Origin of the sequence: Pseudomonas sp. SBB6, assembly GCF_024213215.1 — a bacterium.
In the GTDB taxonomy this organism is placed as follows: domain Bacteria; phylum Pseudomonadota; class Gammaproteobacteria; order Pseudomonadales; family Pseudomonadaceae; genus Aquipseudomonas; species Aquipseudomonas donghuensis.
The window spans coordinates 1-49,566 of record NZ_JANAVH010000020.1 but is presented as its reverse complement, the minus strand read 5'-3'; the positions used below and the strand labels follow the sequence as shown (position 1 = coordinate 49,566).

Sequence of the window (49,566 nt, the reverse complement as noted above, 5' to 3'; positions counted from 1 at the left end):
CTCAATGGCCTGAGCCCTGTCGACTACAGGGCTCAGGCTGCTGGTTAATACTGTCCAACTTTAGGGGGGCAGTCCATCTGTGTGGGAGCTGGCTTTGCCAGCGATGAGGCCCTCAAGCCTTTTCGCACATCCCCTTCAACGCCTGCACCCACTGCGGGTGATCATTCAGGCAGGGCACCAGCACCAGCTCTTCGCCGCCCGCCTCGACAAACTGCTCGCGTCCACGATCACCGATTTCCTCCAGGGTTTCGATGCAGTCAGCGACAAATGCCGGGCACATCACCAGCAGCTTTTTCACCCCAGACTTGCCCAGCTCGTCCAGCCGCGTTTCGGTATAGGGCTCGATCCACTTCGCCCGCCCCAGCCGCGACTGAAACGACACCGACCACTTGCCATCGGCGATCCCCATCTTCTGCGCAAAGGCCTGGGCGGTGCGCAGGCACTGGCCGCGGTAACAGACCGCAAGCATCTCGGGCGAAGCATCGCGACAGCAATCAGGGTCCTGGAAACAATGGTTGCCGGTCGGGTCGAGTTTTTTCAGGTGCCGCTCGGGCAGCCCATGAAAACTCAACAACAGGTGATCGTAATCCTGCTGCAGATAAGGCTGTGCGCTGGCCACCAGGGCATCGATGTACTCGGACTTGTCGTAGAACGGCTGCAGAATCGCCATCTCAATCGGCAGCTTCTGTTCGGCGATTACCTGTTTAGCCTGCTCGACAACCGTGGTCACGGTGCTGTCGGCAAATTGTGGATAAAGCGGTGCGAGGGTGACGTTCTTCACCCCCTGGGCTGCCAGGCGCGCCAGCACCGTCGGCAGCGAAGGCTCGCCGTAGCGCATGGCGATTTCCACCGGGCCGTGTGTCCATTGCTCGCGCATGGCTGCCTGCAGGCGGCGGGTCAGCACCACCAGTGGCGAACCCTCGTCCCACCAGATCGAGGCATAGGCATGGGCCGACTGCTCCGGGCGCTTGATCAGGATCAGCGACACCAGCAAGCGGCGCACCGGCCACGGCAGGTCGATGACATACGGGTCCATCAGAAACTGATTGAGGTACCGGCGCACGTCGGCGACAGAGGTGGAGGCCGGTGAACCCAGGTTGACCAGCAGCAAAGCGTGATCGGTCATGCAACGTCCTATTTCAGAGGCGGCTGGACAGTTCGTCCAGGGCCGATTGCAGATCATTGAAGCGGAAGGTAAAACCGGCCGCCAGCAAACGTACCGGCCGCGCCCGTTGCCCACCCAGCAGCAGGGTCGACAGCTCGCCAAGCCCGGCCTTGAGCACCAGCGCCGGCAACGGCATCAACGCCGGGCGGTGCAAGGCCCGGCCCAGACGCTTGGCGAACTCGCGGTTGCGCACCGGCTCCGGGGCGCAGGCATTATAAGGACCGCTGGCATCCTTGTGCTGCAAGAGAAAATCAATCAGGGCGATCTGGTCATGTACATGAATCCACGGCATCCACTGCCGACCATCGCCGATAGGCCCGCCCAGCCCCAGTTTGAACGGCAGGCACAGGCGCGACAAAAAGCCGCCCTCGCTCGATAGCACCAAACCGGTACGCACCAATACCACCCGAATACCCAAGGCCTGGGCTGTCATTGCGGTTTCTTCCCAAGCGATGCACAACTGGCTGGCGAAATCCTCCTTGACCGGCTGTGAAGCCTCGGTCAATTCACGCTCGCCGCCATCGCCGTACCAACCGACCGCCGATCCGGAAATCAGCACGTGCGGGCGTTGCTGGCGCGCTTCAAGCCAGGCTATCAACTGTTCAGTCAGGGTGATTCTGCTTGCCCACAATAGCGCGCGGCGCCCAGAGCTCCAGGGGCGGTCGGCGATCGGCGCACCGGCCAGATTGATCACCGCATCCAGGGTGTCGTCATTGCTCAGGTCTTCAAGCCGGGCAATGCCGCGCACACCGGCACCACACAGCCTGCCCACTTGTTCAGGGCGGCGACTCCAGACCGTCAACCGATGCCCCTGGGCCAGCCAGTGCTGACACAGCTGTTGGCCGATCAACCCGGTACCGCCGGTCAGCAATATATGCATGGCTGTGTCCTCACATGGCGCGCCAGTGGTCTATTTTTAACAACAAGGCACTTTTTTGACCGATCGCTCTCGGATAAACATAGGCCAACCTGTGGTAACGAGCGGAATCATCTTATACAGGATTCATGCATTGTACAGGTTAGCCGGGCAGCATAGTCTGCAACCCTAAGGTTCGAAGAGGCCATCATGACTGTACCTATTGCCATCATCGGGGCCGGTATTGCCGGCCTGTCCGCGGCCCAGGCGTTGCAAAAGGCCGGGCAGACCGTTCATTTGTTCGATAAAGGCCACGGTAGCGGCGGACGCATGGCCAGCAAGCGTAGCGATGCCGGTGCCCTTGATCTCGGCGCCCAGTACTTCACCGCCCGCGACCGGCGCTTTGTCGACCAGCTCCAGCAATGGGTGGCCGCTGGCTGGGCGGCCGAATGGAAGCCGCAGCTCTACCACTATCAGGACGGCGTGCTCAGCCCCTCGCCCGACGAACAGACGCGCTGGGTCGGCGTGCCGCGCATGAGTGCAATCACCCGCGGCCTGCTCAAGGACGTCACGGTGAATTTCAGCTGCCGCATCGCCGAGGTCTATCGCGGCCAGAAATACTGGCATTTGCAGGACACAGACGGCTGCAGCCACGGCCCCTTCAGCCGGGTCGTGGTCGCTGTACCGGCGCCCCAGGCCACCCAGCTGCTCAGTGCTGCCCCCAAGCTCGCCGCCACCGCCGCGGGTGTACAAATGGACCCGACCTGGGCCATCGCCCTGGCCTTCGACACCCCGCTCGACACCCCGATGCAGGGGTGTTTCGTCCAGGACAGCGCCCTCGACTGGCTGGCGCGCAACCGCAGCAAACCCGGGCGCGACGAACACATGGATACCTGGGTGCTGCATGCCACCTCCAGCTGGAGCAAGCAACACATCGACCTGCCCAAGGAGGCGGTGATCGAGCAACTGTGGGGCAGCTTTGCCGAACTGGTCGGCTGCGTGGTCCCTGCCCCGAATTTCTCCCTCGCCCATCGCTGGCTGTATGCACGTCCCTCCAGCAACCATGAGTGGGGCGCATTGGCCGACGCCGACCTGGGCCTGTATGCCTGTGGCGACTGGTGCCTGTCCGGCCGCGTCGAAGGGGCCTGGCTCAGTGGCCAGGAAGCGGCTCGGCGCTTGCTGGAACACCTGGAGTAAATCAGCGGAGCTACCCCTCGTTCAGCCCCGCCGCCGCTCAAGACCCTGCTGAAAAGCTGTACAAGTAATTTGACTTGCATAGGTTTATCTCTATGATGAGATTTATCTGTACAAGATTTTATTTTTGTACAACTAATACAGGATCTGTTCATGGACGCTTGCGACCTGCCGTGCAAACCTCGAATCGCCGTCAGCGCTTGCCTGGTCGGCCAGGAGGTTCGCTTCAACGGCGGCCACAAGGCATCACGACTGTGCAACGAGGTCCTGAGCAAACATTTCGATTTTGTTCCAGTATGCCCGGAAGTGGCCATTGGTCTGGGCGTGCCTCGCCCGGCCATCCGCCTGGTGGGCGACCCCGCCGAACCGCAGGCGGTGTGCAGCCGCGATCCAGGGTTGGACCTGTCCGGCCCATTGCGCGCCTATGGTCAGCAAATGGCCAATGACCTCAATGACATCTGCGGCTACATCTTCATGCACAAATCACCGTCCTGCGGGTTGCAGCGGGTCAAGGTGTATCAGGCCAATGGCTACCCGGCAGCAGAAGGTGGCCGCGGGCTGTTCGCCGCCGCGTTCTGTCAACAGCGCCCCGACCTGCCAGTGGAGGAAGACGGCAGGCTGTGTGATCCAGTACTGCGGGAGAACTTCATCACCCGGGTCTACGCCTATGCCGACTGGCAGCAATTGCTCGCCGCAGGTGTCAGCCGCAGGGCCCTGATTGCGTTCCACGCCCGCTACAAGTACCAGTTGATGGCCCACAATCCGCAGCAGTACAAAACCCTGGGCAAGCTGTTGGGCAGCATGACCCGTGACGACGATCCACCAGCACTCGCTGCGCGCTACTTCAGCCAGTTGATGCAGGCCCTGAGCCGCTGTGCCAGCCGTGGCACCCACAGCAATGTGCTGCTGCACCTGAGCGGTTACCTGCGTAACGCCCTGAGCGGCAACGACAGACAGGAAATCCAGCAGCTGATCGCCCAGTACCACGCCGGCGAGGTACCGCTGGTGGTGCCGCTGACGCTGCTCAAGCATCACCTGCGCAATCACCCCGACCCGTACCTGTTGCAGCAGGTCTACCTGCAGCCACACCCGCAAAGCCTGAGCCTGCGCAATGCCATCTGAAGCGCTGCTGCCGATCCGTGAAGTGACGCGCCTGACCGGCGTCAACCCGGTCACCCTGCGCGCCTGGGAGCGTCGCTACGGGTTGATCGTGCCGCAACGCACCGACAAGGGGCATCGCCTTTACAGTCAGGATGACGTCCAGTGCATCCGGCAGATCCTCACCTGGCTCAATCGTGGCGTTGCGGTGAGCCAGGTCAGATCCTTGCTGGAGGCTGCGCCCAGTGCAGCGCAAACGCCGCCCGGCAGCGACTGGCAAGCCTTGCGTGAGCAACTGACGGAGGCCATCGGCGCACTCGCCGAGCGCCGTCTTGAGCAACATCTGAACCAGGCCATGGCCCTGTACCCGCCAGCAACACTGTGCCAACAGCTGTTGATGCCGCTGCTTGCCGATCTGGAACTGCGCTGGCAAAGCCAGTTCGCCGCACACCTTGAGCAAGTGTTCTTTCACTCCTGGCTGCGCAGCAAACTGGGCGCGCGGGTGTACCACAACAATCATCAGCTGGGCGGTGCCCCGCTGTTGCTGGTCAACGGCTCTGACCTGGCCTTCGACTCGCAGCTATGGCTGAGCGCCTGGCTGGCGAGCAATGCCGGCTACCCGGTGCAGGTCTTCGATTGGCAATTGCCGGGCAATGAGCTGCCCCTGGCCATTGCCCGCCTGCAACCCTGGGCGCTGCTGCTGAGCATCGACAAACCGCTCGACCTGGCGCGCCTGCGGCGAAACCTGGCCAACATTGAAATTCCGAAACTCCTGTGTGGCCGCGCAGTCAGCATTCATAAGCAAGCGCTGCAAACCTGGAGCGACGAGACGCTGTTTGCCCTCGACTCGCCCCAGGCGGCGCTTAACTGCCTGCAGCAGCTCAACGGACGCGCGCCATGAACACCACCGGCAACGGCCAAGGATTCCCATGCAATTGATCTGGCTGCGCAGCGACCTGCGCGTACTCGACAACACCGCACTGGCAGCGGCCTGCGAACGGGGTCCGAGCCTGGCAGTGTGGCTGCTGAGCCCCGGGCAGTGGCAAGCCCATGACGATGCCGCGTGCAAGGTCGACTTCTGGTTGCGCAACCTGCAAGGCCTGAGCACAGCACTGACGCAGTTGAATATTCCGTTGCTGATCCGTCGCGCCGATACCTGGCAGCAGGTACCCGAGGCCCTGCTGCAACTGTGTCAGGAATATCGGGTACAGGCCGTGCACTTCAACGAAGAATATGGCGTCAACGAAAGCGCCCGCGACCAGGCTGTACGCTGCACCCTGGAACAGCAAGGCATTGCCGCTCACGCCTACCTCGACCAATTGCTGTTCAAGCCCGGTAGCATCCTGACCCGCAGCGGTGGCTACTTCCAGGTCTTCAGTCAGTTCCGTAAAGTCTGTTACGAGCGTTTGCACCTAGGGCTGCCGCGGCGGGTCAATGCGCCCAAGGCGCAAGCACCGACGGGTGTGGCAAGCGACCCGGTGCCGGCTGAAGCTGCCGGCTTCCCTGTCCCCGAACAGCCTTTACGCGATCTTTGGCCTGCGGGTGAAGAAGAAGCCCGGCGCCGCCTGCGACGCTTCACCGACGAATGTGCCGAGGACTATCAGAAGCAGCGCGATTTTCCCGCCGTCGCCGGCACCAGCCAACTGTCGGCTTACCTGGCGGCCGGGGTGATTTCGCCACGTCAATGCCTGCATGCGGCGTTGAGCAACAACTTCGGCGAGTTCGACAGCGGTAACCAGGGCCTGGTGACCTGGATCAACGAACTGCTCTGGCGCGAGTTCTACAAGCACATTCTGGTGGGCTACCCGCGCGTCTCCAGGCACCGCGCCTTTCGCGCGGAAACCGAAGCCCTACCCTGGCGTCACGCGCCGGATGAGCTCAAGGCCTGGCAGCAGGGGCAAACCGGGATCCCGATCATCGACGCCGCCATGCGCCAATTGCTCGCCACCGGCTGGATGCACAACCGCCTGCGCATGGTTGTCGCCATGTTCCTGACCAAGAACCTGCTGATCGATTGGCGCGAAGGCGAACGCTTTTTCATGCGTCACCTGATCGACGGTGACCTGGCCGCCAACAATGGTGGTTGGCAGTGGAGTGCCTCGACCGGCACCGACGCAGCGCCCTATTTTCGTATCTTCAATCCCCTGAGCCAGTCTCTGCGTTTCGACCGCGCCGGTCACTTCATTCGGCAGTGGCTCCCGGAACTGGCTAGCCTGGATGAAAAAAACATCCACAATCCTGTGCCTACTGGCGATCTTTTTGCTACTAATCTTTATCCACAACCTATTGTGGACCTCGGTAGCAGTCGCCAACGTGCGTTGAATGCATTCAAGAATTTACCCACGCGGCAGGAAGAGAGGGCAGTAACGTGATCGAACCTATCGCGCGCAAGGTGTGGGTCACCGGTGCAGGCTCCGGCCTGGGTCTGGCGTTGGTGCAACAGCTGCTTGCACAGGGCTGGAAGGTTGCCGCCAGCGGGCGGGCATCAACCGAACTACAGGGGCTGTCGCAACTGAACCCGCAGCAGTTGTTGCTGCTCGATGGCAATTTGACCGATGCCGCCCAGGCGGCGCAGGCAGGCCAGCGACTCCAGGCGCAGTGGGGTGCCCTTGATTGCCTGCTGGTCAATGCCGGAACCTGCGATTATCTCGACGCGAGTATTCCGCCGACGGCAATTTTCGAAGCGATCGCCAGCAGCAACCTGAGCGCTTCGGTCCATTGCCTACACAGTGCACTGCCACTGCTGGAGAACGGTCAGTCGCCGCAGATCATGGCAGTGCTCAGTCGCTATTCAGCGCTGCAACTCTACGAACCAAGTCAGCCGGCAACGCCGGACAACAGCCTGGCAGAAGTGTTTCGCACCGAGCGCCAGCACTTGGCAAGCAAAGGCATCGACCTGACCCTGGTCGCGCCCCAGGCGCTGAAAGTGCCGCTGGTGGCGATGCAGGTCATGCCGCAAGAGTGGACCGCAGAAAGCGCCGCCGATGTGTTGATCCAGCGGCTACCTGAGCGGGCCCCGGAGTTGCTGTTCGAAGCCCTGAATCTCAACAGCCTCTGGCCATTGCCCGAACAACCTTCAAGCCCTGTGTAAAACCCAGGGCTGTCGCTGCTGAGGTCAGAGCGGCATACGGTAGTGCAGCGAGTAACTTTCCACACCGTCGTTGGGCATCTTCAGCCCGGCATTGGAATAGTGGATCGCGCGTACGCCCACTTCATGTCCGCCGGCAAAACGCAGGCCGAAGCCGATACGGTCTTCGAACTGGAAAGAGGAGCCAAGTTCATTACTCTCAAGTTCAGTACTGGAAAACGCTGCCACACCGATCCCGGCTTCGATGTAGGGTTTAACCGACTCACCGGCGAACTCGTAAACGAACACAGGTGAAAACGACAGGCTGTGGTTGCTGGCGGTTTCATCGCCATCCCAATAGGTGTAGGCACCATCCCAATAACCGGTAATGCGGCCTACGCTAGTTTGCCACCAACTGGCATCCCAGTTCGATTGCAGGCCCAGCCGATAGGTCATGGTCGAATCGCCGGTCTGCCCGACCGACAACGACACGTCCGCTGCTTGAATGGTAAAAGATTGCCCCAGGGTAACGGCTGCAAGCGCAGCCAAACAAAGCAGTTTCTTCATGAGAAACATCCTTTTTCCTAATGCTGTTGTTGGTTTCTCTGTCTCACCAGACAATAAAATCAAAATCGGCGGCGTTGCGTTAGTTCAGTCAATGTTGAGTGCTTTTCACACTCTTTTACATCGTGAAGCTTCGCACACTGTCAGATTTATTCCACAACATTGGAAGGATCTTTCGCAAATGTTCGGGGCTGGCACTGGTCCAGAATTGCGCGTCCTGTGCCGGTCCCGCGGCCAGCAAGTGACGCTCGCCAAGCAGGCGCTGCAATTGGCGGGCAACCGCAGCGCCGGTATCGATAATTGCCACCGAGGCCGGGACCATTTCCGCCAGCAGAGGCTTGAGGAAGGGGTAATGGGTGCAGCCCAGGATCAGCGTGTCGCAGCCAGCGTCGAGCAAGGGATTTACATAGCCTTGCAGCAGTTCGCGCACCACCGGGCTGTTCAGGTCGCCCGCTTCGATGCACTCCACCAGGCCTGGGCAAGGCTGGGTAACAACCTGCACATCGTTGGCAAAACGATCGAGCAAGGCGACGAACTTGGCGCTTTGCAGGGTACCGGTGGTGGCCAGCACACCGACCACGCCACTACGGGTAGCGGCAGCCGCAGGCTTTACCGCTGGCTCCATCCCCACCAGTGGCCACTGCGGATACTGTTCACGCAAATCAGCCACCGCGGCTACCGTCGCGGTGTTACAGGCCAGGACCATGGCCTTGGCACCCTGCTCACGGAAGAACTCAGCGACGATGCGACAGCGCTGGCGAATGAATGCCGGCGACTTCTCACCATAGGGAATGTGCCCGCAATCGCCGACATACAGCAGCGACTCATTGGGCAGCAGGCGCTGGATCTCGGCCAGTACCGACAGGCCGCCAACACCGGAATCGAAGACGCCGACCGGCGCCGCCGCGCCGTCAGCCATGATCCTTGCCACAGACGCTGCAGCCCGGGTCGCGCTTGACCCGCAGCTCACGGAAACGGCTGCCCAGGGCATCGATCAGCAACAAGCGCCCTACCAGCGGTTCGCCAAACCCGGCCAGCAGCTTCAGTGCCTCAAGCGCTTGCAGGCTGCCGACCAGACCGACCAACGGGCCGAGTACACCGGCTTCACTGCAGGTCAGCTCGGCTTCGCTGCCATGGCCGTACAGGCAGTGGTAGCACGGGCTTTCAGGGCGGCGCGGGTCGAACACCGACAACTGCCCTTCCAGGCGAATCGCCGCGCCGCTGACCAACGGCTTGCCCAGGGCCACGCAGGCGGCATTGACCGCTTCGCGGGTGGCGAAGTTGTCCGAGCAATCCAGCACCAGGTCCACCGCCTTGACCGCCTCGGCCAAGGAGTCTTCGTCCAGGGCGTGGCGATGGGCGAGCAACGTGATTTCCGGGTTGATCGCCGCGAGGCGTACCAGTGCCGAATCGACTTTGCTCATGCCCACCGATGCGCTGTCGTGCATGACCTGGCGCTGCAGGTTGGTGACGTCCACCGTATCGAAATCGGCCAGGTGCAGTTCGCCAACACCGGCAGCCGCCAGGTACAAGGCGACCGGCGAACCCAGGCCGCCCAGGCCGACAACCAGTGCCCGGCTGTTTTTCAGGCGCAGCTGACCGTCGATATCCACCTGCGCCAGGAGGATCTGCCGGCTGTAGCGCAACAGCTCCTGATCGGTCAGCACGACAGCCGGCCCAGGGTGATGCGCTCGTGGCCATTAAGGTCAAGGCGGCTTTCGATCTGTTCGAAATCATGCCGGGCCAGCAGCTCGCGCACGGCGGCGGCCTGATCATAACCGTGCTCGAGCAGCAGCCAGCCGCCGGGCAGCAGGTGCGCCGGCGCCTGACTGATGATGCTGCGCAGATCGTCCAGGCCATCGTCGCCGGAGACCAGCGCGCTGCTTGGCTCAAAGCGCACGTCACCGGCCACCAGGTGCGGGTCGGCAGCGGCAATGTACGGCGGGTTGCTGATGATCAGGTCATAGCGCTCGCCGCCCAGGGCATCGAACCAGTGGCTGCTGCGCACCGTCACGTTGTTCAGTTGCAGGCGCTGACGGTTACGCTCGGCCAGGGCCACGGCTTCCAGCACCCGGTCAACCGCAGTGACCTGCCACTGCGGGCGCTCACTGGCCAGGGCCAGGGCAATCGCGCCGGTACCGGTGCCCAGATCGAGCAGCTTGACCGCACTTGCCGGCAGCAACTGCAGGGCGGTTTCGACCAGCAGTTCGGTTTCCGGTCGCGGGATCAGGGTGTGCGGCGCCACTTCCAGGTCGAGGTTCCAGAACCCCTGCTGACCGAGGATATAGGCGACCGGCTCACCGGCGCGCCGGCGCTGCAGGTAATCGGCAAAGGTCAGCGCCGCTTCGCTGCTGACAATCCGCTCCGGCCAGGTGTGCAGGTAGCTGCGCGACTTGCCGATGGCCGCAGCCAACAGCAGTTCGATATCCAGACGCGCCGTCGGCGAATCCGGCAGCTCCGCGCCGCGGAGCAAGCTGGCAATAATCGTCATTTACTCACCCAGTGCAGCCAGTTGGTCAGCCTGATACTCGGCCAGCAATGGCTCGATGACCGCATCCACCCCACCGGCCAGAACATCATCCAGGGAATACAGGGTCAGGTTGATGCGGTGATCGGTTACCCGCCCCTGTGGATAGTTGTAGGTACGAATCCGTTCGGAGCGATCACCGGAGCCAACCAGCAGCTTGCGCTCGCTGGCCATGGCATTCTGCGCCGCGCTGGTCTGGATGTCGTTGAGCTTGGCCGACAGCCAGGACATGGCCCGGGCGCGGTTCTTGTGCTGGGAACGTTCTTCCTGGCACTCGACGACGATGCCGGTGGGCAAGTGGGTGATGCGGATCGCCGAGTCGGTCTTGTTGATGTGCTGACCACCGGCACCGGAGGCGCGGTAGGTATCAACGCGCAGGTCCGCCGGGTTGATCTCGATCGCGACCTGCTCGTCCGGCTCGGGCAGCACCGCCACGGTGCAGGCCGAGGTGTGGATACGGCCCTGGGATTCGGTTTCCGGCACACGTTGGACGCGGTGGGCACCGGACTCGAACTTCAGCTTGCCATAGACGCTGTCGCCTTCGACCCGGGCGATGATCTCCTTGTAACCGCCATGCTCGCCTTCGTTCTCCGAGAGAATTTCCAGGCGCCAGCCGCGCTTTTCAGCGTAGCGCGAGTACATGCGGAACAGGTCGCCGGAGAAGATCGCCGCTTCGTCACCGCCGGTACCGGCGCGGATTTCCAGGAACACATTGCGCCCGTCGTTGGGGTCCTTGGGCAACAGCATGCGCTGCAGCTGGTTTTCCAGCACAGCCAGTTGCTCCTTGGCCTCGCGAACTTCTTCCACCGCCATTTCGCGCAGGTCCGGATCGCTGTCCTTGAGCAGCGCCTGGGCGCCAGCCAGGTCATCCTGAACCTTGCGCCACTGGGCGTAGGCAACGGCGACCGGCTCGACTTCGGCGTATTCACGGGAATAGGCGCGAAAGCGAGTCTGGTCGGAAATGACCTCGGCATCGCCCAGCAGGGCGGTCAGTTCCTCGAAGCGGTCCTGGAGCGTGTCCAGTTTATTCAGCAGCGACGCTTTCATTGCGGGGTTTTATCCGTCGAACCCTCGGAGAGGGCAAAGAGTTCCTGGGCCATGGCCAGCGCATCGAGGCGGCCTTCGGCAGAGAGCTTTTTCAGCTGCACGCTGGGCGCATGCAGCAGTTTGTTGGTCAGGCCACGGGCCAGTTGCACCAGCACGTCATCGGCGCTGGCGCCATTGGCCAGCAGGCGCTGGGCCTTTTGCAGCTCCTCGTCGCGCAGGCGTTCGCTCTGCTGACGGTAAGCCTTGAGTACATCCACCGCAGCCAGCTCGCGCAGGCGCAGCATGAAATCTTCGGCGCCCACCGAAACCAGCTCTTCGGCGGCCTGGGCAGCACCCTGGCGGCTCTTGAGGTTTTCGGCGACCACCTCGTGCAGGTCATCGACGGTGTACAGGTACACATCGTCCAGCTCGCCAACCTGCGGTTCGATATCCCGCGGCACGGCGATGTCGACCATGAAGATCGGCTTGTGCCGGCGCTGCTTCAGGGCGCTTTCCACCGCACCCTTGCCGAGGATCGGCAATTGGCTGGCGGTGGAACTGATGACGATATCGCTGTTGACCAGCTCCTGGGGAATGTCGGCCAGCAATACCGCATGGGCGCCGAACTGTTCGGCCAGGGTGCTGGCGCGCTCCAGGGTCCGGTTGGCGACGACAATGCGCCGTACGCCCTGCTCGTGCAGGTGACGGGCCACCAGGGTAATGGTTTCACCGGCGCCGATCAGCAGTGCCTGGCTGCGGCCCAGGTCGCTGAAGATCTGCTTGGCCAGGCTGACGGCGGCGAAGGCCACCGACACCGGGTTTTCGCCGATGGCGGTATCGGTACGCACCTGCTTGGCGGCGCTGAAGGTGGCCTGGAACAGGCGCCCGAGCAGCGGCCCGATGGTGCCGGCTTCGCGGGCCACGGCATAGGCCGACTTCATCTGCCCGAGGATCTGCGGCTCGCCCAGCACCAGCGAATCGAGCCCGGAGGCTACCCGCATCATGTGCCGCACAGCATCGTGATCTTCATGGATGTAGGCGCTGGCGCGCAGTTCATCCAGGCTCAGCTGATGATACTCGGCCAGCCAGCGCAGAATACTCTCTGCGCCCAGGTGGTCCTGCTCTATATAAAGCTCGCTGCGGTTGCAGGTCGAAAGGATCGCGGCTTCGCGGCTGGCGGTCAGTCGGCAGAGCTGCTGCAAGGCGTCCACCAGCTGCTCAGGGGTAAACGCCACGCGCTCGCGTACGTCTACCGAGGCAGTCTTATGGTTGATACCGAGGGCAAGAAAGGCCATGCAAGGTCGCTGATTGTGACGAGAAGCCGATAATTGTCCTACTTCGCAAGGCGCAGAACAACCACCGCTCGCTATTGTCTCTATAGTCTACCTCTACCGAGACCTTCGCTTATGGGTTTGCCCCGGCGCTTGTGTCATGATGATCCGACCGCTGGTAAGCCGCCCAAATCCCGATTATGAATAGATCCTACGCGTTGCTCCTTGCCCTTGCCTTGCTCCAGGGCTGCCAGACCCTGGCTCCGCATTCACCGGATGCCAAGGCGCCTGCAGAGGCTGCCCCGGTGCAACCGGCCAAGCCCACCGTCTACGGGTCGTTCAGCCAGGACACCGTCTACAGCCTGCTGGCCGCCGAACTTGCCGGCCAGCGCGACCGCTTCGACATCGCCCTGGACAACTACGTCAGCCAGGCGATCAAGACCCAGGACCCAGGCATCTCCGAGCGCGCCTACCGCATCGCCGAATACCTGGGTGCCGACCAGGCTGCCCTGGACACCGCACTGATCTGGGCAAAGAACGCCCCGGACAGCCTCGATGCCCAGCGTGCCGCCGCCATCCAGCTGGCCCGCGGCGGTCGCTATGACGAGTCCATGGCCCACATGGAAAAAGTCCTTCAGGGCCAGGGCGACACCCACTTCGACTTCCTCGCCCTGTCGGCCCTGGAAACCGACCAGGACACCCGCGAGGGCCTGCAAAAAAGTTTCGACCGCCTGCTGGTGAAATACCCCGACAACAGTCAGTTGGTGTTCGGCAAGGCGTTGCTGCTGCAACAGGATGGCAAGGCCCAGGCAGCCCTCGACCTGCTCGAAGAGCACCCGCCCGAAGACGGCGAGATCGCTCCGGTATTGTTGCGTGCCCGCCTGCTGCAGGGCTTGGACCGCGGCAAAGAGGCCCTGCCGCTGCTGCAAAAAACCATTCGCCAGTACCCGGACGACAAACGCCTGCGCCTGACCTATGCGCGCATGCTGGTCGAACAGGACCGCCTGGCCGATGCCAAGGCCGAGTTCGTCAGCCTGGTCCAGCAGTACCCGGATGACGACGAGCTGCGCTACTCGCTGGCCCTGATCAGCCTGGAAACCAAGGACTGGGACGAAGGCGCCGGCTACCTCGAAGAGCTGATCGCCCGCGACAGCCATGTCGATGCCGCACACCTGAACCTGGGCCGCATCCATGAAGAACGCAACGACCCCGAAAGCGCGCTGAACGAATACGCCCTGGTCGGCCCCGGCACCGACTACCTGCCGGCACAATTGCGCCAGGCCGATATCCTCATCGCCAACGGCCGCAGCGCCGAAGCTTCGCGGCGCCTGGCCGCAGCCCGGGAAAGCCAGCCCGACTACGCCATTCAGTTGTACCTGATCGAAGCCGAAGCACTAGGCAACAACGACAAGGACGCCCAGGCCCTGCAGGTGCTGCAGCAGGCCATCAAGCAATACCCGGACGACCTCAACCTGCTGTACACCCGCGCCATGCTGGCGGAAAAGCGCAACGACCTGACGCAGATGGAAAAGGATTTGCGCAGCATCATCAGCCGCGAACCGGAAAACGCCATGGCCCTCAACGCCCTGGGCTACACCCTGGCCGACCGCACCAGCCGTTACGCCGAAGCCAAGGCCCTGATCGACAAGGCACACCAGATCACCCCGGATGATCCGGCAGTGCTCGACAGCCTCGGCTGGGTCAACTACCGCATGGGCAACCTCGATGAAGCCGAGCGCCTGCTGCGCCAGGCCCTTGAGCGGTTCCCCGATCACGAAGTGGCCGCCCACCTGGGCGAAGTACTCTGGGCCAACGGCAAGCGCCGTGAAGCCCGCCAGGTCTGGACCAAGGGCTTTGAAGCCCAGCCCGACAGCCCTATCCTGCGCAAAACCGTCCTGCGCCTGACCGGATCCGAGACTCTATAAGCCTATGTTTTTGCGCCACTGCATCACCTTCACCCTGATCGCCCTGCTTGCCGGCTGTGCCGGCTTCGGCTCCCGTGAGGCCCTGCGGGGCGAGGGCAGCCCACAGCTGTGGCGTGAGCACAAGCAACAGCTGAGCACCCTCGACGGCTGGCAAATCAACGGCAAGGTCGGCATCCGCGCGCCGAAAGACTCCGGCAGTGGCACGCTGTTCTGGCTGCAACGCCAGGATTACTACGACATCCGCCTGTCCGGCCCACTGGGCCGCGGCGCCGCGCGCCTGACCGGACGCCCCGGTGGCGTCACCCTGGAAGTCGCCAACCAGGGCCGCTTCGAGGCAAAAAGCCCCGAAGCCCTGCTCGAAGAGCAACTGGGCTGGGAGCTGCCGGTCTCGCACCTGGTCTGGTGGATTCGTGGCCTGCCCGCCCCCGACAGCAAAAGCCAGCTGACCCTCGACAGTGACAGCCGCCTGGCCAGCCTCAAGCAGGACGGCTGGGACGTGCAGTACCTGAGCTACGCCGAACAAAACGGCTACTGGCTGCCCGAGCGCATCAAACTGCACGGGCAGAACCTCGACGTGACCCTGGTGGTCAAGAACTGGCAACCACGGCAACTGGGCCACTGATCTATGAACACTGCAATGCTGACCCTGCCGGCACCGGCCAAACTCAACCTGATGCTGCACATTCTTGGTCGCCGCCCTGACGGCTACCATGAGCTGGAAACCCTGTTCCAGTTTCTCGATCATGCCGACGAGCTTTCCTTCGCCTTGCGCGAAGACGGTGAAGTGCGCCTGCACAGCGAGATTGCCAATCTCCCCCACGACAGCAACCTGATAGTCAAGGCCGCGCGCAAGCTCAAGGCCCTGAGCGGTTGCAGCAAGGGCGTGGATATCTGGCTGAAGAAAATCCTGCCGATGGGCGGCGGCATTGGCGGCGGCAGCTCCGATGCCGCCACCACCCTGCTCGGCCTCAATCATTTATGGCAACTGGGTTTGAGCGAAGACCAACTTGCCGAGCTGGGCCTGACCCTGGGCGCCGACGTGCCGGTTTTCGTCCGCGGCCATGCGGCGTTCGCCGAGGGCGTGGGCGAGAAGCTGACCCCGGTCGACCCCGAAGAGCCCTGGTACGTTGTGCTGGTCCCGCAAGTATTTGTTAGCACAGCAGAAATTTTTTCAGATCCGCTGTTGACACGTGATTCCTTGCCCCTTAAGATGCGCCCCGTTCCCAAGGGAAACAGTCGAAATGACTGCCAACCGGTGGTAGAGCAGCGTTACCCAGAGGTACGCAAATCGTTGAACTTGTTAAACGAATTCACTGACGCTCGACTTACCGGAACTGGAAGTTGTGTGTTTGGGGCCTTCCCAAACAAAGCTGAAGCTGATAAAGTTTTGGCCCTTCTTGCAGAGACCCAAACAGGGTTTGTAGCTAAGGGAAGCAACGTTTCGATGTTGCATCGTAAGCTGCAGAGTCTGCTCTAGGAATCGAGTACCAGGTACTCGTAGCAACAGATACAGGGGCGTCGCCAAGCGGTAAGGCAGCAGGTTTTGATCCTGCCATGCGTTGGTTCGAATCCAGCCGCCCCTGCCATTTCCTTATACTCATCCAGGTATACCCTCAGCCTTCAGGTACTGCGCGTGTCCAAGATGATGGTCTTTACGGGGAACGCTAACCCCGATCTGGCTCGGCGTGTCGTACGTCAGCTGCATATCCCACTGGGTGATGTTTCTGTCGGAAAATTCTCCGACGGCGAAATCAGCACTGAGATTAATGAAAATGTTCGTGGTAAGGACGTTTTCATCATTCAGCCGACTTGCGCGCCAACCAACGATAACCTGATGGAACTGGTAGTGATGGCCGATGCCTTCCGCCGCTCCTCAGCTTCCCGAATCACTGCCGTGATTCCTTACTTCGGATATGCCCGCCAGGATCGCCGTCCGCGTTCGGCGCGTGTAGCTATCAGCGCCAAAGTCGTCGCTGACATGCTCACCGTCGTAGGTATCGACCGTGTTCTCACCGTCGACCTGCACGCTGACCAGATCCAAGGCTTCTTCGATATTCCGGTAGATAACATCTACGGCTCCCCCGTTCTGGTGGATGACATCGAAGACCAGCGTTTCGAGAACCTCATGATCGTGTCCCCGGACATCGGCGGCGTCGTGCGTGCACGTGCTGTTGCCAAGTCCCTGGGCGTTGATCTGGGCATCATCGACAAACGCCGTGAAAAGGCCAATCACTCCGAAGTGATGCATATCATCGGCGACGTCGAAGGACGTACCTGTATTCTCGTCGACGACATGGTCGACACCGCCGGCACCCTGTGCCACGCGGCCAAGGCCCTGAAAGAACACGGCGCTGCCAAGGTTTACGCCTACTGCACGCACCCTGTCCTGTCGGGTCGGGCGATCGAGAATATCGAGAACTCCGTGCTGGACGCACTGGTGGTGACCAACACCATCCCGCTGTCCGCTGCAGCACAAGCCTGTGACCGTATCCGTCAACTGGATATCGCACCGGTTGTTGCCGAGGCGGTTCGCCGCATCAGCAATGAAGAATCGATCAGCGCGATGTTCCGCTGAGGGTTTTACCCTCGCGAACCTCTCGTTGACGAAAAGCGCCCCGCCCCAACACTGGTTGTTGGGGCGGGGCTTTTTTGCCCACCCCGTTTGGCGCTGGTCGCAAACGCCTGCGGGAGATGGCTATTTTGGAGATACAAAATGACTGATTTCACTCTGAACGCCCAAGCGCGTACCGACCTGGGGAAAGGTGCGAGCCGCCGCCTGCGTCGTCTCGCCGCCCAGATCCCTGCCGTTGTTTACGGTGGTGACAAAGAAGCTCAATCCCTGACCATCGTGGCCAAGGAAATCGCCAAGCTGTTCGAAAACGAAGCTGCTTACAGCCACGTTATCGAACTGAACATCGACGGCAAGAAAGAAAATGTCGTTGTTAAAGCGATGCAGCGTCACCCAGCCAAGCAGTTCATCCTGCACGCTGACTTCGTCCGCGTTGTTGCTGGCCAGAAACTGACCGCCAAAGTACCCGTGCACTTCATCAACGAAGAAGCTCCGGTCAAGAAAGGCGGCGAGATCTCCCACGTTATCAACGAGATCGAAGTTTCCTGCGAAGCCAAAGACCTGCCTGAGTTCATCGAAGTCGACCTGGCCAACGCCGCCGTCGGCGCGATCATCCACCTGTCGGACCTCAAAGCTCCGAAAGGCGTTGAATTCGTCGCTCTGGCTCACGGTAACGACCTGGCTGTTGCCAACGTTCACGCTCCGCGTGTTGCGCCTGAAGCTGCAGAAGGCGCTGCTGAGTAATCTACTCGGCACGCCGGTGTTGACCGGGTTACAGCGCCCAGCGCTGTAACCCACAACTCCAAGGAAGAGCCCCTGACGTGACCGCCATCCAACTGATCGTCGGCCTGGGAAACCCCGGCCCCGAATACGAACAGACCCGGCATAACGCAGGGGCTCTTTTCGTAGAACGCATTGCCAGCGCCCAGCGCGTCAACCTGACTGCTGATCGCAAGTATTTCGGCCTGACGGCAAAATTCAGCCATCAGGGCAACGACGTTCGTCTTCTGATTCCGACCACCTACATGAACCGCAGCGGCCAAGCCGTTGCTGCACTGGCGAATTTTTTCCGCATCCCGCCAGATGCCATCCTGGTGGCCCACGACGAACTCGACCTGCCTCCCGGCGTCGCCAAGCTCAAGAAGGGCGGCGGCCACGGCGGGCACAACGGGCTGCGCGACATCATCGCCCAGCTCGGCAACCAGAATGACTTTCACCGTCTGCGGCTTGGCATCGGCCACCCGGGTGACAGCAGCAGGGTCTCCGGTTTCGTCCTCGGCAAGGCGCCACGCGCCGAGCAGGAGAAGCTGGACGCCAGTATCGATTTTGCCCTCGGCGTGCTGCCGGACATCCTCGCCGGCGACTGGACGCGTGCGATGAGAGAGCTGCACAGCCAAAAGGCCTGACTCCACGAAGAGGGATTCACCATGGGTTTCAATTGCGGCATCGTCGGCCTGCCCAACGTCGGCAAGTCCACCCTGTTCAACGCCTTGACCAAATCCGGCATCGCCGCTGAGAACTTCCCGTTCTGCACCATCGAGCCGAACAGCGGCATCGTGCCGATGCCTGATGCACGCCTGGACGCCCTGGCGGCCATTGTCAAGCCGAACCGCGTGCTGCCGACCACCATGGAATTCGTCGACATCGCCGGCCTGGTCGCCGGTGCCTCGAAAGGTGAAGGCCTGGGCAACAAGTTCCTCGCCAACATCCGCGAGACCGACGCCATCGCCCACGTGGTGCGCTGCTTCGAAGACGAGAACGTAATTCACGTCTCCAACAGCGTCCACCCCAAGCGCGACATCGAGATCATCGACCTGGAACTGATCTTCGCCGACCTCGACAGCTGCGAGAAGCAACTGCAGAAGGTTGCGCGCAACGCCAAGGGCGGTGACAAGGATGCCCTGGCACAGAAAGCCATCCTCGAAAAACTGATCCCGCACTTCACCGAAGGCAAGCCAGCGCGCAGCCTGATGAAGAACATGGCGGACGACGAGAAGGCCCTGATCCGCGGCTTCCACCTGCTGACCAGTAAGCCTGTGATGTACATCGCCAACGTTGCCGAAGACGGTTTCGACAACAACCCGCACCTGGACGTGGTCCGCGCGATCGCCGAAGAAGAAGGCGCGATCGTGGTGCCGGTGTGCAACAAGATCGAAGCCGAGATCGCCGAGCTCGACGACGGTGAAGAGAAGGACATGTTCCTCGAAGCCCTGGGCCTCGAAGAGCCAGGCCTGAACCGCGTGATCCGCGCCGGTTACTCGCTGCTCAACCTGCAGACCTACTTCACCGCCGGCGTGCAGGAAGTCCGCGCCTGGACCGTCCGCGTCGGCGCCACCGCCCCGCAAGCAGCCGGCGTGATCCACACCGACTTCGAGAAAGGCTTCATCCGTGCCGAAGTGGTCGGCTACGACGACTTCATCCAGTACAAGGGTGAAGGCGGCGCGAAGGAAGCCGGTAAATGGCGCCTGGAAGGCAAGGACTACATCGTCAAAGACGGTGATGTGATGCACTTCCGCTTCAACGTCTGATCCGCTCCCTGATGAGCCCGAAACCCCTTGAGGCTATGCTTCAAGGGGTTTTTCTTTGCCTGCGTTGCGCACAAACGCTGGCCAATACCCAGGTCTATACTCAAAGCCGCATTCAAACGGCTTTCGTCCACAGACCAGGTATCGGCGCATGGCTAAAAAGAAGGAAAAGCAAAGCAACAGCGAACGCCTCCCCCGTAAAGAGTACGAGCAAGCACTCAAGGCCCTGCACGTCGAGCTGGTCAAGTTGCAGCAATGGGTGGTAGCCAAGGGCCTGAAAGTCTGCATCGTCTTCGAAGGTCGCGACGGTGCCGGCAAGGGCGGCACGATCAAGGCCATCACCGAACGCGTCAGCCCCAGGGTGTTTCGCGTAGTGGCGCTGCCAGCACCGACCGAACGGGAAAAAAGCCAGATGTACGCCCAGCGCTACATACAGCACATGCCCTCGGCCGGGGAAGTGGTGATCTTCGACCGCAGCTGGTACAACCGCGCCGGCGTTGAGCGGGTGATGGGTTTCTGTACCGAGGAGCAGTCCCGCAAGTTTCTTTCGGTGGTGCCATCGTTCGAGAAGATGCTGGTCGAATCCGGCATCGTTCTCATCAAGTACTGGCTGGAAGTCAGTCCCCAGGAGCAGGAACGGCGCCTGAAAGAGCGCATCACCGACGGTCGCAAGATCTGGAAACTGACCCCGATGGACCTCAAGTCCTTCACCCGCTGGGACGACTACACCCGTGCGCGCAATGAGATGTTCGCCGCCTCGGATACCTCATGGGCCCCCTGGTACGTGGCCCCTTCCGAGGACAAACGACGGGTGCGCCTGAATATCATCAGCCACTTGCTCAAGCAAGTGCCCTACGAGGACATCACCCACAAGCAGAAGATCGAGCTGCCCAAGCGCGGCAAGATCGGGCGCGACAAAAGCACCGGCTACACGTCGCGAATGGTTCCCGAGCGCTTCTGAAAGACACCTGGCGCGCGACACCGCTGCAAGTGTGCTACAGAGTGCCCTGATCGGCGCGCTGGGCCCTGAAGGCCCGCCGCCGGGCACTGCGGGCGAACACCACGAACAGCGCCGCCATGGCCGTCAGGGCCATCGGCAGGCCATGGGGCGCAACGTCCATGGCCGCACCGCTGATCAGCGGCCCGAGCAGGCTGCCGACGCCCCAGAGCAAGCCGACGCTGGCATTGGCGGTGACCAGGTCCTGGCCCTTGAACTGCTGGCCGATCAGCACCAGCGCCAGGGTGTAGACCCCGCCTGCCACCGCACCGAGCAGCACCAGTGCTGGCCATAGCAACCATTGCATGCCGATCAGCCACGGCAGCGCCAGGCCGATCAACATCGCCACCACGCCGCACACCAGGTGTACCGTCGTGCGCTCGCAGCGGTCGGCCAGCCAGCCGATCGGCAGCTGGAAGAGCATGTCGCCGGTAAGGATCACCGTCACCATCAACGCCGCCACCCCCACGGCATAGGCATGGTTGGTGGCGTACACCGGCAGCAGCGAAAGAATCACTGCATCGAAGAACGAGAAGAACAGCACGCCCATGCACAAGGCCGGCGCCACGCGGAAAAAGCCCGCCAGGGAAAAGCTCTTGCCGCCCTCCTCGCCATGCTCGACATGATCATTGGGCACCGTCAGCACGATACACAGCAGCGCCAGGCCGTAGCAGGCGGTCACCACTGTCGTCACCCAGGTGCTCTGTGCCCCGAGCAGCGCCAGCATTGCCGGGCCGAGCATCTGGAAACCGGTGAACGCCGTGGCGTACAGGGCCATGATCTTGCCGCGGTTGTGCTCCGGACTCAGCTCGTTGACCCACGACTCGCCGAGGATAATCGCGATGCCCATGCCGATCCCCAGCCCCAGCCGCAACAGCCCGAGCAAGTAGATCGAAGAGAAGCCCCACTCAAGCAAACCGATGCTCAGGGTGCACAGGCCGAAGCACAACAGGTAGATGGTGCGCCGGGTCAGGTGCCGGCAACAGGCATCGACCATGAACGCCGACAGCATCATCCCCGCGGCCGGAATCGCCGAGACGATACCGATCTGCAAAGTACTGGCACCGGCGTCGAGCAAACGCAGGGACACCAGCGGCAAGCTCGCCCCGAGGCTGAAACCGACCACCGACACCGCAAACAACAAGCCCAGCAACAAACGCATATTCATCACAACTCCAGACTCACCGGCGCAGGCACGACATCGCACCTGCGCAGGCGCATACATGACCGTAAAAGGATTCGGTTAGCGGCGAGCTCAGCCACGGCAGAACGCCGGGCATACAGCCGCAGGGTCAGGAGATGTGAAGGTGCGGCGAGAAGGTAAACGCGAACAACACGCTGCGCCGACGCTTGAGCACTGTGTCACACGGCCAGTCGCACACGACGGCCTGGATAACAGCCGGCTGGATGGCGCAAGGACGGGAGAAGCGGTTCATGGGTCGACTACAGAAAAAAGGCAGGCCGGCACTCTAGGGGAAGCCCGGGCCAGACGTCAATCTCGCTGTGCTACTCTCGCGCCATCATGGAAGAGGATCAGCGCATGTCCGAACATCATCAGTTCATTTTCCCCCGCTATCGCCACCTGCCCGCGCCCGACTGGAAAAGCCTGGAGCAACAGCTGCTGACCCTGGGCTGGCTCGAGCCCGCTGCGACCGATGCCCTGGATGAAACCGGCGACAGTGACGACAGCCTCTGGTGCAGCCCGCTGTACCGACCGAGTGCCGAGTTGTTCCGCAGGCTAGGGATCGAAGCGGACCCCGCGCAGGTCGTGCGCCTGTTCGAATTCGAGCCCGGCCAGCCGTTTGTCTGTGCGGGCGAGAACTTCAGCCTGCCAGGGCAATACCTGCAGACACAGGTGGCCGAAGAGACCTTCATGCAGTTCATGGGCGACGCTATCGAGGCGCCGCACACCACGTGGTGCAGCCCTGTCGACGAAACGACGTACTACCTGATGGATCTGGATTGGGACTTCAGTTTCGGCGTTGGCGAGCAGGTCCTGCGCAGCGACCGCCTCAACCGCGCCGAAACCGAACGCCTGGCGGCACTGATCGGCGAACTGGCCGGGCAGCCGATGAGCTGCGCCCACCGGCATCGCTAGACAGCCTCAACGCTTGCCGGTGGACGGCAGGAGGATCGCCAGCAGGCCGAACAGCGGCAGGTACGAGCACAGGCTGTAGACGTATTCGATGCCCTTGAGGTCGGCCAGATAGCCCAGCGCCGCCGCACCGATACCGCCAAAGCCGAACATCAGACCGAAGAAGATCCCGGCGATCATGCCGACATTGCCCGGTACCAGCTCCTGGGCGTAGACGACGATGGCCGAGAACGCCGAAGCGAGAATGAAGCCGATGATCACGCTGAGCACGCTGGTCCAGAACAGGTCGACATAAGGCAGCAACAGGGTGAAGGGCGCGACGCCGAGGATCGAGAACCAGATCACCGCCTTGCGCCCGATGCGGTCACCGATCGGCCCGCCAAAAAAGGTCCCGGCCGCTACTGCGCCGAGGAACAGGAACAGGTGTAACTGCGAGCTGGCCACCGAGAGGTCGAACTTCTCGATCAGGTAGAACGTGAAGTAGCTGGTGAAGCTGGACATGTAGAAGTACTTGGAGAACACCAGCAGCCCCAGCACCACCAGGGCGCCGATCACCCGCTGGCGGGAAAGGCCATGGGTGGCGCGCTGGCCTTGCTTGGCCTTGAACAGGTTCAGGTGTTCCCTGTACCAGCGGCTCAGGCCATAGGTGACCAGCACAGCGCAGACGGCGAACAGGCCGAACCACACCACATTGCCCTGGCCGAAGGGGATGATGATCGCCGCCGCCAACAACGGGCCAAAGGCGGAGCCTGCGTTGCCGCCGACCTGAAAGCTCGACTGCGCCAGGCCAAAGCGCCCGCCTGAGGCCAGCCGGGCAATACGCGAGGTTTCCGGGTGGAAGGTCGACGAACCAATGCCCACCAGCGCCGCCGCCAGGAGGATCATCGGGAAGCTGGCGACATACGCGAGCATGACAATACCCACCAGGGTGCACAGGGTGCCCAGCGGCAGCAGGTTCGGCATCGGCTTGCGATCGGTATAGAAACCCACCCAGGGCTGCAGCAACGAGGCGGTGATCTGGAAGGTCAGGGTGATCATCCCGACCTGGGCGAAGCTCAAGCCGTAGTTGGCCTTAAGCAGAGGATAGATCGACGGCAGCACCGACTGGATCAGGTCGTTGATCAAATGCGCGAGGGCACAGGCGGCGATGATGCGCATCACCAGCGGGCTGCTCTGGGCAGTGGCGGTACTGGCGGGTGACGACGAGGCAGTGCTCACAGCCATGATAAAAGCTTCCATCCGTTGGGCGGGATCCAATTATCCAGAAATCGTTAGCAAGCGCACTATTCTTTTCGACCAACGCATTTTTGACGTGCTTGCTAATGATTCTCAATAGCTATAGAGTCAGTGCGCCTTTACAGACTCCACTGCCCGCCTATCCGAGGCCCGCATACGCCATGCCCACTGACCTGCCATGACCCCGTCGCCAAACCAACTGGAGCTGCCGGCGCGCCGCCTGCACAAGATCGAACGCCGCGTGGCGCCACGCTCCTGGGGCGTTTGGGCAGTGGCGGCCAGCCTCTTGCTGATCAGCGCCCTGGTGATGCTGCAATTGCCGTTGCTGCAGCGCCTGAACAGCGATGTCGCTACCGCCGTAGGCGAACGCCGGCAGATCCAGCTGGCCGATGGCTCGCGGCTGACCCTCGACAGCGCCAGCGCCGTAGATGTCGACCTGCGTGGGCCTGTGCGCACACTGCGCCTGGTGCAAGGGCAGATGTTCATTGAAGTGACCCACGATGGCCGGCCTTTTGTCGTCAACATCGATCAGGCGCAGGTGCAGGTGCTGGGTACGCGCTTCTCCGTCAGCCGCGGCCGCGATCATGATGAAGTGGTGCTGCTCAAAGGCAAGGTCGAGGTCAGCAGCGGCGCCGACAAACGCATGCTCGCCCCCGGTGAGCGCGTGACCCTGAACGGCAGCCGCCTGGACCAGGTCGAGAAGGTCGATGCCGAACGCCGGCTGGCCTGGCGCGAGGGCCAACTGCGGGTACGCGATGTGCCGTTGCGCCAGGTGCTGGAACAGCTTGCCGAGTACCAGGGCAGCCGCCTGTTGTACATCGACGAACAGGTCGGTCGGCGCCCGGTCAGCGGCAGCTTCAACCTCGACCAGGCCAGCAGCGCAATCAATGCTCTGGCCCGCAATCAGAACCTGAGCGTGAGCAGCCTGGCCGGGCAATGGATCATCGTGCTGAGCCCATAAATGGCTAAGCAGTTGATCGCGCGTTAATTTTTTTGAAAAAGAGTGTTGACACAAATCCGTTTCAGGCGAATAATGCGCGCCACTTGGCTACATAGCTCAGTTGGTTAGAGCATAGCATTCATAATGCTGGGGTCCGGGGTTCAAGTCCCTGTGTAGCCACCAAGTACTAAAAAGGGCTTACCGCAAGGTAAGCCCTTTTTTCATGCCTGCGATTTTTACCCTGCCCGCTTAACGTACATTGGCAAACACCACTGCCACCCCCAGGCCGATCAAGGCCACGCCAATCACCCGATCGACCAGGCGTTGGCGCTCAAGCATGGCCCGGCGCAATACCGCGCTCGAGAAGAATACCGCCACCAGGCTGAACCACAGCCAATGGGCGAACGACATGAACGCGCCATAGCCGAAGTTGATCGCCAGCGAGCTGCCCGGTTGCACCACCTGGGTGTAGGCGCTGACCACAAAGAGCATGGTCTTGGGGTTCAGGGCATTGGTCAGAAAGCCCGAGCGCAAAGCCGCCAGCACCCCGAGCTGACGGGCGCTGGCACCGTCCAGGGAAATCCGCGTGGTGTTGGTCAGCGACTTGTAGCCAAGATAAATCAGGTACCCCGCCCCCAGCACCTTCATGGCCAGAAACAGCGCCGGACTCTGGCTGATGATCACCGCAATGCCCAACACGGTGTACAGCACATGCACCTGCACCCCCAGGGCAATGCCCAGGGCCGCGGCCAAGCCCGCACGCCGGCCGAAGGCGTAACTGCTGCGGGTCACCATGGCAAAGTCGGCGCCCGGGCTGATCACCGCCAGCACGGTGAACAGGGCAACAGCGATGATTTCATTCACGTAAAGCTCCTCGATCTGCTAGGCCAATGCACAGATACGTCTGCGCGCCGCCATTATCGAAAGCTTCGGGCAAGGCAAAAAGCGATTTATAGTGAGTGAAATCCGCTAGTTTTTCTCACAGATATGAAACTGCCTGCGCTTTCAGCCTTTCGCTATTTCGACGTCGCCGCACAAACCCAGAGCTTCGTGCGCGCTGCCGAGTTGCTCAATGTCACCCACGGCGCCGTGAGCCGGCAGGTACGCCTGCTGGAAGAGTCGCTGGGGGTGCAACTGTTCGAGCGGCGCAACCGAGCGATCTTTCTCACCGCCGCCGGGCGCGCCCTGCACGGCACCACCCTGTCGGTGTTCGAACAACTGGAGGGCGCGGTGTACCGCCTGCAGCAACAGGCGCGGGAGAACGTGCTGGTGCTGTCGTGCGAGCCGACCATCGCCATGCGCTGGCTGATCCCCCGGTTACCGGCCTTTCATGCCGCCCACCCGGATATTCACCTGCACCTGGTGGCGGCCGGCGGGCCGATCGACTTCGCCCGCAGCGGTGTCGACCTGGCCCTGCGCCGCGATGATTTTCGCTGGGATGCCAACCTGCATGCACTGAAGATCTGCGACGAATGGGTCGGGCCGGTGTGCAGTGCCGACCATGCCCTGCCCGAACCAGGCCTGGCCGGCCAACGCCTGCTGCACAGTACTTCGCGGCCCAATGCCTGGGCTACCTGGCTGCGCCAAAGCGGCGAATCGGCCAAAGGCAGCAGCCGCGCCGATTACGAGCACTTTTACCTGTGCATCCAGGCGGCGGCCGCCGGGCTGGGCGTGGCCATGGCTTCGCGCTTGATGGTCCAGGACGAAATCGACAGCGGCCAACTGCAGGCGCCACGCGGCTTCCTCCAGGATCAATCAGCCTACTACCTGCTCAGTCCCCGGGCGATTCTTGACGATGGCAAAAGCCGCTGCTTCGCCGAATGGGTGATCGAGCAATCACACGCTTGCCTGGCTCACCTGGCCTGAGCCTTGCCGGACATCGCCGGGACGCAGAAGGAGGAGCCGCTGCCGAAGTCGCCACCCCAGCTGCGGTAGCCTGCCGTGTCGATGTGAATGCGCCCCGATGGATATCGCCCCAGGCCCATGTTCCAGCCCTTGCCGTGGGCCTGCCAGAAGCGGCACAGCGGCGCCGGATCGGCCCAGTCCGGCAACAGCAAGTCGACCGCAAAGGCGCGGGTATGGGCGCTGGCCACGGCGCCTCCAGCGCAGCGGTTGAGCACCGGGTTGCGGTAGGCCGACACCACTTCATAGCGTTTGAGCACGCCCTGATCGTTCAGGGTCTTGAGCAACTGCAAGGTCGAACGCACTGCCGGCCACTGCGCCGCTGGCGCCACCGCAAACGGCTCGGCCCCGCATAAGCGCCAGTCACTGGCCGAGCGCAGCAGTTGATGGATTGGCACCACCCCATACAGGCGCGCATCCACCAGCATCTGGCGAAAGGGCCGGGTCTGATGATCGCCCGCCCACTGGGCAAACAGATGCAGGTCACGCTCCTCGGCCTGCGCAGTGCCCAGCACTGTCAGCAAAAGTCCTGCACCAATACCAGCCTTACGCCACGGATTCATCAGCTTGCACCCCTTCCCAACCCCCGGGAAATTCCTCCAGTATGGTAAGCCTCCCGACTGCAGGGAGAAACTGACAAGGAGTTAATCATGCACAAGACTGCTCCATTGACCTTTGCCCTGGCCGCCCTGACCTTGAGCAGCGCCGCCCTGGCTGACACCCGCATCGACCTGGGCAGCCAGGAACGCGTGACCCGGTTGTTTGCCTACCCCAACAACTGCAATGTCATCTGCTTTCGTGACTGGAGCCTGGAACGAACAGTAGAGCACTACCTGACCCAGAGCGTGCAGCGCGACGGTTACGCCGCCGCGACCGTGAAGGTCAATCGCGACAACGACAAACTGCATGCTGACATCCAGGGCGTGCCAAGCGACTACAGCAAACCCCTGCAAGCGCTGCTCACTACCGGCGATCTGGCCTATCAAGGCGCCAAACAGCTCAACCGCGAAGGCAAATGGGCCTACAGCTGGAACCTGTTCCTGCCGCTCGGCATGGCCCTGGAAAATCGCCGCAGCATTCAGCTCTTGCACTTCCCGCCGGACTACTCGCTGACCCAGGCCCAGGATTACCTGCGCTCCAACACTACCGACCGCTGGGCCACGCTGCTGACCTTCAACGGCATCCCCGCGGAACAAACCCCGGCCTACCAGACCATCGTCGACATCGCCCCGATCGCGGCGCCAGCCAGCGCCGGCAAAGACCTTGAAGGCGTGTATGGCTACTTCAAGGACTACCAGGTGCAGATGGTCAAGGAGGTCACCCAAACCGGCAATGGCGCATCCTTGCCAATGGTTGCCTTCGGCTCGCCGGTGCGCAGCTGGATCGAGCAGCAGTATGGGCCCAAGCTCTATGTCCTGGGCCTGGCGACCATCAGCCCGACGCCTGGGCAGAAGGTGCCGGTGCTGGGTGCCAACCACCCGAGCGCGATCTGGTATGCGGCGGATAAGACCAACTACGACGGCGACCAGGACAAGGCCGATCAGGCCGGGCTGAAGATGATGGGCCAGGATTTGAGCGCCGCCTGCTGGCAGTCGGGCATGGGCCGTAACCCGGCGGCGGATGCCAAGGCCACCCTGGGTGGCTGTACGCAGAAGTGGCAGGTGACCGAGAAGAAGCAGACGTGCGAGCTGTATTTCCGCACGATTCGCAACATGACCCCGGAGCAGGCCAGTGCCAAGTGCAATACCGGGGAGGTGACGCGCACGTTGCGCGATTTGCAGAAGACTTGAGGTGAAGCCTATCGCGGGTCAAGCCCGCTCCTACAGTGGGCCTGTGGGAGCGGGCTTGCCCCGCGATGGCCTCAGTCCTGCGGACGCAACCGGTACTGCGGCGGCAACTGGTCGATGCCGCTGATGGTCGCATTCAAGCTCTTCCAGCGCCCATCCTTGATGCCATAGATGCAGCCATGCACCGACAGGCTCTGCCCGCGGTGCCAGGCATTCTGAACGATAGTGGTATGGCCGACATTGGCCACCTGCTGGATCACGTTCAGCTCGCACAGGCGGTCCACCCGCTCTTCCTCGGTCGGCAGCTTGGCCAGCTCCACGCGGTTTTCGTAGTACAGGTCGCGAATCGAACGCAGCCAGCCATCGATCAGGCCCAACTGACGATCCTGCATCGATGCCCGCACCCCGCCGCAACCGTAATGGCCGGTGACCAGGATGTGCTTGACCTTGAGCACGTCCACCGCGTACTGGATCACCGACAGGCAGTTCAGGTCAGTGTGCAGCACCACGTTGGCAACATTGCGGTGAACGAACAGATCGCCCGGCAGCATGCCGACGATCTCGTTGGCCGGGACCCGGGCGTCCGAACAACCGATCCAGAGGAACTCCGGTGTCTGCTGACGCGCCAGCTTGGCGAAGAAATCCGGATCTTCCTGCTTGATCGCATCGGCCCAGCGCGCGTTGTTATCAATCAGTTCTTGTAGATCGTGCATGTTCAAGCCTCATGGTTGATGCGCATCCTGTGACAGGCGCCGGCCTGTTCAGGTCACGCCTTTGAATCTTCCGCCAAACGGCAGGTCAACCGTTTAAGCCCTTCTGCAGGAGGATCGACCATGAGCCAGAAACACCGCCCGCTTCACGCCCCGCAGCCTGCCCCGAGCGATGAAGACGAAGACCCCATGGGCTCGGTTGAAGAATTGCACTTTGACGAGGATACCCCCAACGTCGATGTCGGTTTCGACCCAACCGACGACGACCTCGAGCCGGAAACCCTGATCCCCGAAGACGGCGCCCGCTCCGCCAACGAACCGGGAGCAAATCACCCTGCGGACTGGGACTTGAGCGTAGTCGACCAAAGTGACATCGGCGGCGGCAAAGGCCTGGATGAAGCAGAGCTGGCCCGCCGCGACCCGCTGGATGGCAAGCGCGAGCGCTGATCCCTTACTCGAACAGGGTGCAGGCCATGACCAGGGCGTCTTCGCGACCGCCAGCAACCGGGTAGTAATCACGCCGGCGGCCGATTTCATTGAAGCCGTAGCGCTCGTACAAGCGATAGGCAGACTGGTTGCTGGCACGCACTTCCAGGAAGCACTCGCGGCCGTTGATCTCGTAGGCGCGCCTCATCAGCTCTTCCAGCAGGCGCAGGCCCAGGCCGCGGCCCTGACTTTCCGGCTTGACGGTGATATTGAGCAGGTGCGCCTCGTCGATGATCACGTTGATCACGCCGTGGCCGACCTGCTGCTCGCCTTCGAACATCAGCCAGATTTCATAGGACTTGAGCCCGTCGAGGAAGATCCCGCGGGTCCAGGGGTGACTGAAGGCGGCGTATTCGATCTTCAGTACGGCATCCAGATCCGCCTCGGTCATCCGGCGGAAGCTGATCGTGTCACTCATCACTTGGTTTCCAGCGCGCCATCAGCCGGCGCATGGCTTGCCAGACGTGCGCCTTGCGCTGCGGCTCGTCCATCAACAGTTCGAGCCCCGGCAAGGCCCAGGCAGCGCCCAGCCCTTCAACCGGCAACTCGCGGTAATAAGCATCGGCGTCGGCCTCGCCGGCAAAACGCACGGCAGGCAGGCCGATCAGCCACAGGCAGACGCACGGCGCTTCTTCAAGCCGGGCCTGGATAAAGCCCTGGACGAAATCGGTCGCCGCCTGCGGCCCCTGATCGAGGTTGCCGCGCACCAGCAACGGCCAGCGCACCGGCTCACCGATGATCTGCGGGCTGTCCGGCAGGCCGGCGGCGCGCAGCATGTCCTTGAGCAACAAATAGGAAGGGTCGCGGCTCTGGAATGGCTCGCCGGTGGCAAGCTCCACCAGCAGCAGGCAATTGCCGGCGCGCAGCAGTTGCAGGGCAAAACGTGGGGGCGGCACCGGGACCGGCCTGGCCGGCACTGGCGCCTTTTCGGTCTCTTCCACTGCTTTGGCTGCCACTTTCGGCATGCTGCCCGGGCGCGGGATCTCGATCTTCGGTCGCTCAACGGCGCGCGCTACTGGCGCGCTCGGTGCCACGGCAGCGGCAACAGGCGCCTGCTCCTGCGGCTCGAACGCCGGCTCTTCCAGCGCCGCCACCGGCAGCAGCAGCTCCGGGCGCGACGGCGCAGCGAACGGCAGTTCGGCACGCGGCAGCCAGTGCACCACTTGCATGGCGTTGAGGTAAGCGCGGCGGCGGGACTCGATTAACAAGAAGGATCGGCCATCTGTGGATAAGTCAGGGGCGATATTCTAACGTTGTTCGCCGTTTGGCGCCGCTGTTGATCGGCAGAAAACCGCTCGACAGCAGGATCAAGCGATCAGGGGGTGAATCGACAGGCGTCTGATGCAGTACAATCGGCGCTTTTATTTGGCAACGAGTCGACCCGCCAATGATCGAACCCAAGCGCGTCCTGCGCGCCCTAGCCGAACACTGGGCCCTGCTCGAGCCGTTGTGCGAGCGCTTCGACGGGGGCACCCTGAGCCTGGCCGAACTGCGCCAGCAACTGGCTACCCAGCAGTTGGAGAGTACGCCCCAGGACATCACCAGCCTGCTCGACGTGTGGATCCGCCTGGATATCCTGGTGCCGGTGGCCAAAAGCCCGAACCGTTTCGAGCTCAACGCCCAGATCCATGACTTTCTGGCGTACCTGCGCCGCGAGCACCGCCTGGGCCTGTGCCTGGAGATCGAAGCCTACCTGCGCCACCTCGAGCGCCTGGCCGGGCATATCCAGGACGCCTTCGAGATTCGCGACGGCAACGACCTGGCGCGCCAGCTGCGCCTGCTCGACATGCGCGTGCGCGACGTCCTGAAGAAGCTCGACAACGACGAACAGGCGTTGGTCGCCGTGGCCGAACGGGCCAAAACCAGCGACCGGCAGATCCCCCTGCGCCAGCGTTATGCCGAAGTCCTGGCGACCTGGGACGAATATGTCGAACCGATGATCCAGCTGGTCAACGCCGACGGCGCCTTCGAGCAAGGCGTGCGCAAGGTCGAGACCGTGCTGCTGCGTTTGCTCGGCGAGCAGGCGCGCCTCGGCCATCTGGTCGACGACGACATGCTCCTGCGCACCCACGCGCGCATCCTCGAAATGCAGACCAGCGCCCAGCTGACCCTGCGCCATGCCCGCGAACTGCTGCTGCCGCTGCGTGAAGAAGCGCGCCGCCACAACGCCGTGACCCGTGGCGCCGCCCTGGCCCTGTCGGTGATCCGCCGCAAGGGCCTGGACGCCGTGCCGCAGGCCGCCATGCCGCTGTTCACCCGCCCGCAGAGCACCTTCCTCGGCAGCGCCAGCCAGGTCGAAGCCTATGTCTATGCCCTGGCCCGTTTCGAGCCCAAGCCTGCGCAGTTCCCCAAGGCCCACAAGAGCCACAAGGGCGACGCCCCGCGCGCACCGCGCACGGTCAAGGAAATGCTCGAACGCTGCGAAGACGCCCTGCCGCTGCCGGACCTGATGGTCTGGCTGCTCGACCAGGAGCCGGAAGGCGCCACCGACGAGCTGCTGTACTGGTTCTCGCGCCTGTCGCGGGAAAAACGCTTTGCCCGCGAGCGCCTCGAGCGCCGCCAATACACCACCCGCGAACACCTGGTCAGCCTGCGTTCCTTCGCTCTGACATCGAGCCGCGAACCATCGCCTGAGCCAACTGCGAGCCCTGCCCATGCATCTTGATCTTTCCGAACTGTCCCAGCTCGCACCGATCTTCCGCGAGCTGTTCAAGGGCTTCCACATCAGCCGCCGCGACCCGGAGCTGTACGCCCAACTGTCGAACTTCCAGGACCAGTACCGGGGCCTGTTCAAGGCCCTGGGCTTTGAACTGGTGTGCGACACCCGTGGCTTCTACTACTTCGTCCCGGACCTGGCCGCCGCCCAGGTCAACAAGACCGCCCAGCGCCTGTCGCTGTTCACCTTCATCCTGGTCGAACACCTGGCCGACCAGGGCCGCGACCCGATGTCGGTACTCGATGGCGGCAGCCTTGGCCGCGACGAGCTGCCTTCGCTGCTGGAAAAGTACCGCGACCTGTTCATCCAGGCCGAAGTGCAGACCCCGGACGAGCTGGAAGAGAAGATCATGCGCCGCATGACCCAGCTCGGCTTTGCCCACGAAGAGAACGGCATCTACCGCTTCCTGCCGCCGATGCACCGTTTCCTCGACGTCTGCCTGTCGGTCCAGCAGGACCGCGACCTCGCCGCCAGCCTGCACAGCGCCCTGCCGCTGCCAACGCCGGTACTGGTCGAGGAAGAGAGCCCGCAAGAGCTCAACCGTACCGACGACCCGCTGGACCTCAGCCCGTTCGAAGAAAGCGAAGAAGACGCCTTGGCCCGAGCCATTGCGCAAGAGCAACAGGAGATTGACGCATGAGCCAGGAACGCTACGGCATTCGCCGCTTCGCACTGCTCAACACTGCCGGCTACAGCCTGGGCCTGTTCCCCCTGGAACACCCGCTGTCGGTCTACGGTGCCAACAACCTGGGCAAGAGTGCCTCGATCAACGCCCTGCAGTTCCCGATCCTGGCGCGCATGTCCGACATGAGCTTCGGCAAGTACAGCCTGGAGCAGTCGCGGCGCTTCTACTTTGCCAGCGACACCAGCTACATCCTCTGCGAGGTCAACCTGCCCCACGGCCCGCACGTGATCGGCGTGGTCGGCCGCGGTCCGGGTGGCGGCTTCGGTCACCAGTTCTTTGCCTATGCCGGCGAGCTGGACCTGGCCCACTACCAGAAGAACGACACCTGCCTGCGCCAGAAAGAGCTGTTCAGCAACCTCGAGCGCAACGGCCTGAAAGCCTATGAGCTCAAGCCTGACGAGCTGCGCCGGTTGCTGGTCGGCGGCCACACCTCGATCCCGCTGGACCTGACCCTGATCCCGTTGCGCTCCACCAGCGAGCAGAGCCTGAAGACCTTCCGCGCCCTGTTCATCAACCTGCTGCACATGCGCGAGATCACCGCAGCCAAGCTCAAGCAGCTGTTCCTCGATGCCTTCGAGCACAGCCTGCGTTCGGGCAGCGTCGACTACATCGCCGCCTGCGAAGAGGCCTTCCGCGACGTACGGCGCATGGAGCAGGACTACAACTCGCTGGTCGCCGCCGGCCCGCTGGTCGAGGCCCTGGCCAACGGCGTGGCCCAGCGCGAGATCCTGCGCGGCAAACTGCATCGCCTGTCGCCACTGCTCGACTCGCTGCTCGGCACCTGGCAGGACTACGCCAGCGCTCGCAAAGAGGAGTTGGTGATCCAGGCCGAACACTACAAGAACGAACAGGACAGCCTGCAGAACGACCAGCGTGGCGGCACCCAGGAGCTGATGCGCCTGGAGCGCGAGATCACTGGCGTGCAGCGCTGGCTCGGTGAGCTGTCGGTGCTCAAGCACCGCTTCGCCCTGGTCGACGACGTCAAGGTCCTGGAACAGCAACTGCTGGCCGCCAAGGACGCCCACGACGAACTCGCCGGCGCCCTGGCGCAGTCGCGCCAGTTCAGCGCCGAAGACCTCGAAGAGCGTCTGCGCGAGCTGGAAAAACGCCTGAAGTCGGTCAAGCAGCAACTCGATCATGCCGACAACAACAGCTATGCACGCCTGCGTGAAGAGTTCTCGCAGCAGGACGTCGAGCGCCTGATGCGCCTGTTCAACGGCGCGCTGTTCAGCCTGCCGCTGGGCGAGCGCGGCATCGAGCTGGACGACAGCGATGTCTGGGTCAAATCCCTGGAAGCGGTGCTCGACGGCTTCAAGGGCGAGCGCTTCGAAGCCCCGGGCCTGTCCATCGACCTCTCGCACATCGAGCCCCCTGCCCTGCAGGCCCTGGCCGACCGCGCCGCCCTGCGCGACCAGAAGGAACGCCTGGAGAAAGAGCTCAAGCAGCTCAAGACCCAGCAGGCCGTGGCCGCCGACCGCGCCGCGAGCAAGACCCAGACCGAAGCCCTGTACCAGCAGGTGCTGGATGCGCAGAAGGCCCTGGAAGACTTCCGCCGCAGCGAGACCCTGTCCGCCGAAGAAGGCGACAAGCTCGAACAGCTGGCGCAGATGGAAGCCGCTCAGGACGAGCTCAAGCGCTCCAGCGACGCCTTCACCGAACGCGTCCAGCAACTGTCGGCCAAGCTGCAACTGGTCGGCCGCCAGATTGCCGACATGGAAGCCAAGCAGCGCACCCTCGACGACGCCCTGCGCCGCCGCCAGCTGCTGCCTGCCGACCTGCCGTTCGGTACGCCGTTCATGGAGCCGGTCGACGACAGCATGGACAACCTGCTGCCGCTGCTCAACGACTACCAGGACAGCTGGCAGGGCCTGCTGCGGGTCGATGGCCAGATCGAAGCGCTGTACGCCCAGGTACGCCTCAAGGGCGTGGCCAAGTTCGACAGCGAAGACGACATGGAGCGCCGTCTGCAGCTGCTGATCAACGCCTACTCGCACCGCACCGAAGAAGCCCTGACCCTGGGCAAGGCACGCCGCGCCGCGGTCACCGATATCGCCCGGACCCTGCGCAACATCCGCAGCGACTACGACAGCCTCGAGCACCAGCTGGCGCTGTTCAACCGCGAGATCAACAAGCGCCAGGTGTCCAACCTGCAGAGCTTTCGCATCGTCCTGGCGCCGAACAAGGAAGCGCTCAAGCACATCGACCAGATCATCCACAGCGCCGGCCAGTACGAGGAAGGCGAGACCCTGTCGGTGTTCGACCTGAGCCAGAGCGCCGAGCAGGACAACAAGAACGAAGAGGCCAAGGAGTACCTGGCGCGGCTGGTGGCGGCCAACCACAACCAGCTGGGCCTGAAGGACCTGTTCGAACTGGCCTTCGAGATCACCAAGGTCGGTGGCCAGCCGGTGATCCACACCGACATCGACGGTGCGGCCTCCAACGGCACCACCATGACCATCAAGGCGCTGACCAACATGTACCTGTTGCTGCACCTGATGGACCGCGACCTGGCCGGTCGCGTGCGCCTGCCGTACTACCTGGACGAAGCGGCCGACATCGACGAACGCAACCAGGCAGCGCTGCTGGAAACCAGCTTGCAGCTGGGCTTCGTACCGATTCTGGCGAGCGTCAAGCCGCAGGTTTCGGCGCATGTCGCCATCGACCTGGAAGGCGGCAGCGGGCCGAACGGCATCTACATCGACGAGGCGGACTGGAAGTACATCAGCCGCCGTGATGTGGAGAAGGCAGTGGTGCGGGTAGAAGAGGAAGAAGCTTCGGTCTGAGGCCTCTTTTGGGGGCCTTTCAGGCCCCATCGCCGGCAAGGCCGGCTCCCACAGGGATCACGGTGGTCCTTGTGGGAGCTGGCTTGCCAGCGATGCAGTCAACTCGGTCTTACTGAGCCCACGGCAAGATCGGAATCGCCGTCACCGCATTCTGCGGGCTGCCTTCGATCACACGATCCGAGTACACCAGGTAGACCAGGGTGTTGCGTTTCTTGTCGAGAAAACGCACCACCTGCATGGTCTTGAACACCAGCGAGGTGCGCTCCTTGAACACCTCGTCACCGTCCTTGAGCTGCTCCTTGAAGCGAATTGGCCCGACCTGACGGCAGGCTATCGAGGCTTCGGCGCGATCTTCAGCCAGGCCCAGCCCACCCTTCAAACCGCCGGTCTTGGCCCGCGACAGATAACAGGTCACGCCCTCCACCTTCGGGTCATCAAACGCCTCGACGACGATGCGGTCGTTCGGCCCGACGATCTTGAACACCGTCGATACCTGGCCAATCTCCTCGGCCGACGCCAGTACCGGCAATGCCAGCAGCGCCGCTGCAACTATCCCTTTGAACACAAGCGTTTCCTCAGACCAGAATCAGGTTGTCACGGTGCACCAGCTCCGGCTCGGCGATGTAGCCCAGCAGGGCCTCGATCGTGTCGGACGGCTGGCCAATGATTTTTTGTGCTTCCAGGGCGCTGTAGTTGGCAAGGCCCCTGGCGACTTCGAGGCCATCCGGACCAACGCAGACCACCATCTCGCCACGCCGGAAACTGCCCTGTACGGTCTTGACGCCCACCGGCAACAGGCTCTTGTTGTCCTTGCGCAACGCCTTGACTGCGCCGTCATCGAGCACCAGGGTGCCACGGGTCTGCAGGTGCCCGGCCAGCCATTGCTTGCGCGCGGCGAGCATGCCGCGCTCGGGCGACAGCAGGGTGCCCAGGCGCTCGCCCGCCTTGAGCCGGTCGAGCACGCGCTCCAGGCGCCCACCGACGATGATGGTGTGAGCACCGGAACGGGCCGCCAGACGCGCTGCACGCAGCTTGGTCTGCATGCCGCCACGGCCCAGGGCGCCACCGGTGCCACCGGCCACGGCATCGAGGCTCGGATCGTCGGCACGGGCTTCGTAGATGAGCTGCGCATCAGGGTTGTTGCGCGGGTCGGCATCGAACATACCGTCGCGGTCGGTGAGGATCACCAGCAGGTCGGCCTCCACCAGGTTGGCCACCAGCGCCGCCAGGGTGTCGTTGTCACCAAAGCGGATCTCGTCGGTAACCACCGTGTCGTTCTCGTTGATCACCGGCACCACGCCCAGCTCCACCAGGGTGCGCAGGGTGCTGCGGGCGTTGAGGTAACGCTTGCGGTCAGACAGGTCGTCGTGGGTCAGCAGAATCTGCGCGGTGTGCCGGCCATGCTCGGCAAAGCTCGACTCCCAGGCCTGCACCAGGCCCATCTGGCCGATCGAGGCCGCGGCCTGCAGCTCGTTCATCGCACTCGGTCGCTTGGTCCAGCCCAAACGACTCATCCCGGCGGCAACCGCCCCGGACGACACCAGCACCAACTCGACGCCTGCCTCATGCAACGCCACCATCTGCTCGACCCAGACACCCATGGCCGCGCGATCCAGGCCCTTGCCATCTGCTGTCAGCAGGGCACTGCCGATTTTCACGACCCAGCGCTGCGCACCCGTCACCTTGCTCCGCATCTTCTTCCAACCTATTCAGATCTTTAGATACCAAAACGCCGCTCCTGAGAGCGGCGTTTAGTGTACTGCAACGAATCAGTCGCGCACGTAAATGATTTCCGGGCCGTCTTCGTCGTCCCAGTCATCGTCATCGTCATCGTCGTCGCCGATGTCGTGCACGCTCTTGACGCCGCTGCGGCGCAGGGCGCGGGCGTCGTCCAGGGCCTGCAGCTGGGCACGGGCTTCGTCTTCGATGCGCTGATCCAGGTCAGCCAGTTCTTCGGCGTAGGCCGGGTCGTTGGCCAGGCGGTCGGCGCGGTCTTCGAGGTAGCGCATGATGTCGCGACTGAGCTGCTCGGTACCCTGCTTGGAGATCGCCGAGATCACGTAGACCGGGCCTTCCCACTGCAGACGCTCGACCACTTCCTTGACCCGCTCGTCACGCTCGTCGTCCATCAGCATGTCGGTCTTGTTCAGCACCAGCCAGCGGTCACGCTCGGCCAGCGACGGGCTGAACTGGGTCAGCTCGTTGACAATGACTTCGGCGGCATCGGCGCTGCTGCTTTCATCCAGCGGCGCGAGGTCGACCAGGTGCAACAGCAGGCGGGTACGCGCCAGGTGCTTGAGGAAGCGGATACCCAGGCCGGCGCCGTCGGAGGCACCTTCGATCAGGCCGGGAATGTCGGCGATGACGAAGCTCTTCCAGCGGTCGACACTGACCACACCCAGGTTCGGCACCAGGGTGGTGAACGGGTAGTCGGCGACTTTCGGCTTGGCGGCCGATACCGAGCGGATGAAGGTACTCTTGCCAGCGTTTGGCAGGCCCAGCAGGCCGACGTCGGCCAGTACTTTCATTTCCAGCTTCAGGTCACGCTGCTCACCCGGCTTGCCCGGGGTGGTCTGGCGTGGCGCACGGTTGGTACTGGATTTGAAACGGGTGTTGCCCAGGCCGTGCCAGCCGCCCTGGACCACCATCAGCTTCTGGCCCGGCTTGACCAGGTCGCCGATGACTTCCTGGGTGGCGGAGTCGATCACCGTGGTGCCGACCGGCACGCGCAGGATCAGGTCGTCGCCCTTCTTGCCGGTGCAGTCGGTGCTGCCGCCGTTGGAGCCGCGCTGGGCCTCGAAGTGACGGGTGTAACGGTAGTCGACCAGGGTGTTGAGGTTGTCGTCGGCAACCATGTACACCGAGCCGCCGTCGCCACCATCACCGCCGTTGGGGCCACCGTTCTCGATGAATTTCTCGCGGCGGAAGCTCATGCAACCGTTACCGCCATCACCGGCTTTGACCCGGATCGATACTTCGTCAACAAACTTCATAAAAACCGCCTCTCGTCAGCTGGACGAGCTGAGTGACACAAAGACATAAGGCTCTTGCAAAAGTGAGCGCGGCGGCCCCGTCACGATAGTAACAACCCACGCCGGCAGCCCATACAAACAGCTTTGCAAGAGACTCACCCCACAAACGAAAAAGCCCCGTCGCGAGACAGGGCTTTTCCAGCGTTCGCGCGATTACTCGGCGACAACGCTCACGTAACGACGACCGAAGGCGCCTTTTACTTCGAACTTGATCTTACCCGCGATCTTGGCGAACAGGGTGTGATCCTTGCCCATGCCAACGCCGTAGCCAGCGTGGAATTGGGTGCCGCGCTGACGCACGATGATGTTGCCAGGAATGATAGCCTGGCCGCCATACATCTTCACGCCAAGGCGTTTGGCTTCTGAGTCGCGACCGTTACGGGTACTACCACCAGCTTTTTTGTGTGCCATGGTTCAATTCTCCAGAAATGGATTCAGGCGATTAAGCCGAAATACCGGTGATCTTGATTTCGGTGAACCACTGGCGGTGGCCCATACGCTTCATGTGGTGCTTACGGCGGCGGAACTTGATGATGCGCACTTTGTCGTGACGACCTTGGGAGATCACTTCAGCAACAACTTTGGCACCAGCAACGACTGGAGCGCCGATGTTCACGTCGTCGCCATTGGCAACCAACAGAACGCGGTCGAAAGTCACGGATTCGCCAGTGGCGATTTCCAGTTTTTCGATTTTCAGGTATTCACCTTCGGCGACTTTGTACTGCTTGCCACCGGTAACAATTACTGCGTACATGGGTATTTCTCCGATAATCCTGCTCACCCAGCTCTTTATAGGAAGAGTATTGGCTGGCATGGCTGCATAGGGCTGGAACGGCCCAGTGCAATTGCGTAAGGCAGGTGCTGCCCAGGAAGTTCAGGGTGCGCGATTGTACGCAAGCCCTGCTTTGCTTGCAAGTCCCACCCCCGGCCCGCGGGCAGCGCGCCTTGACACGCCGGGACCCGCGACCTAGCATGCCGCGCAACCTTTATGGAGCACCTGTGGCCGATGCAACCCCAAGCTTTCTACCGTGCGGTAGCGGACGACTTCAGCGCCGTTGACGAGATTATCAAGAAACAGCTGACTTCGCGTGTACCGCTGGTATCGAAAATCGGCGACTACATTACCTCGGCTGGCGGCAAGCGCCTGCGTCCACTGCTGGTGCTGCTGTGCGGCAAGGCCCTGGGCCGCGAAGGCGACGACCTGCGCCTGCTGGCCGCCACCATCGAATTCCTGCACACCGCCACCCTGCTGCATGACGACGTCGTCGACATGTCCGGCATGCGCCGTGGCCGCTCCACCGCCAATGCCCTGTGGGGCAACGCGCCAAGCGTGCTGGTCGGTGACTTCCTGTACTCGCGCTCGTTCGAGATGATGGTCGAACTGGGCTCGATGCCGGTCATGCAGATCCTCTCCAAGGCCACCCGGGTCATCGCCGAAGGCGAAGTCCTGCAGCTGTCCAAGGTGCGCGACGCCAGCACCACCGAAGAAGTCTACATGGACGTCATCCGCGGCAAGACCGCGATGCTGTTCGAGGCCTCGACCCACAGCGCCGCGGCCCTGGCCCAGGCGAGCGAGGAACAGAGCGAAGCCCTGCGCACCTTCGGTGACCACCTGGGCGTGGCCTTCCAGCTGGTCGACGACCTGCTCGACTACAAGGGCGATGCGCAGACCCTGGGCAAGAACGTCGGTGACGACCTGGCCGAAGGCAAGCCGACCCTGCCGCTGATCTACACCATGCGCGAAGGCACCGCCGAACAGGCCGCGCTGGTGCGCCAGGCGATCCAGAAGGGCGGCATCGAAGACCTCGAGAGCATCCGCGCGGCCGTCGAAGCCTCAGGCTCGCTGGACTACACCGCCAAGCTGGCCCGCGACTATGTGGCCCGCGCCATCGCCTGCCTGGACGTGCTGCCAGCCAGCGAATACCGCGACGCACTGGTCGAACTCAGCGAATTCGCCGTCGCCCGCACACACTGATCCCCGCCCCGGCCCATCGCTCGATGGGCCCGATTAGCCTCAGACGGACAAAACCTTATACAATGTAGGTTTTGTACCTGTACGTCTTGAGGAACCTTAGTGAGCACTTTGCCACCCTGCCCCAAATGCAACTCCGAATACACCTACGAAGACGGCGCCCAGCTGGTCTGCCCCGAGTGCGCCCACGAGTGGTCGGCTGCCGGTGATGCCGAAGCAGCCAGCGATGAGACGGTAAAAAAGGATGCAGTGGGCAACGTCCTGCAGGACGGCGACACCATCACCGTGATCAAGGACCTCAAGGTCAAGGGCACCTCGCTGGTGGTCAAGGTCGGCACCAAGGTCAAGAACATCCGCCTGTGCGATGGCGACCACGACATCGACTGCAAGATCGATGGCATCGGCCCGATGAAGCTGAAATCTGAATTCGTCCGCAAGGTCTGATTCCGGTGGGTTCGGGGCCGCCCTGCGGCCTCGGCAGCCCACAACCTGGAAAAAACCGCCAATAGGCACTTGCTATTTTGATAATAAGAATTATTCTCATTGAACGCTTTCAAGGAGAATAGCCATGACTTATCTGATAGACGCCTGGCTTGACCGCCCCCATCCATACTTGCGCATCCTGCACCGGGAAACCGGCGAGGTCTGTGCCGTGCTTGAAGAAGAAGCGCTGGACGAACTGCGCGACCAGGGTGACCTGGATCTCAATGGTTTGAATTCGAGTGAGCCGGGTGTGCTCAAGGAACTGGTGAGGAACCTGTTCCTGTTCTGCTATGCGCGGGCGTTGCGCCCTGGCGGTGGGACCGATTGGAACTGAAACCGCATCGCCGGCAAGGCCGGCTCCCACAATGGACCGGTGTGAAGCGAATCCTGTGGGAGCTGGCTTGCCAGCGATGAGGGCCAAAAGGCCCTCTGACGTTCTTAAAGAACGTCTTACAGAACGTCCAGCAGCTCGACGTCGAACACCAGCACGCTGTGCGGCGGGATGCTGCCAACGCCCTGAGCGCCGTAAGCCAGCTCGCTCGGCACGTACAGGCGCCATTTGCTGCCGGCATTCATCAGTTGCAGGGCTTCGGTCCAGCCGGCGATCACGCCGCTGACCGGGAATTCTGCTGGCTGGCCGCGCTCGTAGGAGCTGTCGAACACGGTGCCGTCGATCAGGGTGCCGTGGTAGTGGGTGCGCACGCTGTCGTCGCGGCTTGGCTTGGCGCCTTCACCTGCGGTCAGTACTTCGAACTGCAGGCCCGAAGCCAGGGTGGTGATGCCGTCACGCTTGGCGTTTTCAGCCAGGAAGGCCTTGCCTTCGCCAGCGGCAGCTTCGGCCTTGGCAGCAGCTTCGGCTTGCATGATTTCGCGGATGACCTTGAAGCTGGCCGACAGGTCGGCTTCGCTGACGCGGCTGTCCTGGCCGTTGAAGGCGTCGGTCAGGCCGGCCAGGATGGCGTCCAGGCTTACGCCTGGTGGCGGGTTGTCACGCAGTTGGCCACCCAGCTGACGGCCGATGCCGTAGCTGACGCGAGTTTCGTCGGTAGACAGGTTGAGTTCGGACATTTGCTTGCTCCGCTGCAGGGCGCATGACAGCCGCGCCCTTTATGAAAAGGGCGAGCAGCCTAGCACACTGCGCTGGCGCAGATCAGCTACCAGGCCGAACGTCGTGGCATCGGTATTTTCAGGTCGCTATCGCCGGCATCGCCACCGCCGCACATCTCATCATCCATCGACCAGTGCACCAGGTGCACTGGCACCGCTGGCAAACCGCTGAGCAGGCGTTGCGCATCGACTACCGAATGCACTTTCAGGCGCTGCCCATGGGTGTCCGAGAGCGGATGGGCGTGGCCTTTTACCCGTGCCTCGATAATGAAATCACCGCCCTCGATGGCGATCAGGTTGAGCTCTTCGACATGACCGGCTCTGGCCTCGGTGTTCAGTTGGTGAAGGTTCATTGCGATACCTCGTTACCGGAACTTCGAGTGACCGTTCATTTTCTGTACAGCCGCGCACAAAGCACAAGGCAAAAACGCAACCGCCCGTCCGTTTTGCAACGCACGGGCGGTTGTTGACTGGGCAAAACGCCTGATCAGTGCTTGGTGAGCTTGTCCAGGTAACCCATGGCAAAGGCCGAGACCACGAAGGTCATGTGGATAATCACGTACCACATCAGGTACTGGGTCTCGATGTTGCGCGCGTCCATGAACACCCGCAGCAGGTGGATCGAGGAAATCGCCACGATCGAGGCGGCGACCTTCATCTTCAGCGAAGACGAGTCCATCTTGCCCAGCCAGCTGAGTTTTTCCTTGTCCTCGTCGATGTCCAGTTGCGAGACGAAGTTCTCGTAACCGGAAATCATCACCATCACCAGCAAACCACCGACCAGGGCCATGTCGATCAGCGACAGCAGCACCAGGATCAGGTCGGCTTCGGCCAGGGCGAAAACGTTGGGCAGGACGTGGAAGATCTCTTGGAAGAACTTCAGTGCCAGCGCCAACAGGCCCAACGACAGACCAAAATAGATCGGCGCGAGCAGCCAGCGCGAGGCATACATCGCATTTTCGATAATACGTTCCATTGAAAACTCGTCAGGTTGGCAAAAAAGCGAGCGCGAGTATAACAGCCACCCATGACAGAAAAAGCCCGTGGCACGCTGCCACAGGCGTGGCGCCGGCGTCTCAGTTTTCCGGATGGAACTGGAAGTCGCCGACGTGATGGACGCGCTCGCCGTTGATCCGGCGCAGCTGGGCTTGCAGGTGCACACACCAGATCTGCGGATCATCGGCCAGCTGATAACCGTGCAGAGTCAGGCTGTCGACAATGGCATTGAGCACCGATTCGGCCACGAACGGCCCGTGAAACGGCCCTTGGGCCTTGATCGCAGAGGGCTGCTCGCCAGCCATGCCGGCGGCAAACAGCAGGGTCCACATGCCATTGTCACCGGCCAGTGGGCGGATACTGCATTCAATGCGGGTCACCAGGCCCAGGCATTGACGGGTGAGGCTGAGGCTGCGCGGCATGGCGAAGGTCCTCGGTAAACCCTTGTTCAGCCCTCAGGTGAAGGCTGTCTCGTTCCTGTACCTACGACTGTCCCTGATCTGAAGAATAGAAGAATTCCACCCAGGCGTGGAAAAACCGGCGCCCAATGGTCACCCCCCATTTAGCGCCGTTTTTTTGACTCGTACCACTCAACTCAAGAAGCTTTTACCTGCGCCAGGGCCTGCTCGGCATGTTCCTTCTCTGCCTCCTTGAGGTCCTCTTCGCTGATCATCTCGGCGATTACCCGCAGGCGCTCCACCACCCGGGCGTTGACGCTGCCTTCAGGGAACTGGCCCTCTTCATCCGGTTCACCGGCAGGCTCACCGACCAGCAGGCTCAGGGCCTCGTCGGCCTGGCTTACCGCATAGACGTGGAACATACCGGCGCGCACCGCCTGCAGCACCCGCTCATCGAGCATCAGCGTGGCAACGTTGGCACGCGGGATGATCGCGCCCTGTTCACCGGTCAGGCCCCGTGCTTCGCACAGGCGGAAGAAGCCTTCGATTTTCTCGTTGACCCCACCCACCGCTTGCACTTCACCGAACTGGTTGATCGAACCGGTAATGGCGAAGCACTGCTTGAGCGGCGTCTTCGACAACGCCGAGATCAGCGTGCAGGCCTCGCCCAGGGAGGCGCTGTCACCGTCGACGTAACCGTAGGACTGCTCAAGGGCAATACTCGCCGAGATCGCCAGGGGGAATTCCTGGGCATAACGGCTGCCCAGGTAGCCGGTAAGGATCATCACCCCCTTGGAGTGAATCGGCTGACCCAGGTTGACCTCGCGCTCGATGTCGACGATGCCGCTGCCACCCGGGTAGACCGTGGCGGAAATCCGCGCCGGGATACCGAAAGCCGAATCGCCGACTTCGAGCACGGTCAGGCCGTTGCACTTGCCCACCGCGGCACCGTCGGTGTCGATCAGGATGATGCCGGCCAGCATGTCGTCGAGAATCCGCGCCGACACGCGGCCAGTGCGGGTGGCCTTGGCCTTGAGGGCACGTTCGATGTGCCCGGCGTCGGTCATTTCGTCGTTGGCCAGGTGGCGGATGAAGTCCGCCTCGCTGACCAGCTGGAACAGGTCGCCGATGCGCGCCGACAAACGCCCCTGGTGCTCGGCCAGGCGCGCGCTGTAGGTGGCCAGGCGCGCCACCGCATCAGCGCTCAGCGGCGCCATGCCCTCTTCGCTGGTGCGGGTCTTGAGCAACTGGGCGAACTGCTCCAGGCTCTCGTCGACCATGGGGATGTCTTCGTCGAAATCGACCAGTACCCGGAACATTTCCTGGAAGTCCGGATCGTGATCCTGCAGGGCGTAGTACAGCTGCCGCGCGCCGATGATCACCACTTTGATGTTCAGCGGGATCATCTGCGGATTGAGGGTCACGGTAGCCAGGCGGCCGTACTCGCCCAGGGGCGATTCCATCTTCAGCTTGCGCGACTGCAGGGCGCGCTTGAGGGCGTCCCAGACAAACGGCTCGCCGAGCATCTTCTCGGCCTCAAGAATCAGGAAACCACCGTTGGCCCGGTGCAAGGCCCCGGGGCGCAGTTGCCGGTAGGTGGTGTACAGCGCCCCCTGGTCGGTGCTGTATTCGATACGGCCAAACAGGTTGTCGTAGGTCGGGTGCGGCTCGAACACCACCGGCGCGCCGCCGCTGGCGTGATGGCCGACCACCAGGCTTGGCGAGTACTGCTCTTCGAGCAGCTTGCGCGCCTGGGCATCGGTCTTGCTGTCATCGACCAGTTGCTCGACCACGGTGCGCAGCAGGTACACCTGCATGGCCTGCAGGTAAGCGCAAACGGCGGCGTTTTCTGCGTACTTTTCAGACAGCGGCGCCAGCAATGGCTGCAAGGCCAGGGTGATGGTTTCTTCGTTGAGGTGGCGTAGCTGGTTGCTCGACTCGCGCTTCCATTGCGGCAGGCTCGCCAGCTCTTCGTTGAGGCGCTCCTCCAGGGCGGCGATGTCGTCGTGGAAACGCTCACGCTCGGCTTCCGGCAACTGGGCGAATTCGGCTTCGTCCAGCGCCTTGCCGTCGGCCATCGGGGTGAAGGCGACGTTGCTGCTGTCGCGGTACAGGGCGACGTCCTTTTCCAGCGAGGCGCGCTCGATCACATCCAGGGCGCGGTCGTAGCGCTGGTTGAAGGCGCGATCGATGGCGCTCTTCTTCTGCTGGTAGGACGGGTGCTCGAAGACCGCCGGGAAAGTCGCCAGCAGGTTGTCGATCAGGCCACCGATGTCGCTGATGAACGCCCCGGCGCTGCCCGGCGGCAACTCCAGGGCGCGCGGCTCGCGTGGCTCGTCGAAGTTGTTGACATAAACCCAGTCCGAGGGCGTATGCAGGCGTTTGCCTTCCGCCTTCAGGTAGCGTTTGACGAACGAGAAACGGCCAGTGCCGGGCTCGCCCATGACAAATACGTTGTAACCAGGGCGCGGCATGGCGACGCCGAACTGCAAGGCTTCGACCGCACGTTCCTGGCCAAGCACACCGCGAAAAGGCTCCAGATCATTAGTGGTGGAAAAAGCGAACTGTTCAGCGGAAAACGGCCGGGTCAGGGCTTCGGGCGCAAGACGCAGGCTCGCAGCGACAGGATCGGGCATCGGGCTTCCTTACTTCGGCGGGGCAGATGTCAGCATTCTGGCGCCGTGCGCGTACGCCTTGCAAGGCTCATCGCTGCTAATTGTCGCAGGGGCGAAAAGCCGATCTACGTCAACATTTTCAGGCAATCTTTCGCAATAAATCACGCAACCCTTAGATCGTGCCTAAACTCCAAACTGCGCGGCTGGGTAAATAACCGACCCGCCCTGGCAACTGGTCCTACAGATATGCCAGACAACCCTGACCTTTGGTATGTACTTCTAGAAAGAGAACAATGCTATGAAACGGATTCTTCTGGGTACTCTGTTCACTGCGGTTTCCCTCAATGCCATGGCCCAGGCGCCTGGCGGACCGGACTGCGGCTGGGGCAACATGCTGTTCGAGGGCCAACGCGGGACACCGGCCCACTTCCTGGCCTCCACCACCAACGGCACTTCCGGCAACGCCACTTTCGGCATGACGTCGGGCACCAACGGCTGCTCGACCAACTCTGCGCTGACCTATGGCGGTAAATCATGGTTCGCCATGAACGGCATGATGAACGAACTCTCCGAGGACATGGCCAAGGGTCAAGGTGAAGCACTGACCACCTATGCCGTGGTGCTGGGCGTTGCCCCGGAAGATCGCGCGCACTTCGCCGCGGTTACCCATCAACACTTCCAGGACATCTTCAAGACCGCCGATGTCACTGCTGAAGACGTGCACAGCAACACCCTCGCGGTGCTGAAAAGCGACCCGCGCCTGGCCAAATACGCCACCCAGGCTTAAGCTCGGCCCACCCGCCCCGTCACCGGGGCGGGTTGTTGTCCGCCTCTATCGGCATCATTCAGACTTAGTTGCCCGACATGCTCAAACGCCTTGCCTACCTGGCGCTCTGTGCCTGCGCCCCGCTGCATGCTGCCCCTTCATTCGATGACGCACGCCTGAAGCAACTGGCGGCCGAGCGCTACTGGATCGCCCTCGGTCATTACGAGACGGCCAAGCTTGGCGGCTGGCGCAGCTACGTCGACGACCAGCGCTTCTTTCTCGCCGAAGACGGCGCCCATCACCCGGACCAGGAACTGCGTGCCACCGTCAACGCGCTGTACGCACCGGCGAGCCTCGGCGACAAACACGCCCAGTGCGTGTTCCCGGCGCGTACCCGCTGGCTGCGCGAGCAGTTGCAACTGACCGACCTGCCGAGCCCGGACTGCCAGGAATACACTCAGTGGTTCAAGGACGTCTCACCGCACAGCGCGGTGATGATCTTCCCGGCCGCCTACCTGAACAGCCCGTCGTCGATGTTCGGCCACACCCTGTTGCGGATCGACCAGGCCGACGTGCAGAGCAACGCAACCGCCCTGCTCAGCTATGCGATCAACTTCGGCGCCTATATCGAAGGCAGCGACAACAGCATCCTCTATGCCTGGAAGGGCCTGATGGGCGGCTACCCGGGCCTGTTCGCCCTGGTGCCCTACCAGGAAAAGCTCTCCGAGTACCGCAGCCTGGAAAACCGCGACCTGTGGGAATACCGGCTGAACCTGACCCCGGAAGAAACCGGGCGCATGGTCGAGCATGTCTGGGAACTCAAGCAGATCCAGTTCGACTACTTCTTCTTCGACGAAAACTGCTCCTATCGCTTGCTCGAACTGCTGCAAGTGGCACGCCCGAGCCTGGACCTGACCTCGCAGTTCCCGTTGACCGCGATTCCCACCGACACGGTCAAGGCAGTCAAGCAGTCCGGCCTGGTCGAACGCATCGACTACCGGCCGTCACGCGAACGTGAGCTGCTGGAGCGGGCCAAACCGCTGGATGCCGGCGAGCAACAGCAAGTGCTGGCGGTCAGTGCCGACACCGCGCAACTGCAAAGCACCGAATTCACCGCCCTGCCGCGCGAGCGCCAGGCCCTGGTACAGGACGCCGCCTATCGCCTGGAGCGTTACCGGGCCAACGGCCAGGAGCGTGATCCGGCGCGCAGCAAACGCAGCTTCGAGCTGCTGCGGGCGATTAACCGCAACCCGCCACCGGAGCTTGAAATCGAACGCCCGGGGCTGCCTGAAGACGGCCATCAGTCGCGCACCTGGCAGTTGGGCCTGGGCAGCCGCGATGATCGCGCCTATGCCGAGTATGGCCTGCGCATGGCCTATCACGACCTCAACGACAACGCCTACGGCTTTCCCCTCGGCGCGCAGATCGAGATCCTTCAGCTCAAGTTGCGCCAGTACGAAGGCAACGACTGGCAGGTGCAACGCCTGGACCTGGCCACCATCCGCTCGCTGACCCCGCGCAATGCCTTGCTGCAACCCTGGTCGTGGCAGGTCGCCGGGGGGCTGGAGCGGGTGCTGGGTAAGCATGGCGATGAGGTACTGGTCAGCCACGTCAACGGCGGCGCCGGCGGTACCTGGCAGCTGGCCGATGACCTGCTTGGTTTTGCCCTGGGCACGGTGCGGGTCGAGCACAACAATGACTTTGCCGGTTTCATCGCACCGGCAGCGGGGTTCAATACCGGACTGCTGTGGCGCAATCCGCTGGGCAACCTGAGTGTCGAGGCCAAGGCCGACTACTTCACCAACGGCGAGGTGCGGCGTAGCCTGAGTTTGAACCAGCAGTGGGAATTGTCCCGTGATCTGGGCCTGCGGCTCAGTGCCAGCCGCGACTTCAGCAAGTTGGCGTCGGCGCAGAACGAGGTGATGCTGGAATTGAAGTGGTACCAGTATTAGCAAGGCTGCGCCTTGCATCGCTGGCAAAGCCAGCTCCCACAGGTTGGACTGCCCCCCTAAAGTTGGACAGTATTAACCAGCAGCCTGAGCCCTGTAGTCGACAGGGCTCAGGCCATTGAGC

51 protein-coding genes and 2 tRNA genes are annotated in these 49,566 nt (G+C 62.5%); 28 read left to right on the top strand and 25 right to left on the bottom strand.

Annotated features, from left to right (window positions below):
* Nucleotides 1–112: 112 nt before the first annotated feature.
* Nucleotides 113–1,126, bottom strand: a complete 1,014-nt coding sequence (hemH, locus tag NLX68_RS25795; RefSeq protein ID WP_254286373.1) for a ferrochelatase — start codon at nucleotides 1,124–1,126, stop codon at nucleotides 113–115.
* 13 nt (nucleotides 1,127–1,139) lie between these two features.
* A complete protein-coding gene (locus NLX68_RS25790) occupies nucleotides 1,140–2,045 on the bottom strand; it encodes a TIGR01777 family oxidoreductase (protein WP_254286372.1) in 906 nt (301 codons plus the stop codon).
* A 186-nt stretch (nucleotides 2,046–2,231) separates the two neighbouring features.
* Here NLX68_RS25790 and NLX68_RS25785 point away from each other — a divergent pair, with 186 nt between their 5' ends.
* The 5 genes from NLX68_RS25785 (at nucleotide 2,232) to NLX68_RS25765 (ending at nucleotide 7,404) form a co-directional block, all read left to right on the top strand.
* Complete coding sequence (locus NLX68_RS25785) at nucleotides 2,232–3,218, top strand: NAD(P)/FAD-dependent oxidoreductase (RefSeq protein WP_010225750.1); 987 nt, start codon at nucleotides 2,232–2,234, stop codon at nucleotides 3,216–3,218.
* A 150-nt stretch (nucleotides 3,219–3,368) separates the two neighbouring features.
* Nucleotides 3,369–4,337, top strand: a complete 969-nt coding sequence (locus NLX68_RS25780) for a DUF523 and DUF1722 domain-containing protein (protein WP_254286371.1) — start codon at nucleotides 3,369–3,371, stop codon at nucleotides 4,335–4,337.
* Entirely contained in the window at nucleotides 4,327–5,214 is an 888-nt protein-coding gene (locus NLX68_RS25775) for a MerR family transcriptional regulator (RefSeq protein ID WP_254286370.1), read from the top strand. The genes NLX68_RS25780 and NLX68_RS25775 overlap by 11 nt, the downstream gene beginning before the upstream one ends.
* A 28-nt stretch (nucleotides 5,215–5,242) precedes the next feature.
* Nucleotides 5,243–6,685, top strand: coding sequence for a deoxyribodipyrimidine photo-lyase (phrB, locus tag NLX68_RS25770; protein WP_254286369.1), 1,443 nt, complete (start codon nucleotides 5,243–5,245; stop codon nucleotides 6,683–6,685).
* A complete protein-coding gene (locus tag NLX68_RS25765; protein WP_254286368.1) occupies nucleotides 6,682–7,404 on the top strand; it encodes an SDR family NAD(P)-dependent oxidoreductase in 723 nt (240 codons plus the stop codon). Before phrB ends, NLX68_RS25765 begins: the two co-directional genes overlap by 4 nt.
* Before the next feature lie 24 nt (nucleotides 7,405–7,428).
* Here the strand turns inward: NLX68_RS25765 and NLX68_RS25760 are convergent, their stop codons facing one another.
* The 6 genes from NLX68_RS25760 to hemA form a co-directional block, all read right to left on the bottom strand.
* Entirely contained in the window at nucleotides 7,429–7,947 is a 519-nt protein-coding gene (locus NLX68_RS25760) for an acyloxyacyl hydrolase (RefSeq protein ID WP_254286367.1), read from the bottom strand.
* Between the two features lie 115 nt (nucleotides 7,948–8,062).
* Nucleotides 8,063–8,863 (bottom strand): glutamate racemase, encoded by an 801-nt coding sequence (gene murI, locus NLX68_RS25755; protein WP_036993824.1) that lies wholly within the window; start codon nucleotides 8,861–8,863, stop codon nucleotides 8,063–8,065.
* The gene (locus tag NLX68_RS25750) at nucleotides 8,856–9,611 is read right to left on the bottom strand and encodes a molybdopterin-synthase adenylyltransferase MoeB (protein ID WP_254286366.1); all 756 of its coding nucleotides are present in this window, start codon (nucleotides 9,609–9,611) and stop codon (nucleotides 8,856–8,858) included. The genes murI and NLX68_RS25750 overlap by 8 nt, the downstream gene beginning before the upstream one ends.
* Nucleotides 9,605–10,435 (bottom strand): peptide chain release factor N(5)-glutamine methyltransferase, encoded by an 831-nt coding sequence (prmC, locus tag NLX68_RS25745; protein WP_254286365.1) that lies wholly within the window; start codon nucleotides 10,433–10,435, stop codon nucleotides 9,605–9,607. The genes NLX68_RS25750 and prmC overlap by 7 nt, the downstream gene beginning before the upstream one ends.
* Nucleotides 10,436–11,518 (bottom strand): peptide chain release factor 1, encoded by a 1,083-nt coding sequence (gene prfA / locus NLX68_RS25740; protein WP_010225737.1) that lies wholly within the window; start codon nucleotides 11,516–11,518, stop codon nucleotides 10,436–10,438.
* The gene (hemA, locus tag NLX68_RS25735; protein ID WP_036993821.1) at nucleotides 11,515–12,792 is read right to left on the bottom strand and encodes a glutamyl-tRNA reductase; all 1,278 of its coding nucleotides are present in this window, start codon (nucleotides 12,790–12,792) and stop codon (nucleotides 11,515–11,517) included. Before hemA ends, prfA begins: the two co-directional genes overlap by 4 nt.
* Nucleotides 12,793–12,968: 176 nt before the next feature.
* Between hemA and NLX68_RS25730 the strand changes: the two genes are divergently transcribed.
* The 9 genes from NLX68_RS25730 (at nucleotide 12,969) to ppk2 (ending at nucleotide 20,748) form a co-directional block, all read left to right on the top strand.
* Nucleotides 12,969–14,693: a tetratricopeptide repeat protein gene (locus tag NLX68_RS25730; protein ID WP_254286364.1), complete on the top strand. Its 1,725-nt coding sequence runs from the start codon at nucleotides 12,969–12,971 to the stop codon at nucleotides 14,691–14,693.
* Between the two features lie 4 nt (nucleotides 14,694–14,697).
* Nucleotides 14,698–15,315: a lipoprotein insertase outer membrane protein LolB gene (gene lolB / locus NLX68_RS25725; protein ID WP_254286363.1), complete on the top strand. Its 618-nt coding sequence runs from the start codon at nucleotides 14,698–14,700 to the stop codon at nucleotides 15,313–15,315.
* 3 nt (nucleotides 15,316–15,318) lie between these two features.
* Nucleotides 15,319–16,170, top strand: a complete 852-nt coding sequence (gene ispE, locus NLX68_RS25720; protein ID WP_254286362.1) for a 4-(cytidine 5'-diphospho)-2-C-methyl-D-erythritol kinase — start codon at nucleotides 15,319–15,321, stop codon at nucleotides 16,168–16,170.
* A 34-nt stretch (nucleotides 16,171–16,204) separates the two neighbouring features.
* Nucleotides 16,205–16,279, top strand: a tRNA-Gln gene (locus tag NLX68_RS25715).
* 47 nt (nucleotides 16,280–16,326) lie between these two features.
* On the top strand, nucleotides 16,327–17,268 hold the full coding sequence (locus NLX68_RS25710; RefSeq protein WP_010225730.1) for a ribose-phosphate pyrophosphokinase: 942 nt from the start codon (nucleotides 16,327–16,329) through the stop codon (nucleotides 17,266–17,268).
* Between the two features lie 138 nt (nucleotides 17,269–17,406).
* Nucleotides 17,407–18,006, top strand: coding sequence for a 50S ribosomal protein L25/general stress protein Ctc (locus NLX68_RS25705; protein WP_115088759.1), 600 nt, complete (start codon nucleotides 17,407–17,409; stop codon nucleotides 18,004–18,006).
* 77 nt (nucleotides 18,007–18,083) lie between these two features.
* Complete coding sequence (gene pth, locus NLX68_RS25700; RefSeq protein WP_038997179.1) at nucleotides 18,084–18,668, top strand: aminoacyl-tRNA hydrolase; 585 nt, start codon at nucleotides 18,084–18,086, stop codon at nucleotides 18,666–18,668.
* A 21-nt stretch (nucleotides 18,669–18,689) separates the two neighbouring features.
* The gene (ychF, locus tag NLX68_RS25695) at nucleotides 18,690–19,790 is read left to right on the top strand and encodes a redox-regulated ATPase YchF (protein WP_254286361.1); all 1,101 of its coding nucleotides are present in this window, start codon (nucleotides 18,690–18,692) and stop codon (nucleotides 19,788–19,790) included.
* Nucleotides 19,791–19,938: 148 nt separating this feature from the next.
* Nucleotides 19,939–20,748 carry a polyphosphate kinase 2 gene (ppk2, locus tag NLX68_RS25690; protein ID WP_254286360.1) on the top strand — a complete coding sequence of 270 codons (810 nt, stop codon included), beginning with the start codon at nucleotides 19,939–19,941 and terminating at the stop codon, nucleotides 20,746–20,748.
* 34 nt (nucleotides 20,749–20,782) lie between these two features.
* On the opposite strand, the gene NLX68_RS25685 is transcribed toward ppk2, so the two are convergent.
* A complete protein-coding gene (locus NLX68_RS25685; RefSeq protein ID WP_036993818.1) occupies nucleotides 20,783–21,952 on the bottom strand; it encodes an MFS transporter in 1,170 nt (389 codons plus the stop codon).
* A 372-nt stretch (nucleotides 21,953–22,324) separates the two neighbouring features.
* Here NLX68_RS25685 and NLX68_RS25680 point away from each other — a divergent pair, with 372 nt between their 5' ends.
* Nucleotides 22,325–22,882 (top strand): hypothetical protein, encoded by a 558-nt coding sequence (locus NLX68_RS25680; protein WP_254286359.1) that lies wholly within the window; start codon nucleotides 22,325–22,327, stop codon nucleotides 22,880–22,882.
* Between the two features lie 6 nt (nucleotides 22,883–22,888).
* On the opposite strand, the gene NLX68_RS25675 is transcribed toward NLX68_RS25680, so the two are convergent.
* Nucleotides 22,889–24,103 (bottom strand): MFS transporter, encoded by a 1,215-nt coding sequence (locus NLX68_RS25675; protein ID WP_254286358.1) that lies wholly within the window; start codon nucleotides 24,101–24,103, stop codon nucleotides 22,889–22,891.
* Between the two features lie 190 nt (nucleotides 24,104–24,293).
* Between NLX68_RS25675 and NLX68_RS25670 the strand changes: the two genes are divergently transcribed.
* Complete coding sequence (locus NLX68_RS25670; protein WP_254286357.1) at nucleotides 24,294–25,076, top strand: FecR family protein; 783 nt, start codon at nucleotides 24,294–24,296, stop codon at nucleotides 25,074–25,076.
* A gap of 85 nt (nucleotides 25,077–25,161) precedes the next feature.
* A tRNA-Met gene (locus NLX68_RS25665) sits at nucleotides 25,162–25,238 on the top strand.
* A gap of 66 nt (nucleotides 25,239–25,304) precedes the next feature.
* On the opposite strand, the gene NLX68_RS25660 is transcribed toward NLX68_RS25665, so the two are convergent.
* Nucleotides 25,305–25,919 (bottom strand): LysE family transporter, encoded by a 615-nt coding sequence (locus NLX68_RS25660; RefSeq protein ID WP_254286356.1) that lies wholly within the window; start codon nucleotides 25,917–25,919, stop codon nucleotides 25,305–25,307.
* 123 nt (nucleotides 25,920–26,042) lie between these two features.
* On the opposite strand from NLX68_RS25660, the gene NLX68_RS25655 reads away from it, so the two are divergent.
* Nucleotides 26,043–26,921, top strand: a complete 879-nt coding sequence (locus NLX68_RS25655) for a LysR substrate-binding domain-containing protein (RefSeq protein ID WP_254286355.1) — start codon at nucleotides 26,043–26,045, stop codon at nucleotides 26,919–26,921.
* Here NLX68_RS25655 and NLX68_RS25650 read toward each other — a convergent pair.
* Nucleotides 26,909–27,520 (bottom strand): D-Ala-D-Ala carboxypeptidase family metallohydrolase, encoded by a 612-nt coding sequence (locus NLX68_RS25650; RefSeq protein WP_254286354.1) that lies wholly within the window; start codon nucleotides 27,518–27,520, stop codon nucleotides 26,909–26,911. The genes NLX68_RS25655 and NLX68_RS25650 overlap by 13 nt on opposite strands.
* 87 nt (nucleotides 27,521–27,607) lie before the next feature.
* Between NLX68_RS25650 and NLX68_RS25645 the strand changes: the two genes are divergently transcribed.
* Nucleotides 27,608–28,747, top strand: a complete 1,140-nt coding sequence (locus NLX68_RS25645) for a hypothetical protein (RefSeq protein WP_254286353.1) — start codon at nucleotides 27,608–27,610, stop codon at nucleotides 28,745–28,747.
* A 71-nt stretch (nucleotides 28,748–28,818) separates the two neighbouring features.
* Here the strand turns inward: NLX68_RS25645 and can are convergent, their stop codons facing one another.
* Nucleotides 28,819–29,457: a carbonate dehydratase gene (can, locus tag NLX68_RS25640; protein WP_038997206.1), complete on the bottom strand. Its 639-nt coding sequence runs from the start codon at nucleotides 29,455–29,457 to the stop codon at nucleotides 28,819–28,821.
* 120 nt (nucleotides 29,458–29,577) lie between these two features.
* On the opposite strand from can, the gene NLX68_RS25635 reads away from it, so the two are divergent.
* A complete protein-coding gene (locus NLX68_RS25635; RefSeq protein ID WP_254286352.1) occupies nucleotides 29,578–29,901 on the top strand; it encodes a serine kinase/phosphatase in 324 nt (107 codons plus the stop codon).
* 4 nt (nucleotides 29,902–29,905) lie between these two features.
* Here NLX68_RS25635 and rimI read toward each other — a convergent pair whose 3' ends face one another.
* Complete coding sequence (gene rimI, locus NLX68_RS25630) at nucleotides 29,906–30,358, bottom strand: ribosomal protein S18-alanine N-acetyltransferase (RefSeq protein WP_115088771.1); 453 nt, start codon at nucleotides 30,356–30,358, stop codon at nucleotides 29,906–29,908.
* On the bottom strand, nucleotides 30,351–31,148 hold the full coding sequence (locus NLX68_RS25625) for an energy transducer TonB (RefSeq protein ID WP_254286351.1): 798 nt from the start codon (nucleotides 31,146–31,148) through the stop codon (nucleotides 30,351–30,353). Before NLX68_RS25625 ends, rimI begins: the two co-directional genes overlap by 8 nt.
* Before the next feature lie 179 nt (nucleotides 31,149–31,327).
* Here NLX68_RS25625 and mksB point away from each other — a divergent pair, with 179 nt between their 5' ends.
* From mksB to mksF, 3 genes are read left to right on the top strand one after another with little or no spacing between them, the layout of a single operon-like run.
* Nucleotides 31,328–32,605, top strand: a complete 1,278-nt coding sequence (gene mksB, locus NLX68_RS25620) for an Mks condensin complex protein MksB (RefSeq protein WP_010225709.1) — start codon at nucleotides 31,328–31,330, stop codon at nucleotides 32,603–32,605.
* A complete protein-coding gene (gene mksE, locus NLX68_RS25615; RefSeq protein WP_254286350.1) occupies nucleotides 32,595–33,296 on the top strand; it encodes an Mks condensin complex protein MksE in 702 nt (233 codons plus the stop codon). The genes mksB and mksE overlap by 11 nt, the downstream gene beginning before the upstream one ends.
* Nucleotides 33,293–36,124 (top strand): Mks condensin complex protein MksF, encoded by a 2,832-nt coding sequence (mksF, locus tag NLX68_RS25610; protein WP_254286349.1) that lies wholly within the window; start codon nucleotides 33,293–33,295, stop codon nucleotides 36,122–36,124. Before mksE ends, mksF begins: the two co-directional genes overlap by 4 nt.
* 109 nt (nucleotides 36,125–36,233) lie before the next feature.
* Here mksF and NLX68_RS25605 read toward each other — a convergent pair whose 3' ends face one another.
* The 5 genes from NLX68_RS25605 to rplU form a co-directional block, all read right to left on the bottom strand.
* Complete coding sequence (locus NLX68_RS25605; protein ID WP_177414911.1) at nucleotides 36,234–36,689, bottom strand: CreA family protein; 456 nt, start codon at nucleotides 36,687–36,689, stop codon at nucleotides 36,234–36,236.
* 10 nt (nucleotides 36,690–36,699) lie between these two features.
* Nucleotides 36,700–37,818, bottom strand: a complete 1,119-nt coding sequence (proB, locus tag NLX68_RS25600) for a glutamate 5-kinase (RefSeq protein WP_254286348.1) — start codon at nucleotides 37,816–37,818, stop codon at nucleotides 36,700–36,702.
* Nucleotides 37,819–37,893: 75 nt separating this feature from the next.
* Entirely contained in the window at nucleotides 37,894–39,117 is a 1,224-nt protein-coding gene (gene cgtA, locus NLX68_RS25595; RefSeq protein WP_254286347.1) for an Obg family GTPase CgtA, read from the bottom strand.
* A gap of 192 nt (nucleotides 39,118–39,309) precedes the next feature.
* Complete coding sequence (rpmA, locus tag NLX68_RS25590; RefSeq protein WP_010225698.1) at nucleotides 39,310–39,567, bottom strand: 50S ribosomal protein L27; 258 nt, start codon at nucleotides 39,565–39,567, stop codon at nucleotides 39,310–39,312.
* 31 nt (nucleotides 39,568–39,598) lie between these two features.
* Complete coding sequence (gene rplU / locus NLX68_RS25585; RefSeq protein WP_010225695.1) at nucleotides 39,599–39,910, bottom strand: 50S ribosomal protein L21; 312 nt, start codon at nucleotides 39,908–39,910, stop codon at nucleotides 39,599–39,601.
* A gap of 252 nt (nucleotides 39,911–40,162) precedes the next feature.
* Between rplU and NLX68_RS25580 the strand changes: the two genes are divergently transcribed.
* The 3 genes from NLX68_RS25580 (at nucleotide 40,163) to NLX68_RS25570 (ending at nucleotide 41,945) form a co-directional block, all read left to right on the top strand.
* Nucleotides 40,163–41,131, top strand: coding sequence for a polyprenyl synthetase family protein (locus NLX68_RS25580; protein ID WP_010225693.1), 969 nt, complete (start codon nucleotides 40,163–40,165; stop codon nucleotides 41,129–41,131).
* Nucleotides 41,132–41,230: 99 nt separating this feature from the next.
* The gene (locus tag NLX68_RS25575) at nucleotides 41,231–41,572 is read left to right on the top strand and encodes a zinc ribbon domain-containing protein YjdM (protein ID WP_254286346.1); all 342 of its coding nucleotides are present in this window, start codon (nucleotides 41,231–41,233) and stop codon (nucleotides 41,570–41,572) included.
* 124 nt (nucleotides 41,573–41,696) lie between these two features.
* A complete protein-coding gene (locus tag NLX68_RS25570) occupies nucleotides 41,697–41,945 on the top strand; it encodes a hypothetical protein (protein WP_010226372.1) in 249 nt (82 codons plus the stop codon).
* A gap of 116 nt (nucleotides 41,946–42,061) precedes the next feature.
* Here the strand turns inward: NLX68_RS25570 and NLX68_RS25565 are convergent, their stop codons facing one another.
* The 5 genes from NLX68_RS25565 to NLX68_RS25545 form a co-directional block, all read right to left on the bottom strand.
* Entirely contained in the window at nucleotides 42,062–42,679 is a 618-nt protein-coding gene (locus tag NLX68_RS25565; RefSeq protein WP_010226378.1) for an FKBP-type peptidyl-prolyl cis-trans isomerase, read from the bottom strand.
* Nucleotides 42,680–42,765: 86 nt separating this feature from the next.
* Entirely contained in the window at nucleotides 42,766–43,071 is a 306-nt protein-coding gene (locus NLX68_RS25560) for a DUF6482 family protein (RefSeq protein WP_254286345.1), read from the bottom strand.
* A gap of 134 nt (nucleotides 43,072–43,205) precedes the next feature.
* Complete coding sequence (locus tag NLX68_RS25555; RefSeq protein ID WP_254286344.1) at nucleotides 43,206–43,694, bottom strand: TIGR00645 family protein; 489 nt, start codon at nucleotides 43,692–43,694, stop codon at nucleotides 43,206–43,208.
* Nucleotides 43,695–43,794: 100 nt separating this feature from the next.
* Complete coding sequence (locus NLX68_RS25550; protein ID WP_254286343.1) at nucleotides 43,795–44,136, bottom strand: hypothetical protein; 342 nt, start codon at nucleotides 44,134–44,136, stop codon at nucleotides 43,795–43,797.
* Nucleotides 44,137–44,309: 173 nt separating this feature from the next.
* Nucleotides 44,310–46,748 (bottom strand): Lon protease family protein, encoded by a 2,439-nt coding sequence (locus NLX68_RS25545; protein WP_036993802.1) that lies wholly within the window; start codon nucleotides 46,746–46,748, stop codon nucleotides 44,310–44,312.
* Nucleotides 46,749–47,025: 277 nt separating this feature from the next.
* Between NLX68_RS25545 and NLX68_RS25540 the strand changes: the two genes are divergently transcribed.
* Both NLX68_RS25540 and NLX68_RS25535 read left to right on the top strand, forming a co-directional pair.
* Nucleotides 47,026–47,514, top strand: a complete 489-nt coding sequence (locus tag NLX68_RS25540) for a DUF3015 domain-containing protein (RefSeq protein ID WP_010226385.1) — start codon at nucleotides 47,026–47,028, stop codon at nucleotides 47,512–47,514.
* Between the two features lie 77 nt (nucleotides 47,515–47,591).
* Nucleotides 47,592–49,445, top strand: coding sequence for a DUF4105 domain-containing protein (locus tag NLX68_RS25535; RefSeq protein WP_254286342.1), 1,854 nt, complete (start codon nucleotides 47,592–47,594; stop codon nucleotides 49,443–49,445).
* Nucleotides 49,446–49,566 lie beyond the last annotated feature (121 nt).

Excerpts from the sequence above, each read along its gene's own strand:
- hemH (WP_254286373.1), bottom strand. The coding sequence starts at position 1,126 with ATGACCGATCACGCTTTGCTGCTGGTCAACCTGGGTTCACCGGCCTCC.
- NLX68_RS25790 (WP_254286372.1), bottom strand. The coding sequence starts at position 2,045 with ATGCATATATTGCTGACCGGCGGTACCGGGTTGATCGGCCAACAGCTG.
- NLX68_RS25785 (WP_010225750.1), top strand. The coding sequence starts at position 2,232 with ATGACTGTACCTATTGCCATCATCGGGGCCGGTATTGCCGGCCTGTCC.
- NLX68_RS25780 (WP_254286371.1), top strand. The coding sequence starts at position 3,369 with ATGGACGCTTGCGACCTGCCGTGCAAACCTCGAATCGCCGTCAGCGCT.
- NLX68_RS25775 (WP_254286370.1), top strand. The coding sequence starts at position 4,327 with ATGCCATCTGAAGCGCTGCTGCCGATCCGTGAAGTGACGCGCCTGACC.
- phrB (WP_254286369.1), top strand. The coding sequence starts at position 5,243 with ATGCAATTGATCTGGCTGCGCAGCGACCTGCGCGTACTCGACAACACC.
- NLX68_RS25760 (WP_254286367.1), bottom strand. The coding sequence starts at position 7,947 with ATGAAGAAACTGCTTTGTTTGGCTGCGCTTGCAGCCGTTACCCTGGGG.
- murI (WP_036993824.1), bottom strand. The coding sequence starts at position 8,863 with ATGGCTGACGGCGCGGCGGCGCCGGTCGGCGTCTTCGATTCCGGTGTT.
- prmC (WP_254286365.1), bottom strand. The coding sequence starts at position 10,435 with ATGACGATTATTGCCAGCTTGCTCCGCGGCGCGGAGCTGCCGGATTCG.
- prfA (WP_010225737.1), bottom strand. The coding sequence starts at position 11,518 with ATGAAAGCGTCGCTGCTGAATAAACTGGACACGCTCCAGGACCGCTTC.
- hemA (WP_036993821.1), bottom strand. The coding sequence starts at position 12,792 with ATGGCCTTTCTTGCCCTCGGTATCAACCATAAGACTGCCTCGGTAGAC.
- NLX68_RS25730 (WP_254286364.1), top strand. The coding sequence starts at position 12,969 with ATGAATAGATCCTACGCGTTGCTCCTTGCCCTTGCCTTGCTCCAGGGC.
- lolB (WP_254286363.1), top strand. The coding sequence starts at position 14,698 with ATGTTTTTGCGCCACTGCATCACCTTCACCCTGATCGCCCTGCTTGCC.
- ispE (WP_254286362.1), top strand. The coding sequence starts at position 15,319 with ATGAACACTGCAATGCTGACCCTGCCGGCACCGGCCAAACTCAACCTG.
- NLX68_RS25705 (WP_115088759.1), top strand. The coding sequence starts at position 17,407 with ATGACTGATTTCACTCTGAACGCCCAAGCGCGTACCGACCTGGGGAAA.
- ychF (WP_254286361.1), top strand. The coding sequence starts at position 18,690 with ATGGGTTTCAATTGCGGCATCGTCGGCCTGCCCAACGTCGGCAAGTCC.
- ppk2 (WP_254286360.1), top strand. The coding sequence starts at position 19,939 with ATGGCTAAAAAGAAGGAAAAGCAAAGCAACAGCGAACGCCTCCCCCGT.
- NLX68_RS25685 (WP_036993818.1), bottom strand. The coding sequence starts at position 21,952 with ATGAATATGCGTTTGTTGCTGGGCTTGTTGTTTGCGGTGTCGGTGGTC.
- NLX68_RS25680 (WP_254286359.1), top strand. The coding sequence starts at position 22,325 with ATGTCCGAACATCATCAGTTCATTTTCCCCCGCTATCGCCACCTGCCC.
- NLX68_RS25675 (WP_254286358.1), bottom strand. The coding sequence starts at position 24,103 with ATGGCTGTGAGCACTGCCTCGTCGTCACCCGCCAGTACCGCCACTGCC.
- NLX68_RS25670 (WP_254286357.1), top strand. The coding sequence starts at position 24,294 with ATGACCCCGTCGCCAAACCAACTGGAGCTGCCGGCGCGCCGCCTGCAC.
- NLX68_RS25655 (WP_254286355.1), top strand. The coding sequence starts at position 26,043 with ATGAAACTGCCTGCGCTTTCAGCCTTTCGCTATTTCGACGTCGCCGCA.
- NLX68_RS25650 (WP_254286354.1), bottom strand. The coding sequence starts at position 27,520 with ATGAATCCGTGGCGTAAGGCTGGTATTGGTGCAGGACTTTTGCTGACA.
- NLX68_RS25645 (WP_254286353.1), top strand. The coding sequence starts at position 27,608 with ATGCACAAGACTGCTCCATTGACCTTTGCCCTGGCCGCCCTGACCTTG.
- can (WP_038997206.1), bottom strand. The coding sequence starts at position 29,457 with ATGCACGATCTACAAGAACTGATTGATAACAACGCGCGCTGGGCCGAT.
- NLX68_RS25635 (WP_254286352.1), top strand. The coding sequence starts at position 29,578 with ATGAGCCAGAAACACCGCCCGCTTCACGCCCCGCAGCCTGCCCCGAGC.
- rimI (WP_115088771.1), bottom strand. The coding sequence starts at position 30,358 with ATGAGTGACACGATCAGCTTCCGCCGGATGACCGAGGCGGATCTGGAT.
- mksB (WP_010225709.1), top strand. The coding sequence starts at position 31,328 with ATGATCGAACCCAAGCGCGTCCTGCGCGCCCTAGCCGAACACTGGGCC.
- mksE (WP_254286350.1), top strand. The coding sequence starts at position 32,595 with ATGCATCTTGATCTTTCCGAACTGTCCCAGCTCGCACCGATCTTCCGC.
- mksF (WP_254286349.1), top strand. The coding sequence starts at position 33,293 with ATGAGCCAGGAACGCTACGGCATTCGCCGCTTCGCACTGCTCAACACT.
- proB (WP_254286348.1), bottom strand. The coding sequence starts at position 37,818 with ATGCGGAGCAAGGTGACGGGTGCGCAGCGCTGGGTCGTGAAAATCGGC.
- cgtA (WP_254286347.1), bottom strand. The coding sequence starts at position 39,117 with ATGAAGTTTGTTGACGAAGTATCGATCCGGGTCAAAGCCGGTGATGGC.
- rpmA (WP_010225698.1), bottom strand. The coding sequence starts at position 39,567 with ATGGCACACAAAAAAGCTGGTGGTAGTACCCGTAACGGTCGCGACTCA.
- rplU (WP_010225695.1), bottom strand. The coding sequence starts at position 39,910 with ATGTACGCAGTAATTGTTACCGGTGGCAAGCAGTACAAAGTCGCCGAA.
- NLX68_RS25580 (WP_010225693.1), top strand. The coding sequence starts at position 40,163 with ATGCAACCCCAAGCTTTCTACCGTGCGGTAGCGGACGACTTCAGCGCC.
- NLX68_RS25570 (WP_010226372.1), top strand. The coding sequence starts at position 41,697 with ATGACTTATCTGATAGACGCCTGGCTTGACCGCCCCCATCCATACTTG.
- NLX68_RS25565 (WP_010226378.1), bottom strand. The coding sequence starts at position 42,679 with ATGTCCGAACTCAACCTGTCTACCGACGAAACTCGCGTCAGCTACGGC.
- NLX68_RS25560 (WP_254286345.1), bottom strand. The coding sequence starts at position 43,071 with ATGAACCTTCACCAACTGAACACCGAGGCCAGAGCCGGTCATGTCGAA.
- NLX68_RS25555 (WP_254286344.1), bottom strand. The coding sequence starts at position 43,694 with ATGGAACGTATTATCGAAAATGCGATGTATGCCTCGCGCTGGCTGCTC.
- NLX68_RS25550 (WP_254286343.1), bottom strand. The coding sequence starts at position 44,136 with ATGCCGCGCAGCCTCAGCCTCACCCGTCAATGCCTGGGCCTGGTGACC.
- NLX68_RS25545 (WP_036993802.1), bottom strand. The coding sequence starts at position 46,748 with ATGCCCGATCCTGTCGCTGCGAGCCTGCGTCTTGCGCCCGAAGCCCTG.
- NLX68_RS25540 (WP_010226385.1), top strand. The coding sequence starts at position 47,026 with ATGAAACGGATTCTTCTGGGTACTCTGTTCACTGCGGTTTCCCTCAAT.
- NLX68_RS25535 (WP_254286342.1), top strand. The coding sequence starts at position 47,592 with ATGCTCAAACGCCTTGCCTACCTGGCGCTCTGTGCCTGCGCCCCGCTG.